We start from the raw sequence: 57,228 nt of genomic DNA on the forward strand, positions 1-57,228 counted from the left end.
ATTCCATGCCGCCGCAATAACTTCTCATAAGTCCCGTCAGCCTTCATCGCTGCAATCGCCCGGTCAAACCCGGCGACGATCTGCTCATGCTGCGGATTCTTCAGGCTGACCAGAATATGCAGGCTGTTCTCACTCAACGGCTTGGGTAAAAACTCCACCGAATTGCGTACCTTGGCCGATTCCCGCGCCAGGTAATACTTGGCCACGTATTCGTCTTCCAGGGTCAGCTTGACCCGGTCCGCCGCGAGCATGCGCACGCCCATGGCGAAGTTGTGCACAGGGACTTTCTGCATCGCCGTGTCGGCATCGAACGGTGCGGAATAGGCGTACCCGCGCACCACTGCAATCGGATAGGTGTGCAGTTGCTCGAGGCTGTTGTATTCAATAGGTGCGTCTTTACGCTTGAGGAAGCGGATGCGGTTGATCAGGTACTCACCGGAAAACTGGCCGATCTGCGTGCGCTCCTCGTTGTACCAGGCGTTGACCAGAACGTCGTAACGCCCCTCGCCAATCCCCAGCAACGCCCGCGCCCAAGGCACCTGTTCGTAACCGCTGGCATAACCGGCGCGAGCCAGTGCGGTGCTGACAATGTCGGTGGCCAGGCCACCGTTGACCAGTGCATCGTCGGTAAATGGCGGCCAGTTATCGAACGCCAGCCGCAGCTTCTGCGCCGCAGCATCCTGGCCGAGCACCAGCAGTCCGATCAAAGCAACGGCTTGAAGCAATCGCAGCATGCTTGAACATCCTCAGCGGGCAACCGCCCGACGTGGTTTCACGTCAAAACCCAAGGCCCCTTACCGGCAAAACCCAAGCATTGAACATTAGCTCATGGGAGCCAGTGGACAGTGCTCTGGAGCAGATTACACAAAGTCGCAGCCAGCGCGAGAAAGGAATAGTGGCATTTTGACCTTTATCACAGACTGTTGCGCCATACAGACATACGGCGCTGCTGCGCTTAGTATCGGGCGACATCGTCAAGGAATCGCAAAATGACAATCGAGTGGATCTGCAAACATCACAGCGATCTGGGCAAAGAGCAGTTGTACGCATTATTGAAGCTGCGCTCGGATGTGTTCGTGGTCGAACAGAAATGCGCCTATCCGGACCTCGACGGCCAGGACCTGGAGGGCGATACCCATCATCTGATGGGTTGGGAAGACGATCAGTTGATGGCATACCTGCGCCTGCTGGACCCGGAATCCCAAGGCGGCGACGTGGTGATTGGCCGGGTGATCACCGCCCCTGCCGGGCGTGGCAAGGGGCTGGGCCACGCGATGATGGAACAGGCACTGAAACAGGCCGAGAAGCACTGGCCGCAGGTTCCGATTTATCTGTCGGCGCAGGCGCATCTGCAGGGGTATTACGGCAAGTACGGGTTTGTCGCAGTCGGCGAGGAATATCTCGAGGATGACATTCCGCACATCGGGATGCGTCGGTCCTGAAGGCCCTTTCGCGAGCAGGCTCGCTCCCACAGGGAATGCATATCCATTGTGGGAGCGAGCCTGCTCGCGAAGGCGTTAGAACCGTCGGCGCAGGAATCAGGGGTATTCCAGCACCGCTTTTATCTGCCGCAAATTGCGTTCGATCCACCCGCGATCAATCGCACCCCAATCGCGAATCCGATAGCGCCCGGCATGATTGCGCGCGCCCTCTTCCTGCTCGAACTCACAGATGATGTCCAGATCGGCCAGCGCGGCAATCGTGTCCTGCGCCGTGCGTCGCGGCATGCCGGTGACTTCGGTCAACGTCGGCACACTCGGCGCCAGGCCGCTATCGATCAGATAAGCCACGTACAAACGGCGATAGAAACTGCTTTTGGTCTTGCTGACGTCCATCCACACCTTCCTGATTGGTCAAGCCTGCATATCCCGCCACGTCAGGTACACACGCAGATCGAACTCGATCTGGTGATACCCCGGCAGCATGTGCTCGCACAGTTTATAGAACGCCTTGTTGTGGTCCGATTCCTTGAAGTGCGCCAGCTCGTGCACCACGATCATCTTCAGAAAATCCGGCGCGGCGTCCTTGAACAGCGCGGCGATGCGGATTTCCTTGTTGGCCTTGAGCTTGCCGCCCTGCACCCGTGACACCGTGGTGTGCAGACCGAGCGCGCGGTGGGTAAGGTCGAGGCGGTTGTCGAACAGCACTTTGTCGATGGCCGGCGCATTGCGCATGTACTGCTGCTTGAGATCCAGCGCGTAACTGTACAAGGCCTTGTCGCTCTGCACGTCATGTCGCCCCGAATAGCGTTGATCGAGGTAATCACCCAGCCGCCCTTCGGCAATCAGTTGACGCACCTGATCCTGCAATTGCGCGGGGTAGGCCTGGAGGTACTTCAACACAGTCATGGACGGGCAGCACGGTTCGAAAAAAGGTGCGCCAGTGTAGCGAATTCAACCGGGCAACGCGCTCCAGTCAAACGGTTCAACGAAGCTGACCGCGTCTTCGGCGATCAACGGCCGCGCGACGAGGAAGCCCTGCACGTATTCGCAGCCATGGGCTTGCAGCCACTGATATTGCTCGAGGGTTTCCACCCCTTCGGCAATCACCAGCAGACTGTATTGCTTGCACAGGTCGAGAACCATGCGCACCAGCGCCGCATCGCGTGGCGAGTCCGGCAGGCGCGCGATCAGGTGGCGGTCAAGCTTCAGCGTGTCCAGTTCCAGATCGCGCAGATGCGTCAGCGAGCAAGGCCCGGAACCGAAATCATCCAGTGCCACACGCACCCCGAGATGACGCAGCAAGCGTAGTTGCTTGCGGGTTTCGTCGGGGTTTTGCATCAACGCTTCTTCGGTGACCTCGACTTCCAGTTGCTGCGGTTGCAGCGCATGGCGTTCCATGACCTGACGCAATTCGGTGACCAGATTCGGCAGGCCGAACTGGGTGTTGCTCAGGCTCACGCCGAGCACCAGATCTTCGGCGAACAAGGTTTCCCAGGCTTTGCGCTGGCCGGCGCCACGGTGGTAGATCCAGCTGCCGAGGCGACTGATCAGGCGCGCCTCTTCCAGCAACGGCAGAAACAACCCCGGCGGCACATCGCCGACGCTCGGGTGCTGCCAGCGCAGCAGCGCTTCGAACCCGCGAATCTGCCCGCTGCCGATCGCAACCTGCGGTTGATAGACCAGATTGAAATCACGATTCTCGATGGCCTCGCGCACGCTGTCTTCAAGCATCAGACGCGAGCGCGCGCGGCCGTTCATTTCATGATCGTAGAAGCGATATTGCTGGCGCCCGGCACGCTTGGCTTCGTACATGGCAATGTCCGAAGCGCGCAGCAAGCCGTCGAGGTTACGGCCACAGTCGGGATAAGTAGCGATGCCGATACTGGCGCCAAGGACGATATCCAGGCCTTCGATCTGCTGACAGACCGATACCCGTTCGATGAGCTTTTCCGCAATCTTCGCCGCTTGCTCGGGGAACTCCAGATCCAGCAGCGCGGTAAATTCATCGCCGCCCATGCGCGCGAGAATATCGAACGGCCGCAGGCACGCCTTCAATTGTTCGGAGACCCAACGCAACACGCGGTCGCCGGCGTCATGGCCGAGGGAATCATTGACCCGTTTGAAGCCATCGAGATCGAGGTAGAGCAGCACCCAGCTGCTGTCGCTGCGTTCGCCGCGCAACAACAGGTTTTCCACGGTCTGGTAGAACCCGCGCCGGTTGAGCAGGCCGGTCAGCGGATCGGTCACCGCCTGAAATTCCAATTGCTGGTGCAAGTGACGCACCACCGACATGTCCAGCACCGTCACCACCATCGCGTGCTGCTCCGAGGGCAGCGGCGCGCAGGACAAGGCCACCGGCACTTGCTGCCCGGGCGCAGTACGCAACAACGCATCATGCAGGCGCAGGGTTTCGCCACGTTGGTAGCCGGCGTAGAACTCGGAATCGGCCCACAACGCAATGTGCGGCTTCTGCAGGAAATCGAGAAACTCCTTGCCTTCCAGATCCTTCACCGGCGCATTGAGCAGTCGCGAAATCGCCGGGTTGGCAAAGCGGATCACGCCGTCCTCGCTCAATACCAGAATGCCTTCGGCGGCGTTGTCCAGCACCGAGGCATTGAAGGCGCGCGCCACTTCCAGGTCATGACTCAGGCGTTGCAAGGCACGGCGATTGCGCTGGTGCTCGAGCAGCGCCTGGACCTTGGGCTTGAGGATTTGCGGATCGAATGGCTTGAACAGGTAATCCACCGCGCCGCTGGCATAACCCTTGATCACGGCGTCCTGGGATTGCTCGTTGGCGGTGAGGAAAATGATCGGCGTCAGCCGCGTGCGCTGGCTGCCGCGCATCAAGCGCGCGACCTCGAAACCGTCCATGCCGGGCATCTGCACATCGAGCAGGACCAGGTCGATGTCGTGTTCGAGCAAAAGGTTCAGCGCCTCGAAACCCGAGGCGGCGGTCATCACGTGCCAATCCTGACGCTGCAGCAACGCGCGCATGCTGATCAGATTTTCGGGGTAATCATCGACGATCAAAAGGACCGAGCTGCCTTCACCTGGCTGGGGTTGCGCGCATTCCATGCTGCTTCTCTTATCGGGACCGGTTGCCGGCAAAACCATAGACGTACTGAGCCTTCACTCTAGACGCGGATCGGTGAAAGCAGAAGCTGTCATCCCGCCATCATTTAGACAATGCTCAACCCAGCCGACTAACGGTCACCGCTACAGCCCCCGAAAACCGGGCGGGATGGCATTTCGACAGGACTTTGACGTCAAGTAATCGCCGGGCGGGCATTAACAAAAATTGCCGCTACGCTTATAAAGACGCCCGAAAACGCGCGGGCTAGAGCTTCTGGCACCGGCGTTCCGGATGAATTGATTGGAAGAACCGTCATGATCGACCTCGCAACCTGGAACCTCAGCGTTCCCGTTGGCAGCCCGCCGTACACCGTCGAAACCTCAAAACTGGTGGATGGCTTCAAGGATCAGTACTTCCATTCCGACACCGGCACCCTGTTCTTCTGGTCCCCGGTGACCGGCTCGAAAACCGAAAACGCCATCTACCCACGTACCGAACTGCGCGAAACCTACAGCAACGGCACCCTGCGCAACTGGTACTACCCGGACGCCGACAACCTGCTACGCGCCACCCTCGCGGTGAACAAGGTGCCGAGCTCGGGCAAGATCGTCATTGGCCAGATCCACGCGTACGAAAGCCAGCGGCCGATGGTCAAGCTCGAATATCAGTACAAGGAGAAAACCCAGACCGGCAATCTGGTGATCAAAGTGCGCATGCGCCCGGACGACGCCGAAAGCCGCGTCATCACCCTCGCCACCGGCGTCAAGCTTGATCGCGAATTCAACTACCTCATCCACTTGAGCCCCGGCGGTGCCCTGGGCGTGAGTGCGGCGGGGTATCAGTGGGACTCCCAAATCAGCGCGACCTGGCGCGACAAGCCGCTGTACTTCAAGGCTGGGGTGTATGTGCAGGACAACACTGGGTATACGAGTGAGGGTGGACAGGTGACGTTTACCAAACTGGATATTGATCACGACAAGTAGCGCAAATCCTACTGTAGGAGCTGCCGGAGGCTGCGATCTTTTGATCTTGTTTTTGATTCTAAAAAGACAGAATCAAAAGATCGCAGCCTTCGGCAGCTCCTACCTTTAAACAGCGCTGTTTAGAGCTGTCAGCGGTTACTTCCGGATGCCTACAACAGCTTGCGTCGTTGCCTACCACTACGCCAGAATTCGCCGGCTTGTGCGCCTGGCGGGCCATCGGTAACTTGATTCGTGTCACTGATTCCCAGTGATCGGGTTTAGTAGCCCGTGGTTTCAAGCGTGATGCACAAGCATCTGTCAGTCGGGGATTTCGATTCCTGCGCTTGATGGCAGCTGTGCGCAGGGCACCTTCGGGTGCGCCGGCTTGCTCGAAACCCCGGTCTACTAACCTGCGTACAGTTGCCTCCACTTTGATTAGTAGCCAGAGCGGAGGCACTCCAATCAGGTTTCGAGCAAATGACTAAATCAACGCAACATCCGCCGGCCACCGACCCGGCCTCGCCATACGAATCCCTCGACTCAAAAAAACTCAACGACGCCGCCGAACGCGCCCTCGACCACTACCTCAACCCCGCCGCCCTTATCATGGCGAGCACCAACGAACCCGAGCCCATGTACTTCGCAAACCCGAAATACAACACCGAATCCCTGCTGGCCAACGCCAGCGAAACCTTGGGCTCAGCCAGCGTCATGCTCAACAACTTCGCCGCGATGCTCGACAACTCGCATCGCAAAACCGCGCTGGGGATCGCGCAGGTCGTCATGCTCGGTGAACTGGCAGTGAATCAGGCACTGGATCACGTTGAACTGAAGGAGTAGTCACTGATAAAGGACTCTTCGTCGACGAGCTCACCGTCAATCCAGCAGTCATGCCCACGCTTGAAGAGATAGCGGAAATATTTGTTTAATTACGCCCACAAAAAACCCGCCTCTCGGCGGGTTTCTTTTAATCAGCTCAACCCTCAGGCTCAGTTGACCTTAGCGTTCAACTCACCCTTCAGATAACGCTGATACATCGCCTCCAGCGAGATCGGTTTGATCTTCGAAGCATTACCCGCAGTACCAAACGCTTCGTAACGCGCGATGCACACGTCACGCATCGCAGTCACGGTGGCGCCGAAGAATTTACGCGGGTCGAATTCGCTCGGGTTGGTGGCCATCAGACGTCGCATGGCGCCGGTGGAGGCCAGGCGCAGGTCGGTGTCGATGTTGACCTTGCGCACGCCGTGCTTGATGCCTTCGACGATTTCTTCAACCGGGACGCCGTAGGTTTCTTTGATGTCGCCGCCGTACTGGTTGATGATCGCCAGCCACTCTTGTGGCACGGAGGACGAACCGTGCATCACTAGGTGAGTGTTCGGGATGCGCTTGTGGATTTCCTTGATACGGTCGATCGCCAGCACGTCGCCGGTGGGTGGCTTGGTGAACTTGTAGGCGCCGTGGCTGGTGCCGATGGCGATGGCCAGGGCGTCGACCTGGGTGCGCTTGACGAAGTCAGCGGCTTCTTCCGGGTCGGTCAGCATCTGGCTGTGATCCAGAACGCCTTCAGCGCCGATACCGTCTTCTTCACCGGCCATGCCGGTTTCCAGCGAACCCAGGCAGCCCAGCTCGCCTTCTACCGAAACGCCGCAGGCGTGGGCCATGGCCACGGTTTGTTGGGTAACGCGGACGTTGTAGTCGTAGTCGGTCGGGGTCTTGCCGTCTTCGCCCAGCGAGCCGTCCATCATCACCGAGCTGAAGCCCAGTTGAATCGAACGCTGGCAGACGTCAGGGCTGGTGCCGTGGTCCTGGTGCATGCACACCGGGATGTGCGGGAACTCTTCGATCGCGGCCAGGATCAGGTGACGCAGGAATGGCGCGCCGGCGTATTTGCGGGCGCCGGCCGAAGCCTGGACGATCACCGGGGAGTCAGTCTTGTCAGCGGCTTCCATGATGGCGCGCATCTGCTCAAGGTTGTTGACGTTGAAGGCTGGAACGCCGTAGCCGAACTCGGCTGCGTGGTCCAGCATCTGGCGCATGCTGATAAGTGCCATTGTGTGTGTCTCTCCCGGTTGAGGGTCGTTGATCGTGCCAGCCTGCCGGAGCGGCGGCGGCTATTCAAGTTAATGCAGATCGGGGGTTGAGGCCCGGTCTGGTGATTCGGTGTTACCAAAACTGTGTGAACAACAGAGAATCCCTGTGGGAGCGAGCCTGCTCGCGAAAGCGGTCTGACAGACACTGCATCATCGACGGCAAGATTGCTTTCGCGAGCAGGCTCGCTCCCACATTTGGATCTCTGTACATCAATTCAATCGTGTTACTCGGCCTTGCAACCACGGCCAATCAGGTCATTGGTGGCGACCCAGTACACCAGGCCTTCGTCACCCTTGACGTGAAACGCCAGCATGCCATCGCTGTACAGCGTGCCCGAGGCGCCCGGCTCTTCTTTCAGGCGATAGACCTGATCACCGCCGCCGAGGCGAACGTCGACTGCCTTCTGGCCGGCATCGGCGTAACGCCACAACACCTTGGCCTGGCTGTCGCAGGTCCAGGTCGTCCAGTTGTCCGCCGGGGCCGACGCCTGAAACAGGTTCAACTGCGCGCAACCGCCTAACAATGCCAACGCCGCAACGGCGATCAAGCCTTTCATCCGTGTTCCTCGACTGACGACGCACGCCGCCAGCCCTGAGTTAAAGAGTCAGACCCGTCAAGGACAACCATGTTCCTTGACCGGGGTTTGCGTCTCGTATTTGTCCAGGCCGTCCGGGCCCGAGCGCTTGTTCAGCACCGGGTTGGTTTCGGCCTGCCAGTCGGCCTGATAACAGCCCTTCTGCGGCTCGCTCGGTGCTGGCGTCGCGTCAGCCTTCGGGGTGCTCCCGCAGGCCGCCAGCGTACCGGTCAGCAACAACAGCGCTAATGACTTGACCATGTGAACACTCCTTTGCCTGGCCAAACGGGCGGCCTCAGGCCTTGGCCCGGCTTTCCAGGACTTCAACGGCAGGCAGCACCTTGCCCTCGACGAATTCGAGGAACGCGCCACCACCGGTGGAAATGTAGGAGATCTGCTCAGCCACGCCATATTTATCGATCGCCGCCAGGGTGTCGCCACCGCCGGCAATGGAGAATGCCGAGCTTTCAGCGATAGCCAGGGCCAGCACTTTGGTGCCGTTACCGAACTGATCGAACTCGAACACGCCGACCGGGCCGTTCCACAGAATGGTTTTCGACGATTTCAGCAGTTCAGCGAAGTTGGCCGCGGTTTGCGGGCCGATATCGAGAATCATGTCGTCTGCCGCGACGTCAGCGATCAGTTTGACGGTCGCTTCGGCGCTTTCGGCAAATTCCTTGGCAACCACGACATCAACCGGCAACGGCACGCTGACTTTCGCCGCGATTTCACGGGCGGTGTCGAGCAGGTCCGGTTCGTACAGCGATTTGCCAACCGGGTGGCCGGCGGCCGCGAGGAAGGTGTTGGCGATGCCGCCGCCGACGATCAGTTGATCGCAGATCTGGCTCAGGCTGTTGAGTACGTCGAGCTTGGTCGAGACCTTGGAGCCGGCAACAATGGCCGCCATTGGCTTGGCCGGTGCGCCCAGGGCTTTGCCCAGTGCGTCCAGTTCAGCGGCCAGCAACGGGCCAGCGGCAGCGACTTTGGCGAACTTGGCTACACCATGGGTCGAACCTTCGGCGCGGTGAGCAGTGCCGAAAGCGTCCATCACGAACACGTCGCACAGGGCCGCGTATTGCTGGGCCAGGTCGTCGGCGTTCTTTTTCTCGCCCTTGTTGAAGCGCACGTTTTCGAACAGCACGATGTCGCCAGCCTTGACCTCGACACCGCCGAGGTAGTCAGCCACCAGCGGCACTTCGCGGCCGAGCGCCTTGCTCAGGTAGTCGGCAACAGGTTTCAGGCTGTTCTCGGCGGAGAATTCGCCTTCGGTAGGACGGCCCAAGTGCGAGCAGACCATCACTGCCGCGCCTTTTTCCAGGGCCAGCTTGATGGTCGGCAGCGAAGCCAGGATGCGCGCGTCGCTGGTGACAACACCGTCCTTGACGGGGACGTTGAGGTCTTCGCGGATCAATACGCGCTTACCTTGCAGATCGAGGTCGGACATCTTCAACACGGTCATGGGTCGCACTTCCTACGGTTTTTTTGAAGTTGCTGTTTGCAGATAGTGGTCTGCTACGTCCAGCATTCGGTTGGCAAAACCCCATTCGTTGTCGAACCAGGCCAGGATGTTCACCAGTTTGGGGCCGGAAACACGGGTCTGACTGGCATCGACGATGGCCGAATGTGGGTCATGGTTGAAATCACAGCTGGCGTGCGGCAACTCGGTGTAGGCCAGAAGGCCTTTGAGCGGGCCGCTGGTGGCGGCTTCGCGCAGGATCCGGTTGACCTCGTTGGCGTCAGTCGCGGTGGCGGTCTGCATCGTGATGTCGAGGCAGGACACGTTGACTGTCGGCACGCGCACGGCTTTGGCCTGAATTCGCCCGGCAAGTTCCGGCAGCAGGCGCTCGATACCACGCGCCAGACCAGTGGACACCGGGATCACCGACTGGAACGCCGAACGCGTGCGGCGCAGGTCTTCGTGGTGATAAGCGTCGATCACTGGCTGATCGTTCATTGCCGAGTGAATCGTGGTGATCGACACGTAATCCAGACCGATCGCCTGATCGAGCAGACGCAGCAGCGGCACGCCGCAGTTGGTGGTGCAGGAGGCGTTGGACACCAGCAGTTCGTCGCCGGTCAGGCAGTCCTGATTGACGCCGTAGACGATGGTGGCGTCGACATCCGCTTCGCTGGCCATCGGCTGCGAGAACAGCACGCGCGGTGCGCCGGCGTCGAGAAACCGCTGGCCATCGGCACGGGTGTGGTAAGCGCCAGAGCACTCAAGCACCAGATCGACGCCCAGCGACGCCCAATCGATGCCTTCAGGGGTGGCACTGCGCAAGACCTTCACGCAGTCGCCATTGATATGCAGACAATCGCCCTCAACCCGCACTTCGCCGGGAAAGCGGCCGTGGGTGGAGTCGAAGCGTGTCAGGTATTCGATGCTGGCCATGTCGGCCAGATCGTTGATCGCGACAATTTCAAACCCGGCCTGCGCGCCGCGCTCGAACAACGCCCGCAAGACGCAACGACCAATGCGGCCGTAGCCGTTGAGTGCAACTTTGTAGGGACGCGGTTGAGGCATGGGGTTCTCGATTACCGTGGTGAATCATGCAGTGCGATATTGCCTGAACCAGCGCTTTCGCGAGCAGGCTCGCTCCCACATTGGAATGCATTTCCCTGTGGGAGCGAGCCTGCTCGCGAAGGCGTCAGCCCGGACAACATAACTGTCAGATTTAGTCTTCCAGCAGCTCTTCAGCCTGACCGAGGATGTTTTCCAGGGTAAAACCGAACTCTTCGAACAATGCCGAAGCCGGCGCCGACTCACCGTAGGTGGTCATGCCGATCACGCGACCTTCCAGACCCACATACTTGAACCAGAAATCGGCGTGGGCGGCTTCGATGGCGATACGTGCGCTGACCTGCAACGGCAGCACCGACTGCTTGTACTCGGCATCCTGAGCATCGAACGCGCTGGTGCACGGCATGGACACCACGCGAACCTTGCGGCCCTGCTCGGTCAGTTTGTCGAAGGCTTGAACCGCCAGACCGACTTCCGAACCGGTGGCGATCAGGATCAGCTCAGGCTCGCCTGCGCAATCCTTGAGCACATAACCGCCACGGCTGATGTTGGCAATCTGGCCAGCGTCGCGTTCCTGATGTTGCAGGTTCTGCCGCGAGAAGATCAGCGCCGACGGGCCGTCCTTGCGCTCCAGAGCGTTTTTCCAGGCCACTGCCGATTCCACGGCATCGGCTGGACGCCAGGTGTCGAGGTTCGGCGTGCTGCGCAGGCTGGTCAATTGCTCGATTGGCTGGTGCGTCGGGCCGTCTTCGCCCAGACCGATGGAGTCGTGGGTGTAGACGTGGATCACGCGCTTCTTCATCAAAGCCGACATGCGTACGGCGTTGCGTGCGTATTCCATGAACATCAGGAACGTCGCGCCGTAAGGCACCAGACCGCCGTGCAGGGCGACGCCGTTCATGATCGCGGTCATGCCGAACTCGCGCACGCCGTAGTACATGTAGTTGCCGCTGGCATCTTCAGCGCTGACGCCTTTGCAGCCTTTCCACAGGGTCAGGTTGGAGCCGGCGAGGTCAGCCGAACCGCCGAGCATTTCCGGCAGCAGCGGGCCGAAGGCGTTGAGGGTGTTCTGGCTGGCTTTGCGGCTGGCGATGGTTTCGCCCTTGGCCGCGACTTCGGCGATGTAGGCCGAGGCTTTTTCCGAGAAGTCGGCCGGCAGCTCGCCGCTCAGACGGCGGATCAGCTCGTTGGCTTCAGTCGGGAATGCAGCGGAGTAAGCGGCGAAACGCTGATCCCACTCGGCTTCGACCGCGCGGCCAGCTTCCTTGGCGTCCCACTCGGCATAGATCTCGGCCGGGATTTCGAACGGGCCGTGGTTCCAGTTCAGCGCCTGACGGGTCAGGGCGATTTCCGCGTCACCCAGTGGGGCGCCGTGGCAGTCTTCCTTGCCCTGCTTGTTCGGCGAACCGAAACCGATGGTGGTCTTGCAGCAGATCAGGGTCGGCTGGGCGCTCTTGCGCGCGGTTTCGATGGCGGTCTTGATCTCTTCCGGATCGTGGCCGTCGACGTTGCGGATCACCTGCCAGTTGTAGGCTTCGAAACGCTTCGGCGTGTCATCGGTGAACCAGCCTTCGACTTCGCCGTCGATGGAAATGCCGTTGTCATCGTAGAAGGCGATCAGCTTGCCCAGGCCCAGCGTGCCGGCCAGAGAGGCGACTTCGTGGGAAATGCCTTCCATCATGCAGCCATCACCGAGGAACACATAGGTGTGGTGGTCAACGATGTTGTGGCCGGGACGGTTGAACTGCGCGCCCATGACTTTTTCCGCCAAGGCGAAACCGACGGCGTTGGCCAGGCCCTGACCCAGCGGACCAGTGGTGGTTTCAACGCCCGGGGTGTACCCGAATTCCGGGTGGCCTGGAGTGCGGCTGTGCAGTTGACGGAACTGCTTGAGGTCGTCGATCGACAGGTCGTAACCGGTCAGGTGCAGCAGCGAGTAGATCAACATCGAGCCGTGGCCGTTGGACAGCACGAAGCGGTCACGGTCGGCGAACGACGGGTTGCTCGGGTTGTGTTTGAGGTAGTCGCGCCACAGCACTTCGGCAATATCTGCCATACCCATAGGGGCACCGGGATGGCCGCTGTTGGCTTTTTGCACGGCATCCATGCTGAGGGCACGAATGGCGTTGGCACGCTCACGACGGCTAGGCATCGCTGATCTCCTGGGTGTGAATAGACTGAAACGGAAAAAAGGAGGGCATTTTCCCTCACCCATGCGCCTCGGGGCAATGACAGATAGTCATCGGCAGGCGTTTTTCCAATCGATAGCACAGGTTTCGCTTGGTGAAACCTTTCCGCTATTCGTTTGTAGAGACTACCGTCCGCTAAGAAGTGCCATTTATCGAGCAATATCAAAACTTTTTGATATTGGCCTTGCGGTGCCTTGCCCCCGTCTCTAGACTGCCAGCCCTATGAACTTACGCGTGCCTTCCATTCGCCATGACGATTGCGACGAGCTGGCGGCCCTGTGCAAGGCCGGCGGCGATCCGCTGCGGCTGAATGTATTGCGCGCGCTGGCCAACGATTCGTTTGGCGTGCTGGAGCTGGCGCAGATTTTCGGCATCGGCCAGTCGGGCATGAGCCATCACCTCAAGGTGCTGGCGCAAGCCGATCTGGTGGCGACACGCCGTGAGGGCAACGCGATTTTCTATCGTCGCGCCCTGCCCCACAGCGAATTGCTCGGCGGCAAGCTGCACGCGGCATTGCTGGAAGAAGTCGACAATCTGCATCTGCCTGATGAAGTGCAAGCACGCATCGAGCAGGTTCATGGTCAGCGTGCCGCCGCCAGCCGGGACTTTTTCGCCCGGGTCGCGGAAAAATTCCGTGCCCAGCAGGATTTGATCGCAGGCCTGCCGCAGTACCGTGACAGCGTGCTGGCCCTGCTCGACAAACTGAACTTCGATGGTGCAGCCACGGCCATTGAAGTCGGCCCCGGCGATGGTGCTTTTCTGCCGGAACTGGCCCGTCGCTTCGGCACCGTAACCGCGCTGGACAACAGCCCGGCGATGCTCGAACTGGCGCGCCAGGTGTGTGAACGTGAACAGCTGGCTAACGTCAGCCTGCAATTGGCCGATGCATTGAACGGCACAAGCCTTCAAGCCGATTGCGTGGTGTTGAATATGGTCCTGCACCATTTCGCCGCCCCGGCCGATGCGCTCAGGCACATGGCCGACTTGCTGCAACCGGGCGGTAGCCTGCTCGTGACAGAGTTATGTAGCCACAACCAGAGTTGGGCCAGGGAGGCCTGCGGTGATCTCTGGTTGGGGTTTGAACAGGACGATCTGGCCCGTTGGGCCACCGCTGCGGGACTCGTTCCCGGGGAAAGCCTCTATGTAGGCTTACGTAATGGTTTCCAGATCCAGGTTCGCCACTTTCAGCGACCGGCTGGCGACACTCACCATCGGTAAATTCAGGAAAACATCGAGATGAGCGAATACTCCCTCTTCACCTCCGAGTCCGTGTCTGAAGGACATCCGGACAAAATCGCCGACCAGATTTCCGATGCGGTGCTGGACGCCATTATTGCCCAGGACAAACACGCTCGCGTGGCCGTGGAAACCCTGGTCAAGACCGGCGTGGCCATCGTTGCCGGTGAAGTGACCACCAGCGCCTGGGTCGACCTGGAGCAGATCGTTCGTGACGTGATCTGCGACATCGGCTACACCAGCTCCGAAGTCGGCTTCGACGGCGCGACCTGCGGCGTGATGAACATCATCGGCAAGCAGTCCCCTGACATCAACCAGGGTGTTGACCGCGCCAAGCCTGAAGATCAGGGCGCCGGCGACCAGGGCCTGATGTTCGGCTACGCCAGCAACGAAACCGACGTTTTGATGCCAGCGCCGATCACCTTCTCGCACCAGCTGGTGCAGCGTCAGGCTGAAGCACGCAAGTCGGGCCTGCTGCCTTGGCTGCGTCCGGATGCCAAGTCGCAAGTGACCTGCCGTTACGAAGGCGGCAAGGTTGTCGGCATCGACGCTGTTGTTCTGTCGACCCAGCACAACCCGGAAGTCTCGTACAAAGACCTGCGCGAAGGCGTGATGGAGCTGATCGTCAAGCACGTACTGCCTGCCGAACTGCTGAGCAAGGACACCCAGTTCCACATCAACCCGACCGGCCAGTTCATCATTGGCGGCCCGGTAGGTGACTGCGGTCTGACCGGTCGCAAGATCATCGTCGACAGCTACGGCGGCATGGCCCGTCACGGCGGCGGCGCGTTCTCCGGCAAGGATCCATCGAAGGTTGACCGTTCGGCTGCCTACGCTGGCCGTTACGTGGCCAAGAACATCGTTGCAGCCGGCCTGGCCGAGCGTTGCGAGATTCAGGTTTCCTACGCGATCGGTGTGGCCCAGCCTACGTCGATCTCGCTGAACACCTTCGGCACCGGCAAGATCAGCGATGACAAGATCATCAAACTGGTGCGTGAAGTGTTCGACCTGCGTCCATACGCAATCACCACCATGCTCGACCTGCTGCACCCGATGTACCAGGAAACCGCAGCCTACGGCCACTTCGGTCGTGCGCCGCAGACCAAGACCGTTGGCGAAGACAGCTTCACCACGTTTACCTGGGAAAAAACCGACCGCGCCGACGCCCTGCGTTCTGCCGCTGGCCTGTAACCCCCTGGCTGCATGAAAGCCCCGTACGGTTTGCGCCGTGCGGGGCTTTTTCATGCCTGACAGATTTTTGAGATCCGTGTGGGAGCGAGCCTGCTCGCGAAGGCGCCCGCCCATGCAACGTCAATTCAGAATCCGGAAACACCTCGAAAAACACCCTCGGTAACGCATTTCGAATCCTCACCTACCCTTCAAGCATCACCCCCGAGCAAGGACGCTCAACGATGCTCTTCACACTGCGCCTGTTGCTGGCCTTCCTGCTGGCACTCATTACCCTCGTCAGCCAAGCAAATTGCCCCGACTGGCCCTTATCCCAAGCCCAACGCGAAATCACGCTGCTGCAAAACCGGATCGACCAATGGGACGAAGCCTATCATCGCGAAGGCCGCTCATTGATCAGCGACGAACTCTATGACCAGTCCCAGCTACGGCTGAAAGAATGGCAAGCCTGTTTCAACCAACCCTCATCCCCGCAGCCGTTGCGCACCGCGTCCGGCCCGGTCACCCACCCCATCGCCCACACCGGCCTGGACAAGCTGCACAAAGCCGAAGACGTCGCCCACTGGTTGCGCGATCGCCAGAACGTCTGGGTGCAGCCCAAGGTCGACGGCGTGGCTGTCACGCTGATCTACCGCCAGGGAATATTGCAGCAGGCGATCAGTCGCGGTGACGGGGTCAACGGCCAGGACTGGACCGCCTCCGCCCGCAGGATTGCAGCCATTCCGCAACGTTTGAGGCAGCCACGGGATCTGCTGGTACAGGGCGAACTCTATTGGCGCCTGAGCGCGCATGTTCAATCACAGTCCGGCAGCGTCAATGCCCGCGCCACCATCGCCGGGCTGATGGGGCGCAAATCCCTGGATGCCGACCAGGCCGCCGGGATCGGTCTGTTTGTATGGGACTGGCCGCAAGGTCCTGTGCGGCTGCCGAAAAGACTGTCCGAACTTCAGACATTGGGGTTCGCCACAACCGAGCCCTTTACACAGCCCGTCAGCCGATTCGAAGACGCGCAAAAATGGCGCGAGCACTGGTATCGCTCGCCCCTGCCCTTTGCCAGCGACGGCGTGGTGCTGCGTCAGAGCCAACGGCCCCCTGCCGAACGCTGGCAGGCTCGCGCGCCGTATTGGGCGATCGCCTGGAAATACCCTTTCGCCCAGGCATTGGCCCAAGTGCGCAAGGTCAACTTCAAAATCGGCCGCACCGGGCGAATCACGCCGGTGCTGGAACTACTGCCAGTCAGACTCGATGACCGCGAAATCAAACGGGTCAGCGTCAGCTCGCTCAAGCGCTGGCAAACCCTCGACATTCGCCCCGGCGATCAGGTGGCAATCAGTCTGGCCGGGCTGACCATTCCGCGCCTGGACAGTGTCGTGCTGCGCACCAGCGAACGGGCAGACATCAGCATTCCCGATGTCGGCGATTACCACGTACTGAGCTGCTGGCAACCGACGCCGGGGTGTGAAAGCCAGTTTCTCGCGCGTCTGACCTGGCTCGGTGGCAAGCAGGGCCTGGCCATGCAACATGTCGGGCGTGGCACCTGGGAGAAACTTTTGGAAACAGGCCGCCTGAAACACCTGCTGGATTGGCTGACCCTCGATGCGTCAGAGCTTGCTAACATTGCCGGCCTCGGCGAGCGCAGTAGCGCACGTCTGATCCATAGTTTTCACGGCGCGCGGCAACAGCCGTTTGCTCGATGGTTGAAAGCCCTGGGCATGCCGCCGACCGGACAGGCACAACTGGACGATTCGTGGCAGGCCCTGGCACAACGCGACACTGAACAATGGCAGGCAGAAGCCGGCATCGGCCCGGGACGCGCCGCGCAACTGAGTGCATTCTTTCGCGACCCGCAGGTAGTGGCTTTGAGTGAAACTCTGAAAGCCGCCGGAATCGACGGCTTCTGAACATGCAATCCCCGCCCGACGGGAACCCAACGGCCGGCCAGACGCTCCAACAGCGCAGTGCCCTCCAACCCCGATTGCCTTTGCACATGGAGCTTTTATGAAATTTCTCGCACCGCTCGCCCTGCTTACTCTTTGCGGCGTCATGGCCGCTCCGGTCATGGCCGAAGAAGACGGCCCGGGCCCGACCGGTTGCGCTGCCAAGAAGCAGGGCATCATCAATCAGATCGAACAGGCCAAGTCGCGCGGCAACATGGAGCAGCAGGCAGGCCTGGAAACCGCTCTGCGTGAAGTCAATGAACACTGCACCGACGCCGGGCTGAAAAAAGAACGTGAGAACAAAGTGCTTGAGGCCAAGCATGAGGTGAGCCAGCGTCAGGCGGACCTCGACAAGGCCATGAAGAAGGGCGATCCGGAGAAGATCAACAAGCGCAAGGAGAAGCTCGCCGAGTCGCGCAAGGAACTGCAGGAAGCGCTGGACGAAATCGATAAGTAAGAGATTAGTCTGGAGGGGAATGGCAGACCGCTTTCGCGAGCAGGCTCGCTCCCACATTGGAATGCATATCCCCTGTGGGAGCGAGCCTGCTCGCGAAGGTTCAGCTCAAGCGACACAAATCAATGATCGCGAAACTCTTTATGGCAAGCACTGCAGGCATCTTCAACTTTCTGCACTGCCGGCCCAAGATTGCTGGCCTTGTACGGCTGAACCTGACTGGCGACCACCAATTCACCGGTGGCTGTCTCGAGGGCGCGGGCCAGTTCCTGAAAACGCGCCTGTTTCTGCCAGACATCATCTTTGGCGCTGGTGTGATCTTCCTCGCGCACCTGCGGAAAATGCTTCCACGGCTCATGGGCCAACGCATCAAGTCTGACCGCGCCCTCGGCAAATTTCGGCCCGTCGAAGGCAATGCGCCCGCGCAACATGCCGCCGAGGTCTTCGCTGGTCTTGAGCATCTGCTTGAAGATGGCCTTGCGTTGACCCAGCGGCGAATTCGGGTCGACACCGCCACAGGCGGACAAAGCCAGGCAGGCCAGCAATACAACAGCAATGGGTTTCAGAGTCATGGTGGCTTCAGGTCGCGGAAATCGGCGGCCAGTATCCTCGGCTCACCGCCAAACACCAATAGCCCTATTAAAAATACGGGTTGGTCGAGCGCATGGAGCACTCGGCCAACCGGCACAGGAATCACTCCATGAACAGCCGCTTCACGGCCTGGCGTCACCCGCTTATCGTCACCCTTCCACTGCTCGCCATCCTCGCCGGTTGCACAGGCGGCGACAGCGCCAAACCGAAAACCCATGCGCTGGCCACTTATTCCAGCGCGACCTGGGAAGCGTTGCCAGCGGTCTCCGACAGCGATCTGGTCGCCGGTTTCGGCTCGTGGCGCAGCGCCTGCACCCGACTCAAAGCCGACACAGTCTGGGGGCCGACCTGCGCTGCAGCGGTGAATGTGCCGCAAAGCGCCGCCGAGATTCGTGCATTCCTCAAGCAGAATCTCGATGTCTACGGCCTGCGCGCCGAGAATGACAACCCCAATGGTCTGATCACCGGCTACTACGAACCGGTGTACCCCGGCAGCCTGACGCCCACCGCAACGGCGAACGTGCCAGTGTACGGCGTGCCGGAAGACATGATCATCGTCTCGCTCGACAGCATCTACCCGGAATTGAAAGGCAAGCGCCTGCGCGGCCGCCTCGAAGGTCGCGTGCTCAAGCCTTACGACGACGCGGCGACCATTGAATCCAAAGGCGTGAAAGCGCCAGTGGTCGCCTATCTGACTGATCCGATGAATCTGCAATTCTTGCAGATTCAGGGCTCGGGCCGGATTCAGACCGAGGACGGCAAACAATTGCGCATCGCCTACGCCGATCAGAACGGCCACCCGTATCGCCCGATCGGTCGCTGGCTGGTCGAGCAAGGCGAGCTGAAGAAAGAAGACGTGACCATGACCGCAATCAGCGACTGGGCCAAGGCCAACCCGACGCGCATCCCGGAACTGCTGGCCAGCAACCCGAGCTACGTGTTCTTCACCCGCAACCCGGACAGCAACGAAGGGCCACGCGGCTCGCTGAACGTACCGCTGACCGCCGGCTACAGCGCGGCGGTGGATCGCAAGGTGATTCCGTTGGGCAGTCTGTTATGGCTGTCGACCACCAAGCCGGATGGCACCCCACTGGTGCGCCCGGTCGCGGCGCAGGATACCGGCGGCGCGATTGCCGGCGAGGTGCGCGCGGATCTGTTCTGGGGCACGGGTGATGCGGCCGGGCAACTGGCCGGGGACATGAAGCAGCAGGGGCAGATCTGGATGCTCTGGCCTAAAGGACAAGAGTTGCCGCAAGTGCCGCAGGTGGCTGACAAACCCTAAAAGCAAAAGATCGCAGCCTTCGGCAGCTCCTACAGGAGTATGCATTCCTCTGTAGGAGCTGCCGCAGGCTGCGATCTTTTGACCTTGCTTTTAAATGGACACAAAGAAAAACGAAGCAATCAGCCCCATCCCGATAAACCACACCACCGAACGCAGTGCTGCCCAGTCAGCCAGGTAGCAGATGATGTACAGCAGGCGACTGGTGATAAACAGCACGGCCAGCACATTGACCGTCACCAGCTGCGCAGTGCCGACCAGGTGGGCAACGATCACCGCAGCGGCAAACGCAGGCGTTACTTCAAAGCTGTTCAGTTGCGCGGCGTGGGCGCGACGGGCGACGCCATTGACGCTGTCGAGAAAGTCCCGTGGATCATAATTGTCCTTGAGGCGGAAACCGCCGGTGGCCTTCGCCACGATCGTGCACACGTACGGCAGGAAAATCGCGATCAACACACACCACAGAGCCACTGTCATAACGTCGTCCTTTTTTCGATTGGAGAAATTGGCGAGCGATCAGAAATTCATCACCAGCATGCCGATCAGCACCTGCCCACAGGCTAAGAGCCGCGCCCGGCAGAAAGGTTCTTTCAGCTGGATATAACACGGCACTTCCAGCGCGCCGTCGATTAGTCAGATTATTGATTCGCCATGTGTCAGCAGCTGTTTATACTGCAACCCACCACGCCGTACTCAGCTGCACACCAAAAAACTCCAATAAAAGCTGCCTGCTCCGCTTTCTTCGAAAACGGTCGCTGGCACGCGTATGCCTGATCAAAGCGTCAAGACTACCGACAGAGACCTTGCGCATGCCCCTCGCTTTGCTTGCACTTGCCGTTGCCGCGTTCGGCATCGGCACCACCGAATTCGTCATCATGGGCCTGCTGCCCGACGTCGCCCGCGATCTGGCGGTGAGCATTCCTCACGCCGGGCTGCTGATCACCGGTTACGCCCTGGGCGTGGTGTTCGGCGCACCGATCCTGGCGATCGGCACCGCCAATATGCCGCGCAAAGCGACACTGCTGGGCATGACGCTGATGTTCATCCTCGGCAACGTGCTCTGCGCGCTCGCGCCGAACTATGCGACGCTGATGGCGGCGCGCGTGGTCACAGCGCTGTGTCACGGGGCGTTTTTCGGCATTGGCTCGGTGGTTGCCGCCGGCCTGGTTGCGCCGAACAAACGCGCGCAAGCCATTGCAATGATGTTCACCGGCCTGACCCTGGCCAACGTCCTCGGCGTGCCATTGGGCACAGCGCTGGGCCAATACGCTGGCTGGCGCTCGACCTTCTGGGCGGTATCGGTAATTGGCGTTGTTGCCGCGCTGGCGCAGTGGTTGTGGTTGCCGAAACACATCGCGATGGACAAGGCCAATCTCGCGAGCGAATTCAAAGTGCTGGGCAAGGCCAACGTGCTGCTGGCGCTGGGTATGAGCGTGCTGGCCTCGACCAGCCTGTTCAGCGTGTTCACCTATATCGCTCCGATCCTGCAAGACATCACTGGCGTCAGCCCCCACGGCGTGACGGTGATGCTGCTGTTGTTCGGCGTCGGCTTGACAGCGGGCAGCATGCTCGGCGGGCGCCTGGCTGATAGCCGCTTGCTGCCGTCGCTGGTCGGCGTTGCGCTGGCAGTCGTGGTGATTCTCGCGGCGTTCAGCCAGACCAGCCGCGCGGTGATTCCGGCGGCGATTACCCTGGTGCTGTGGGGAATTTTCGCCTTTGCGCTGTGCCCGATTCTGCAGCTGTTGATCATCGATCAGGCGCACGAAGCGCCGAATCTGGGTTCGACGCTGAACCAAAGCGCGTTCAATCTGGGCAACGCAGCAGGTGCCTGGATCGGTGGACTGGTGGTTGCCAGCGGCGCGGATCTGGCGGACCTGCCATGGACCGGGGCGCTGGTTGGCGTGCTGACGGTGCTGACGGCGCTGTTGTTCATTTACCTGCAACGTCGGCGGGCGAGTGCGGTCAATGTGTCTGGCTGATCGTGGTGTGTCGGATAGAGCCCTCACCCTAGCCCTCTCCCAAAGGGAGAGGGGACTGATCGGGGGATGCTTGAGAGCTGCGCCGACCTGACCGTGCTTCGCTGAATCCATGATCGGCAACACCGGCAAGAAAACCGGCTTCTGGCTGGAAGAGTTCGCCGCGCTCGACCCGGTCATCCAGGTCGATGCACCTCGCCAGACACCTCGGTCGGCTCCCTCTCCCTCTGGGAGAGGGCTGGGGTGAGGGGCTGCTGGGCGTGACGCGCAATTCGAATGTGCCCTCAGTCAACCCCGCCCCATCAAACCCCTGCGTCCAGACTCCGGTCGCGCTCCATTCACTCTCCATCCAAAGGACCCCGGATGCTTGAACTCGTCGCCGCTTTCATCTGCCTCACCACCCTCCTGACCTTCGTCAATTTCCGCTTTATCGGCCTGCCGCCGACCATCGGCGTGATGGTTACCGCCCTGCTGTTCTCACTGCTCCTGCAAGGCCTCAGCGTCCTCGGCTTCCCCGGTCTGGAAGACCGCGTGCAACAACTGATCGGCCAGATCGACTTCGGCGATCTGCTGATGAACTGGATGCTCTCGTTCCTGCTGTTCGCCGGCGCCCTGCACGTCAACTTGAATGACTTGCGCAGCTACCGTTGGCCGATCGGCCTGTTGGCGACCTTCGGCGTGTTGATCGCCACCGTGGTGATCGGCAGCCTGGCCTTCTACATTTTTGCCCTGTTCGGCTGGCACGTCAGTTTCCTCTACTGCCTGTTGTTCGGCGCGCTGATCTCACCGACCGACCCGATTGCCGTGCTCGGCGTACTGCGTACCGCCAACGCCTCGAAACCACTGAAAACCACCATCGTCGGCGAATCTCTGTTCAACGACGGCACGGCGGTGGTGGTCTTCACCGTGCTGCTGGGCATCGCGCAACTGGGCGAAACCCCGACCGTCAGCGCCACGGCCATGCTCTTCGTCCATGAGGCGATTGGTGGTGTGTTGTTCGGCGGGCTGATCGGTTATCTGGTCTATCGCATGATCAAAAGCGTCGAGCAGCACCAGATCACCGTGATGCTGACCCTGGCCCTGGTGATCGGCGGTTCGGCGATGTCCACCGAACTGCACGTCTCGGCGCCGATTGCGATGGTGGTGGCCGGTCTGATCATCGGTAACCTCGGGCGCAATCTGGCGATGAACGACATGACCCGTCGCTATCTGGACGGTTTCTGGGAGTTGCTCGATGACATGCTCAACGCGCTGCTGTTTGCGCTGATCGGCATGGAGTTGTTGCTGCTGCCGTTCAACTGGCTGCACATGGCCGCTGCAGGTCTGCTGGCGGTGGCGATTCTGCTGTCGCGCCTGCTTACCGTGGCCCCGGCGATCCTCTTGCTGCGTCGCTGGCGCTCAGTGCCGGCTGGCACCATCCGCATCCTCACCTGGGGCGGTTTGCGCGGTGGTGTGTCGGTGGCACTGGCTCTGGCCCTGCCGCTGGGCCCGGAGCGCGACCTGCTGCTGAGCATCACCTACATCGTCGTGCTCTCGTCGATCCTGCTGCAGGGCCTGACCATCGGCAAACTGGTCAAGCACGCGACGCGCAACGAGCCGGCCAGCGTGGCTGAGCCAGCCCACCACTGATCATTTCTTGATCGACTGCGGATCGGGCTCAACAGCCTGATCCGCAGACTCCTTCGGCGCACCGCTTTCACTGCGAATCTGCGCATGGCTGATCAGCGCGAAGATAAAGCTGCCGCCGATGATATTTCCCGCCAGCGTCGGCGCGGCGAACACCGCCCAGAAATCACTCCACGGCAACTCGCCGGCAAACACCAGATAGGACACTTCCGCCGATCCGACGACGATGTGGGTGAAATCGCCCAGTGCCATGAAGTAGGTGATGAGGATGATGATCCACATCTTCGCGCTCTCCATGGACGGGATCATCCAGACCATGGTGGCGATCATCCAGCCGGAAACAATGCCCTTGGCGAACATCTGACTGGCGCTGTGCTCCATGACCTTACGGCCGATTTCGAGGAAGGCGACGTCGGTCTTGCTGTCGAAAATCGGCAGTTCCAGCATCACGTACGCCACCAGAATCGTCCCGCAGAGGTTGCCGACCAATACCACTGTCCACAGACGGATCAGGCGCAGGAAATTCTTCAGCGTCGGCCTGGTCATCACCGGCAGCACGGCGGTCAGGGTGTTTTCGGTGAACAGTTGCTGGCGCGCGAGGATGACCGCGAGGAAACCGGCGCAGTAGCCGAAACTGGCGATCACCTTGAATTCGTCGCCGTCGGGCAGGCGCGAATTGAGCAATCCCATGCCCATCAGCGACAGGCCCATGGTCAACCCTGCCGCCAGCGCCGACCACCACAGCGCGGCAATGCTGCGCTCCAGTTCCTGATCGCCCTGAGTGCGGATGATTTCATGCAGAACGGCCGCGCGCGGCGGCTGGCTCTTTTCGACCTCGTGCTGCTCCTTGGCCGAGAGGTCGGGGGTCTTGTCGCTGGTGGGGGTGGTCATGGCGTGGCAACCGGTGGGGGGGGATGTAGCTACGACCGTTGCGCTTGGGAATACGTTCTGTAGGCGCGGCGCAAATCTCTGCATGCACACCAATCCAGGGTAGGAGCTGCCGAAGGCTGCGATCTTTTGATTTTGATTTTCAGAAACAAGATCAAAAGATCGCAGCCTTCGGCAGCTCCTACAGGCACAGGTGATTCCTGTGGGAGCGAGCCTGCTCGCGAAGAATGCGCCGCCGATCTTATTGAACGGCCTCGTCATCCTTGAACTGGTCTTTCACATATTTGATCTCGGTCCGCCCGTGCGGCGCCGGCAGGCCGTCTTCGCCGAGGTTGACGAACACCATCTTCTCGACGGTCAGGATGCTCTTGCGGGTGATCTTGTTGCGCACTTCGCAGGTCAGGGTGATCGAGGTGCGGCCGAATTCGGTGGCGGTGATGCCCAGTTCGATGATGTCGCCCTGGCGCGAGGCGCTGACGAAGTTGATTTCCGAGATGTACTTGGTCACCACACGCTGGTTGCCCAGTTGCACGATGGCGTAGATCGCCGCTTCTTCGTCGATCCAGCGCAGCAGGCTGCCGCCGAACAGGGTGCCGTTGGGGTTGAGGTCTTCGGGTTTAACCCATTTGCGGGTGTGGAAATTCATGTTCACTCCTGAGCGCTTGCCGAAAGATGCGCCCATCTTGGCAGACTGCTCAGTCAGGCTCCAGGCAGCTGCGACTATGGTCGCCATTGGCGATCTTCATCTGGCCGACAGAAACCCTTTGGAAGATCAGCCCGGGCGGCTATAATCGCCCCCGTTTCAAAAAACGGTAACGTTCACTGGCTACCGTTTTCCCGCCACCTGTCCGAGGGGCGCTGCAGCAGGTTCGACCTGTCAGGCTCGGATGGGGCGTTGACCGGCCTGCGCCGGACACTAAACGCACAACGGCGCCCATTCGCATACATTACGAATGGAGGCTCTTCATGAGCGCTGTCAACACGCCTGCCGATTTTACCGATTACAAAGTTGCCGACATGTCCCTGGCTGCCTGGGGCCGTCGCGAAACCATCATCGCCGAATCGGAAATGCCTGCCCTGATGGGTCTGCGCCGCAAATACGCTGCCGAGCAGCCGCTCAAAGGCGCAAAAATCCTCGGCTGCATCCACATGACCATTCAGACTGCCGTGCTGATCGAAACCCTGGTTGCCCTGGGTGCCGAAGTGCGCTGGTCGTCCTGCAACATTTTCTCCACTCAGGATCAGGCCGCTGCCGCAATCGCTGCTGCCGGTATCCCGGTGTTCGCCTGGAAAGGCGAGACTGAAGAAGAGTACGAGTGGTGCCTGGAGCAGACCATCCTCAAGGATGGCCAGCCATGGGACGCCAACATGATCCTCGACGATGGCGGCGACTTGACCGAGCTGCTGCACAAGAAATACCCGCAAGTGCTGGATCGCGTTCACGGCGTGACCGAAGAAACCACCACTGGCGTACACCGTCTGCTGGACATGCTGGCCAAGGGCGAGCTGAAGATCCCGGCGATCAACGTCAACGACTCGGTAACCAAGTCCAAGAACGACAACAAGTACGGCTGCCGTCACAGCCTGAACGATGCGATCAAGCGCGGCACCGACCACCTGCTGTCCGGCAAGCAAGCGCTGGTCATCGGTTACGGTGACGTGGGCAAGGGCTCGGCCCAGTCCCTGCGTCAGGAAGGCATGATCGTCAAAGTGTCGGAAGTCGACCCGATCTGCGCCATGCAAGCCTGCATGGACGGTTTCGAACTGGTTTCGCCGTTCATCGACGGTATCAACGACGGTTCCGAAGCGAGCATCGACAAAGCACTGCTGGGCAAGATCGACCTGATCGTGACCACCACCGGTAACGTCAATGTTTGCGACGCGAACATGCTCAAAGCCCTGAAGAAGCGCGCCGTGGTCTGCAACATCGGTCACTTCGACAACGAAATCGACACCGCTTTCATGCGCAAGAACTGGGCATGGGAAGAAGTGAAGCCACAGGTGCACAAGGTTCACCGCACCGGCGCCGGCAGCTTCGACCCACAGAACGACGACTACCTGATCCTGCTGGCCGAAGGCCGTCTGGTGAACCTGGGCAACGCCACCGGTCACCCGAGCCGCATCATGGACGGTTCGTTCGCCAACCAGGTCCTGGCGCAGATCTTCCTGTTCGGCCAGAAGTACGCCGACCTGTCGCCAGCACAGAAAGCCGAGCGTCTGACCGTTGAAGTACTGCCGAAGAAACTCGACGAAGAAGTGGCCCTGGAAATGGTTCGCGGCTTCGGCGGCGTGGTCACTCAACTGACCAAGCAACAGGCTGACTACATCGGCGTCACCGTCGAAGGCCCGTTCAAGCCGCACGCCTACCGGTACTAAGAGCAGCTGGGAGCTTCAAGCTACAAGCTGCAAGTAAGGTCAAAAGCCGAGTTTGTCGTACGTAGCTTGAGTCTCTGCCACTATTTCAAAACAGCGTCAGGCCACAAGCTTCAAGCACAAGAGATCAGCGCACCTCCGCTGCTCTTGCAGCTTGAAGCCTGCAGCTTGCAGCTGGAGGTCCCCTCCAATGTCCCAAGACCGTCGCTACAGCTTCGAGTTTTTCCCGACCAAGACCGATGCCGGGCAAGAAAAGCTGCTTGCCACTGCCCGTCAGTTGGCCACCTACAACCCGGATTTCTTTTCCTGCACCTACGGCGCTGGCGGTTCGACCCGTGATCGCACGCTCAACACCGTGCTGCAGCTGGAAAGCGAAGTCAAAGTTCCCGCCGCTCCGCACCTGTCGTGCGTTGGTGACAGCAAGGACGACCTGCGCGGCCTGCTGAACGAATACAAGGCTGCCGGCATCAAGCGCATCGTTGCCCTGCGTGGCGACCTGCCGTCCGGCATGGGCATGACCAGCGGTGAGCTGCGTCACGCCAACGAGCTGGTGGAATTCATTCGTGAAGAAACCGCTGATCATTTCCACATCGAAGTCGCCGCTTACCCGGAGATGCATCCGCAAGCGCGCAACTACGAAGACGATCTCGCCAACTTCGTGCGCAAGGCCAAGGCCGGTGCCGACAGCGCGATCACCCAGTACTTCTTCAACGCCGACAGCTACTTCTACTTCGTCGACCGTTTGCAGGCGCTGGGCGTGGATCTGCCGATCGTGCCGGGGATCATGCCAATCACCAACTACAGCAAACTCGCGCGCTTCTCCGATGCCTGCGGTGCGGAAATTCCGCGCTGGATCCGCAAGCAACTGGAAGCCTACGGTGATGACACGCAAAGCATTCAACGCTTTGGCGAACAAGTCGTCAGCGAGATGTGCGAACGCCTGCTTCAGGGCGGCGCGCCGGGGCTGCACTTCTACTCGATGAACCAGGCCGAACCTAGCCTGGCGATCTGGAACAACCTCAAGCTGCCGCGCTGAAGGTTTTCCATGCGATAAAAAAGGCCCTTACCGGGCCTTTTCAATGAAAAGCACCAAATGGAATGTTGTCGTCAATGATCTGCGCGCAAACAAAAACACGCCCTCAACTGGTTTATCTGGTTTTCGGTGCCGAGACCTACCATCAGGAAGCTGTTTTCAGCATCGCCAGTGCGCTGGCGTGGTTGCGCGAGACGCCGGATGCCGCGATCGATATCCAGGTTTTCAGCGACAATCCGCAACCCTATGCGCATCTTCCTGTGCGCGTTCGCCCTCTGGACGCCGAAACGCGCCAAAAATGGAGCGAGCCCCACGGTTATCACTTCCGCATCAAGCATGTCGCGCTGCGCTCGGTACTTGAAGAGCATGAAACGGCGCTGCTGATCGACACCGATACGTTTTTCCACTGCTCGCCGCTGAAACTGTTCGAGCGGGTTCAGCCCGGCACGCTGCTGTGCAACGACTATTACGCCCGCTATGGCGACAACAAGATGAGCCTGCTCTACCGCACGCTGTCGGCAACCCTGCTGGACAAAGGCCTGACTGACGATCATATGCGCCTGCTCAACTCCGGGGTCATTGGCTTGCACCGGCAGGACGCACACGTGCTCGACCGCTCCATCGCCTTGATCGATGAGCTGTTTCCGTCGGCACAGGGCGCCTACACCCTTGAAGAGTTCTGCCTGTCGGTGGCCGCCTATCGCACGCTGGACGTCAACAAGTGCCCGGATCTGATTCACCATTACTGGAGCCGCAAACATCTGTTCAGGGCCAAGGTTCAGGCCTGGGTCGCCAAACATGGCGACAACCCGACGGGCGAAGCTGCGCTGGACGACACCCGGCGTGTGTCACCACAACTGCCTCGACCGCCGCGACTGCAGCGAATGTTCTACAAGCTCATCACGCTGCTGCTGCCGGCACATCTGCGTCAGTTCATTCGCGAAATCCTTTACGGTTGCTATGACCACCCCAACGAGTTCGATCAGGCGTGTGCACCGGTCTGGTGGGACAAGGCGCTGGAAAACCAGCAGCAACGCATCGGCAAGCCGGTCTGCAAGCACTTGCTCAGGGACTGGTTCAGTCGTGGTCTGGTCAAGCGGATTCTCGGTGCGCGCCACGCCAAGGTTCATAAACACCTGCTGAAAACCTCGAGCAAATAAGACCATGGCGGCCATTGCGCCTGGGGTCTGCGCGAAACATGCATGCCAGAGCTTCTCATCAGGCGTTTCGCGTACTAACCTCAGGCCATGCCCCTTATTGCCCAACTGCTGAGCGTTATTCTTCTGACTTGCCTGAGCGTCGGCGCCCGGGGGGAGAAGTTGCGTATTGTCACCGAGCCGTGGGCGCCGTATGTGTACGAGCAGGGCGGGCAGAATCTCGGCCTGGACTACGAAACCACCGCCATCGTGTTCAAGCGTCTGGGCATTGAAGTCGAGTGGCAGTTCCTGCCATGGAAGCGCTGCCTGTCGATGCTCGAAACCGGTCAGGCCGACGGTGCGCTGGACATCTTTCACAGCGCCGAGCGCGACGCCACCCTGCTTTACCCCAGCGAGCCGCTGTCCGACGTTGAATTCGTAATGTTCTACGCCAATGATCGGCCGCACCCTTTCACCACCCTCGAACAACTCAAAGGCCTGACCATCGGCACCTCGCCGGGCTATCTGTACAGCCCTGACTTCAGCCGGTCGCAGCTGTTTACCCGTGAACCTGCGCCGACCCATGAAGCCAACTTCGGCAAACTGGTACGCGGGCGTATCGATCTGCTGATTACCGATCGCCGCGTCGGCCAGCATTTGCTCGATGAATTGAATATCCGCGATCTGATCACCGAAAACCCGACGGTTATCAGCCGCCAGAGCCAGTTTCTTGCGGTTCGGCGCAATGCCGGCATGGACTTGCTGGTGCAGCGCTTTGGTGCAGAGCTCAAGCGTTTCAAGCGCGAACCGGCCTACGCCGAGCTCAGCGCACGTTACGGTGCTGCGCCGGTTGATAGCGCGTCACTGCGTGACGCCACGGTTGGCGGCAAAACCGTTGAGCAGCAGGAAAGCAGCGCGCAGTGATTGCTCTGTTATACTCCGGCGTTCCCGCCAGGCTCACGCCCGGACGCCCGGAACCGTAACAGGCCTCTCGACCCGCTACAGCGCAGCTTCCAGCCCGCGCGAGCGCTCCTGACGTGCCTTCGGAACCGCCGCTGGACCGGACGGGATTGCGTCCTCTTAAACGTGATTCGCGCCAGGCAAGACTCCCATTGGGCCAAGCCCTAACTAAAACAGGATTACTCATGTCCTTTGCTTCCCTCGGTCTCTCCGAGGCTTTAGTCCGTGCCATCGAAGATGCGGGCTATACCGAGCCTACTCCGGTGCAACAGCGGGCCATTCCCGCCGTGTTGCAAGGTCGCGACCTGATGGTGGCGGCTCAGACAGGTACCGGTAAAACCGGCGGCTTCGCCCTCCCGATTCTGGAGCGGTTGTTCCCCAACGGTCACCCGGACAAATCCCAGCGTCACGGCCCGCGCCAACCGCGCGTGCTGGTCCTGACCCCAACCCGCGAACTCGCGGCCCAGGTGCACGAGAGCTTCAAGATCTACGCCCGTGACCTGAAATTCGTCAGCGCCTGCATCTTCGGCGGCGTCGGCATGAACCCGCAGGTCCAGGCCATGTCCCGTGGCGTCGACGTCCTCGTCGCCTGCCCGGGTCGCTTGCTCGACCTCGCCGGCCAGGGCAGCGTCGATCTGTCCCACGTGGAAATTCTCGTCCTCGACGAAGCCGACCGCATGCTCGACATGGGTTTTGTCCACGACGTGAAGAAAGTCCTCGCACGTCTGCCGGCCAAGCGCCAGAACCTGCTGTTCTCGGCGACTTTCTCCAAAGACATCACCGACCTCGCCGGCAAACTGCTGCACAACCCGGAACGCATCGAAGTGACGCCGCCGAACACCACGGTCGAGCGCATCGAACAACGCGTGTTCCGCCTGCCGGCCAGCCACAAGCGCGCACTGCTGGCGCACCTGATCACCGCCGGCGCGTGGGAACAGGTGCTGGTGTTCACCCGCACCAAGCACGGCGCCAACCGTCTCGCCGAATACTTGGACAAGCACGGCCTGCCGGCTGTGGCGATCCACGGTAACAAGAGCCAGAACGCCCGCACCAAAGCCCTGGCCGACTTCAAGGCCGGTGAAGTGCGCATTCTGGTTGCCACCGACATCGCCGCCCGCGGCCTGGACATCGATCAGTTGCCGCATGTGGTCAACTTCGAACTGCCGAACGTTGATGAAGATTACGTGCACCGTATCGGCCGTACTGGCCGCGCCGGTCGTTCGGGTGAGGCGATCTCGCTGGTTGCCCCGGACGAAGAAAAGCTGCTGAAAAGCATCGAGCGCATGACCAAGCAGAAGATTGCCGACGGCGATCTGATGGGCTTCGACTCCAGCACCATCGAAGCCGAGAAGCCGGAAGCCCGCGAGCGTCCGGACATCCGCAACCCGCGCAATTCCCGTGGCCCACGTGGCGACGGCCCGAATGGCGGCGGCGGTGGCGGCGGTCGCAAGGACAAGGGCAAAGACAAGGGCAAGGAAAAGCCGGCCGGTGAACGTGGCGAGCGCCCTGCCCGTCAGCAAAAACCGCGCGAAGGCACCCCGAGCCGCGACCAGCGCCCAAGCCAGCCACCGCGTGCAGCGGCTGACCGTGCCCCGGACGAATTCCTCGACGACGATGTGGATAACTTCGGTAACCGCGTTGACTACGTGCCGAAGGCTGCTCCGGCCGGCGGCCGTGGCCGTCGTCCTGGCGCTCCGGCGCAAGGCGCCGGCACTGGCGCACCACGCGGCGGTCAGCCACAGGGTCGCCAGAACGGTCCGCGCAACAGCAACGGTTCGAGCACCGGCACTCCACCGGCCAAACGCAGCGGCCCGCGCAATGGCGCACCGCGTGACGGTCAGGGTCGTCGTGACGAATCCGCGCCGCGCAACCGCCGTCCGGCCCGTGACGATCAGCCACGCAGCGAACCGGCCGTGCAGAATCCGCGCAGCAATGGTCCGAAGATCATGCACAAGGAATCGAAAGCCGACCGCTTCCCGACGCCTGAGCAGCTCGATCAACTGCCAAGCCGCCCGCGTGGCGAGAAACCAGCCTTGCTGACCCGCAATCGCTGAGTTTCAAGCCGCAATGAAAAATGCCCCGACTCGAAAGAGCCGGGGCATTTTTTTGAGCGCTGCAAATCGCTTTGTGTAGGAGCTGCCGAAGGCTGCGATCTTTTGATCCTGATCTTGATCTTCAAAAATCAAGATCAAAAGATCGCAGCCTTCGGCAGCTCCTACAGGGGATCTGTGTTGTGGCAATAAAAAACGCCCCCGGCCTTGCGACCGGGGGCGTTTTCATGTGGCGGCGAAATTTATTTCGCTTTCACACCTTCGAACGAAACATACAGCTCGACCGCGTCGGACTTCGGACCGAGGTCTTTCTGCTTGCCGAAATCGGAACGCTTGATGGTGGTGGTGCCTTCGAAGCCGGCACGGTAGCCGCCCCATGGATCCTTGCCTTCGCCCAGGAAAGTTGCCTTGACGACAACTGGCTTGGTCACGCCCAGCAGGGTCAGGTCGCCGGTCACGTCAGCGGTATTGGCACCAGTGGACTTGACGCTGGTGGACACGAAGGTGGCCTTGCCGAATTTGCTGGCGTTGAGGAAGTCAGCGCTGGCGATGTGCTTGTCGCGTTCGGCGTGGTTGGTGAACACGCTGGCAGTGTTGACGTTGAACTCGATCTTGCTGTCTTCAGGCTTGGCAGCATCGAAGCTGAACTTGCCGTCGATGTCCTTGAAGGTACCGGTGATGTAGCTGTAGCCCAAGTGGCTGATCTTGAAGTCGACGAAGGCGTGCTGGCCTTCCTTGTCTACCACATAGTCAGCAGCCATTACGTTGGCGGACAGTACGGCCGAACCGATTGCCAGAGCGGCCAGAGTCTTTTTCAACATGCTTTCTTTTCCTTTGAGTCGAGGTTGAATTTCAGGCTTTGCGACCGAGCATTCGAGTGAGGGTCGCATCACGATCGATAAAGTGGTGCTTCAATGCTGCCAACGCATGGAGACCGGAAAAAATTACCAGTGCCCACGCCAGCCAGAGATGAATCACCCCAGCGGTATCTGCCTGATCCGGTAGTCCGGAGAGCAGAGCAGGAACTTCAAACAGGCCAAACACCGGGATCCCGACACCGTCTGCGGTGGAAATCAGGTAACCGGCAATCATCACAGCGAACAGCGCCAGATACAGAAACCCGTGGCCGAATTTAGCGCCGATACGGGTCATGCGACTGTAGCTTTGCAGCGTTGGCGGCGGCGGGCTGATGAAGCGCCACAGCACTCGCAACACCATCACCGCGAGGAGCACCAGACCGATGCTCTTGTGCAGGTCCGGCGCGTCTTTGCGCCAGGTGCTGTAGTAATCCAGCCCGACCATCCACAGACCCAGCGCAAACAGCCCGAAGACCGCCAACGCCACGACCCAATGCATGAAGATGCTGACCCAACCATAGCGCGAAGAAGAGTTACGTAGCTGCATTGCCCAAATCCTGTGAGAACTGCGAACCAAGACTAGCGAGTTATCTATCGAATTAAAGCGGAAAATTTTGCTTTGAAATATCGAGAAATACGATCAAGAGTCTGCGAGCGGGGTGTTAAGGAAGGATTAAAGGCGAATTCGCTGTGAGGTGCTTGTACAAATGACTGATGCCGCGTTTCAACGACAAAGGCACAGGACTGCGAAGCCGATAACCCTGTACCGCTGATGCGGCTTTTGAACCTGTTCGAATGATGTCTCCATTCTCATTACAGACAGGTGCAAAAACATGGCTCTGCGATATACGCCCTTTCAAGCAAGCGGTTCTTCTGTACTGCCGCCCAATCAAACGATGTCTCCCGGCCAATTCCTGCAATCCGAGAACGGTCGATTTCGTCTGATGCTGCAAAGCGATGGAAATCTGGTCCTCAAAGACGGTGAGGGGGTTATCTGGATCGCCGACGCCAATCAACCTTACAGCGCAACTTTGCACCCGAAGAAGATGCGCGAGCCGCTGCAGTTCGTGATCAGCAACAGCGGCTTTCTGTATGACCCTTCCAGGCGACGATTATGGATCGCGGAAAGCACGCACAGCGCCGACAAGGCGCTTTGGTACAACACATACATGACTGTGCAGGACGATGGAAACCTGGTGATTTACGACCAGCGCACGGGCAGTCTGCGCTGGGCGCGTTTCGGTTTCATTCCCGGGCGCCTGCGCAAACCCAAGCAAAAGTGGCTGAGGAAACTGCCGAACGGGACAGAGTTCTTCAAGTGGGAGTTCTGACCGATTCAGACGGTGTGACTGGCTAGTTGTGAAGTACTGCGGGCGGTTGCAGGCACTCGGCATTGTAAGGATCTATCTGGCATTTATGCGCTAGTTCCGAACCATAACCGCCGGGAAAGAATTGCCCGTTGCTACAACCGGGAAGTGCAATCAGCAACAGTATCAGCGTGAGTGTTTTCATCAGAGAGCTCCAATTTTTCCCAGCATAAAATTGGTCGACGGGCAGCCGCTATCACCTGATTCCGAGCGTCTTGTGGGAAGCCTCCGGTACGCAGGTCAGCCATGGAACCGGTCCGCGAAGGACACAAACGCAGGGCAAAAAAAACGCGACCCGAGGGCCGCGTTTTTCACATGAACCAAGGTTTACTGCGCCTTGGTCTCGGTAGTTGCAGCAGGCTTGGCCGCTGGCTTCTTCGCCGGCTCAGCCTTCTTCGCTGCCGGTTTGGCCGCAGGCTTTTTGGTTTCGGTTTTGGCCGCGGGCTTCTTCGCCGCAGGCTTGGCCGCTGCTTTCTTCGCCGGCTCGGCTTTCACCGGGGCCGCTGGTTTCGGTGCTTCCACCGGCGCTGGCGCAGGTGCCGGGGTCGGTGCAGGCGCTGGAGCAACAGGTGCTGGCGCAGGCTCGGGTGCCTTCACAGGCTCAGGCTTCTTCTCGTCATCCGAGCCGCCGAACAGGTTAGTGAAGAAGTTGCCCTTCTTCGCCGCCGCCGCACCCGCCGCGCCTGCCGCTGCTGCAGCCGGAACCACTTTGACCGGTTCAAACGACTTGCCTGCCGCCAGATCTTCAACCTGGCTGGCCGCGCGCTGGCCGGTGCGCAGTGCGCCTTCCAAGGTGCCCGGGTACAAGGTGTCGGTGTGTTCGCCGGCGAACGCTACGCGTTGCAGCGGACGTTCCCACAGGCGCCAGAACTTGCTGATCTGCCCCGGGCCGTAAGCCAGGTAGGCGCCGCCCATCGACGGGTCAGTGCTGTATCGGCGGATCTCATAACCGGTGAACGAGCCACGGGCCTGTGGATAAAACGCGTGCAGACGGATCAGCACCTGATCGACCATCTGCTTGTCGCCGAACGCCTGCATCACCCGAGCGTTGTCGCCGGACAGGTTGATCACCACGTTGGCGCCACCCTTCAGCGCCGGTTCGATCCAGAGCATGCCCAGACCGGTATTGCTGTAGATCTCGCCGGACATGCGCGATTTGCTTTCCCACACTGGCGTCTTGAACTTCAGCATGATCTGGTCGCGCCAGCCGTAGTTGGTGCCTTTGATCGCTGCCAGATGCTGAGCATCCAGCGCCGGGGTCAGCGAGATCTTGTTCAGCGCGCGCAAAGGCACCGCCAGCACCACATAGTCAGCCTGATAGCCGACGCTGCCGACTTTGACGGTCACGCCGTCCTTGTCCTGGATGATGGCCGAGACCGGCGAGCTGGTCTTGATGGTCTTGATCTGTTTGACGAAGGCCTGGGCCAGCACCTGGCTGCCACCGACCAGACGCGAGGCGCGCAGGTCGCGGTCGGAGACGCCGCGATAGACGCGGTTCTGCTGAGCGAAATACAGCAGCGACAGACGCGAAGGTTCGTCGTAGTGGGTACGGATGTCCTGGTTGATCAACTGACGCGCGGTGGCCGGCAGGTTCTGCTTGTCGAGCCAGCTCGATACGGTGATCTGGTCCAGTGCATGCAGGGTGGCGGTCGCCGCCGGGTTCTGCGGGTCGTCGATCGAGCGCGCCAGATCGTCGAGGGTTTTCTGGTAGCGCTTGAGCGCATCGGCGGTGGCTGGCTGCTTGGTGGCCAGATCAGCGGCGGAAAAATAATCGCCGTCGATCAGATAACCCGGCGTACGCACGAATTCCGGCGCCGGCGTGGTGCCGAGCTTGAAGGTCGACACGTACTTGTTCAGCACCGGCTGGGTCTTGTCGTTGCCGATCCACTCGCTGGTGGCCATGCCCGAGCGGCCGCCCAGACTTGGTTTGGCTTCCAGCAGGGTGACCTGCCAGCCTTTGTTCTGCAGTTCGTAAGCGGCGGTCAGACCCGACAGGCCACCGCCGATCACGATTGCGGTTTTATCCTTGGCCAGCGCCGTAACGCTGAACAGCCCCAACATCACCAGCGCACAGGCGCGCAGCCAACCGACAGACATTCAGCGAACTCCGGAAAAACATGTGGGAAAAAGCAGTTTTGCGAGTCAGACGACTCAAAGAACCGCGAAGAATACGTTAGCCATCAAAACGCCGCCAGCGACGTCTATCGGCTCAGACAAAGTAGCTCAATCGACACAATGGGTTGTTCCCGCGCGATGCATTGCATAGGCTTGCGCGATTGTTCGCCCGCGCCTGACGCGAGCCGCCTCGAGGAGACTGTAAATGGGCCTGAATAACCAGTGGATGCAACGCGATCTCGCGGTGTTGTGGCATCCCTGCACCCAGATGAAAGACCACGAACAGCTGCCGCTGATCCCGATCAAGCGCGGCGAAGGCGTCTGGCTCGAAGACTTCGAAGGCAAGCGCTACCTCGACGCGGTCAGCTCGTGGTGGGTCAACGTGTTCGGCCACGCCAACCCGCGCATCAACCAGCGCATCAAGGATCAGGTCGATCAACTCGAACATGTGATTCTTGCCGGTTTCAGCCATCAACCGGTGATCGAGCTGTCCGAGCGTCTGGTGAAGATGACGCCGCAAGGCCTGAATCGGGTGTTCTACGCCGATAACGGCTCGTCCTGCATCGAAGTCGCGCTGAAGATGAGCTTTCACTACTGGCTCAATCGCGGCCAACCGAACAAGAAGCGCTTCGTCACCCTGACCAACAGCTACCACGGCGAAACCATGGCAGCGATGGCGGTTGGCGATGTGCCGCTGTTCACCGAGACCTACAAAGCGCTGCTGATGGACACCATCAAAGTGCCGAGCCCGGATTGCTATCTGCGTCCCGACGGCATGAGCTGGGAAGAACACTCGCGCAATATGTTCGCCGCCATGGAACAGACCCTGGCGGAGAATCATGACAGCGTCGCGGCAGTGATCGTCGAGCCGCTGATTCAGGGCGCGGGCGGTATGCGCATGTATCACCCGGTGTACCTCAAGCTGCTGCGCGAGGCCTGCGACCGCTACGGCGTGCACCTGATCCACGATGAAATCGCGGTCGGCTTCGGCCGCACCGGGACGATGTTCGCCTGCGAACAGGCCGGCATCCGCCCGGACTTCCTCTGTCTGTCGAAAGCCCTCACCGGCGGCTATCTGCCGCTGGCGGCGTGCCTGACCACCGACGAGGTCTACAGCGCCTTCTACGACGACTACCCGACCCTGCGCGCCTTCCTGCATTCGCACAGCTACACCGGCAACCCGCTGGCCTGCGCTGCGGCACTGGCGACCCTGGATATCTTCGAGCAGGACAACGTCATCGAGAACAACCAGGCGCTGGCTCAGCGCATGGCCTCGGCGACCGCGCATCTGGTCGATCACCCGAACGTCTCCGAAGTGCGCCAGACCGGCATGGTCCTGGCGATCGAGATGGTCAAGGATAAAGCCACGAAAGAGGCCTACCCTTGGCAGGAGCGTCGTGGCTTGAAGGTGTTCCAGCATGCGCTGGAACGTGGTGCGTTGTTGCGGCCGCTGGGCAGCGTGGTGTATTTCCTGCCGCCGTATGTAATCACCCCGGAGCAGATCGACTTCTTGGCCGAAGTGGCCAGTGAAGGTATTGATATTGCTACGCGTGACAGCGTCAGCGTGGCGGTGCCGAAAGACTTCCACCCCGGTTTCCGCGATCCGGGCTGATTCGCCTTGCTTGAGATTTGCGGTGGCTGGACTACCGCTTTCGCGAGCAGGCTCGCTCCCACAGGGGAATGCATTTCAAGTGTGGGAGCGAGCCTGCTCGCGAATGAAGTCGACACCGATCCAACTGATTCATATCTTTCCAGAGACCCGAAATGAGACTGTCCCGCTTCTTTATCGACGCCCCGCTGAGCACTGGCGAACACGAACTGCCAGAAGCCCAGGCGCATTACATCAGCCGCGTACTGCGCATGGCCGAAGGCGATGCGGTGCAGTTGTTCGACGGTTCCGGCCATGAATTTCGCGGGTCCTTGGTGGACGTCGGCAAGAAACGCGTGGTCGTGCAGCTCGACGAGCAATTCGCCGGGCAAGTCGAATCGCCGCTGCGGATCCACCTTGGCCAGGGCCTGTCCCGAGGCGAGCGCATGGACTGGGCGATTCAGAAAGCCACGGAACTGGGCGTGACGCAAATCACGCCGATCTTCAGCGAACGCTGCGAAGTGCGGCTCAAGGACGAACGCGCCGACAAGCGCTTGCTGCATTGGCGCCAAGTGGCGATCAGTGCCTGCGAACAGTGCGGGCGTTCACGGGTGCCGGTGATTCATCCTCCGGTGTTGCTGGCAGACTGGCTCAAGCAGACCGAAGCCGAATTGAAACTGGTGCTGCACCCGGTCGCAGAACCGCTGGTCAGCCATGCCAAACCGGAGACGCTGGCGTTCCTGATCGGGCCGGAAGGTGGCCTGACGGACGGCGAAGTCGAGCAGGCCAAAGGCAATGGCTTCCACGCCGCCCGCCTCGGCCCACGGGTGCTGCGCACCGAGACTGCGCCGGTGGTGGCGCTGGCGGTAGCCCAGCAACTTTGGGGTGATTTCTAAGGCCCCTTCGCGAGCAGGCTCGCTCCCACATTGGATCTAGGGTGTTCACAACACCAGAGTTCACTGAAGATTTATTGTGGGAGCGAGCCTGCTCGCGAAAGCGGTGTTTCATTTAACGAAGGTGTTGGCTGACCTGACGCCTTCGCGAGCAGGCTCGCTCCCACAGGGATTGCATTTACAGGACGTAAAACAGAATCGCGACAAAATGCAGCAAGCTCCCGGCGATCACGAACAGGTGCCAGATGCCATGGGCATGCCGCAGGCGGTGATCGAGGGCAAAAAAGATAATCCCCACCGTATACAACACCCCGCCCGATGCCAGCCAGGCAAACCCCGCTGTGCCCAGTGCGGCAATCAGCGGTTTGACCGCGACCAGCACGATCCAGCCCATCACCGCATAAATCACGATCGACAGAATCCGTGCCTCGGAGCGCGGTTTGATCTCTTGCAGGATGCCGATCAGCGCCAGCCCCCAGACAATCCCGAACAGCGTCCAGCCCCAAGGCCCGCGTAACGTCACCAGGCAGAACGGCGTGTAGCTGCCGGCGATCAACAGGTAGATCGAGAAATGGTCGACCTTCTTCATGATCGCTTTCTTGCGCCCGCGCACGCTGTGGTACACGGTCGAGGCGCTGTAGAGCACCAGCAAAGTGAAGGCGTAGATCGCCACGCTGACGATCTTCCATGGACTGCCGTCGAGGCTGGCAATCACCAGCATCCATACGCCGCCGATAAACGCGGCGATGGCTCCGACCAGATGGGTCCAGGCGTTGAGTTTTTCCCCGTGATACATGTGTCGCATACCTCGTAGTCACTACCGCAAGCGCGCAAGGCTCGGGCCTTGAGCGTAAAAGCGCAATGTTTCTGTTCAACCTCGCCTGCGCGGCACGCGGGAATTGGGCACAATCGGCCGATACCAAAAAGAGTCCGCGCCATGCTGATCGACGAAGAATTGACCCTGAAAAAACTCGAGGTGTTCCTCGCCTTCATGCGCACCGGCAACCTCGCCCGCGCCGCCGCCGAATTGCAGACCAGCAACGTCAGCGTGCACCGCGCCATTCACTCTTTGGAAAACGCCCTGCGCTGCCCGCTGTTCAAACACGAAGGGCGCAATCTGACGCCACTGGAAAGCGCCTATGTGCTGGAAGAACGTGCGCAGAAGCTGATCAACGACGTCGTCGACAGCGTGCGCCTGACCCGCGAAGCCGCCGGGTTCTCCGCCGAGCGTTTCAAGCTCGGCTCGCTGTATTCGCTGACGGTGAAGACCGTGCCGCAGCTGATCATGGGCCTGGAGATCCGCCGCAGTGAACTCAACATTGACCTGATCCTCGGCTCGAACATCGACCTGCTCTACAAGCTGAAAAACATGGAAGTCGACGCGATTCTGGTGTCGCTGGACGACAGCATCAACGATCCGGACTGCGAACAGATTGCGCTGTTTTCCGACGACATCTTCCTCGCCACCCCGGCGGATTCAAAATTCGCTCAGCGCAGTGAAGTCGATCTGGCGGAAGTGCGCGATGAAACCTTCATCACCCTGACCCAGGGCTTCGCCACGCATCAGGACGGTGTGCGAGTGTTCAAGCAAGCGGGATTCGAGCCGAAGGTGGCGATGCAGGTCAATGACATCTTCACTTTGCTGAGCATGGTCAGCTCAGGGGTGGGGTACGCCTTGTTGCCGGGGCGGATTGCGGCGGTGTACGAGAACCGGGTGAAGCTCATCCCGTTGCAGGAGAAGTACCGCTTGCAGCAGCACATTGGCGTGGTGTTTCTCAAGGCCAAGGAGCGTGATCCGAATCTGCTGGCGTTGCTGGCGGAGTGTCGGATGTATGCCAATCGCCAGGCTGGGGTTTAGATCAAGATCAAAAATCAAGAGCTACCCCCTCACCCCAGCCCTCTCCCCCAAGGGGGCGAGGGGGAAGGGAGCAGATCGGGGAATGTTCAAAACTTGAGTTCGACTCGATATCTCAGGTCGGCGTATCTCGAACATCCAACGCGGTCAGTCCCCTCTCCCTCCGGGAGAGGGCTAGGGTGAGGGGCTTTTGGGGGTGACTAGCTAGCCCATCAACCCGCGCATCGCCAGAAACAACAGCGAAGGCCCCAGCAGACACCCAAGCGCGGTGTAGAACGCCGCCGTCAGGCAACCATATGGCACCAGCTTCGGATCGGTGGCCGCCAGCCCTCCGGCAACGCCGCTGGAGGTGCCCATCAAACCACCGAAAATCACCGCGCTGCGCGGGTTGTTCAGGCCGATCATCGGTGCCACGAACGGTGTCATCACCATCACCAGAATCGCCTTGATCAGCCCCGCCGCAATCGACAGCGCCATCACCTCGGAACTGGCACCAATCGCCGCGCCGGTCACCGGGCCGACAATGTAAGTCACGGCACCGGCGCCAATGGTGGTCAGGCTTACCGCATCGGTGTAGCCGAACGCCATCGCCACGCCGACTCCGGCGACGAACGAGGTGCCAACGCCGACAAACAGCGCCAGCACACCGACGAGTCCGGCGCGTTTGAGTTCATCGACGCTGACGCCAAACGCCGTCGCCACAATCGCGAAATCCCGCAGCATCGCACCGCCGAGCAGGCCGATGCCGGACAGCAGGGGAATATCCACCACGCCTTTTTGCCCACCGGTGAGTGCGCCGCCGATATACGACAGCACCAGCCCGAGCAGAATCGCAATCGCCGAACCGTGCAGACGGCCCTTGGTGAAGGTGTTGGACATCCAGTAGGACACCCACATGGTCAGGCCGACAATCAAAAAGCCGCTGATCAGACCGTAGCCGGCGATCACTTTCATCATTGATTCGTACATGGCGATTACCCCGCAGTCTTGGCAGGAGCAATCGGCGTCTCTTGCTTGTTGCCCATGCGCGTCAGCACCGGCACCAGGGCAAAAGCGATCACTACGGCGAGGGTGCCGGCAAGAATCGCCATCGGCCCGCCCTTCAGCGCACCGTAGACATTCTGCTGCGCGGCCATGGCGACCACGATGGGAATGTAGATCGCGCTCCAGAACTCCACGCCCTGCTCGGTCTTGCCCTTGAGCCAGCCGCTCTTGTAGAGATAGCTGCCCAGGCCGATCAACAGCAGCATCGCAATGCCGACACCGCCGACGTTGGCCGGCACGCCGATCAGCTTGCCGAGCAGTTCACCGACCCAGATACCGACCAGCGTGCAAAAGGCGAGAAACGCCACACCGTAAATAATCATTGTTGTAGTCCTCAAAGTGCATCGTCGAATGTTGTTTTTGTTGTTCGAAGCTTGAGTCGCGGCGGTTTTAGAGTTGGCGGCCACCCTCCTCGCGCAACAGCGCTTGCAGGGTATCGAGGCGGGCACTGTCGAAGGCAGTGACGGTGCCCTGCTCGAACACCCGGCGCGCCAGCCCGGTCAGCACCGCACCGGGCGGCAGTTCGATCTGTAGACGCACGCCGCGCTCGTAGGCGCTTTGCACGGTGCCGCGCCAATCCACCACGCGGCACATGTTGAAAGCGAGGTCATCGCGCAGCGCTTCGACTTTGCTCACAGGCCGCGCGCGACTGCCGCTCAGATAAGCGATTTTCGGGTTCTTCAGTTCAACCTTGGCGAAGGCCTCGGCAAGCGCCTGCGCCGGTTTTTCCAGCAATGGGCAATGCGACGGCACGCTCACCGCCAGCCGCTTCGCCACTCCGGCGCCGCGACTGCGCGCCAGTTCGGCCACCGCGTGCATGGCCTTGTCGCTGCCGGCGATGACCACTTGGTTATCCGCGTTGATATTGGCCAGGTACACCGGCGCATCTTCGCTGTGCACTTGCGCCAGCAGGGTTTCGACGGTGGACAACTGCAAGCCGATGATCGCGGTCATGCCGTAGCCCTGTGGATAAGCCTGCTGCATCAGCTCACCGCGCAGGCTGACCAGATGCAGCGCATCGCTGAAACTCAAGGCTCCCGCCACCACTGCTGCCGGGTATGCGCCGATGGACAGGCCGGCGACGTAATCCGCGCTCAGTTCATCCTGCAATAACTGCCGCGAAGCAGCGACACCGGCGATCAGCAGGCACAGCTGAACCGCTCGTGTCGTGCGCAATGCCTCGGCTGAATCCAGCAGCGCAACATCTTCGCCCAGCACATCACTGGCCTCGGCCAGTGTTTCCAGAGGCAAACGCTGGAGCATGCCCGTTTGCTGCGCGCCCTGGCCGGGAAACACCAGCAGACTGCTCACGCTGCCTGCTCCTGCGGGTTCCACGGATTCGTCACCAATGCAGCCTGATGGGCATTTTTCAGCAGCACTCGGGCCGAACCGCTGGCCCATTCCCGCAAGGCCACAGCGCCGAATGGGGTCTGCAATTGCATGTCGACCCGGCACGCAGTTTGATCAAAAAGCGCGCCCAGTTCGCGCGCCTGATTACGGCCGATGATGTGCGGCGCACGCAGAATCAGATCGAGATCACTGGCCGCGTGCATCGCTGCAAAACCACTGGCCAATTCAAAACCGACACTGCCGCTGACACCCCAGACCCAACCGCAGTCATCGAGCATCGGCCGCAGTTGTTTGAGCGCCTGCATCACCGGCAGATCTCGCTCGCACTCAACCTGACAAAGGGCTTCGGGACTGACCCGACGGGCAATCGAATCGAGCGGCATAAATGCCGCCAGCCGTTGTTCACGCAACACACCGCGCACGCCGACCGCGACAAAACCGTCAGCACTCAGCGCCCGCCGCACCACTACCGGGTGCCCGGCCGCCAGCGCCGCGATCGCCCACTGCGGCGCATCCGCCGGCAACTGCGCTGGGGTCATGCCCCAGAGCAGATCATGGGCCAGGGGCAGGTTCACCACTGCGCCCTCAGCAATTCGCGGACTTTGCTGGAAGCGGCACGATTGCTCGCACCAAGGCGCCCTTTCAAATCAGTGCTGGTCACATCGCTGATCGCTTGCTTCAGGCACTCAGTCACCCGCGTCAGATCTTCCTCTGTCGGCTGTTCAATCTGCTGCACCGAGAGGGTTTCCCAGAGCAGGCCGAGGCTGGCGTAGCTGTCGATGTCATAGGCCATCGGCGGCACGCTCGACGCCAGCGCCTCCAGTTCCTCGACACTGCGCAAGGTGACCCGCGCCGCCGAGGCTTTGCCCATTGCGTGGACCATCACGCCGGGATCGCGCAGCGCGATCAGGCGATTGGCCTGATAACCGTGGGCGAGAAATGCACCCGACATGGCCTTGCCCACCAGCAGCGCAATCACCGGATGCCCGGCCAGACGCGCACGGGCATAACTGTCCGCCGCGCCGGCCAGGGCCTGATGAATGCCGAGGGCTTCTTCGCGGCGGCCATACGCCTGGCTCGGCACATCGACGATGGCGATGACCGGGCGCTTCCGGGCGCTGTCGCGATCGGCGCTGATCGCGTCATCCACAGCCTTGGCCAGCCCCCAGCCTTCGAGCAGACCGACCTCGCCATTGCGGGCGCGGGGAAAACGATTGTCCGGGTCGGCGACCACGGCGATAAACCTGCCGAGCTCAGCGTCGGCGACTTTCAACGACGGCGGCAAACCTTCGACGACACTGGCGCCAGCGCTGAGCGCATTGAACCAGTGCAAACCGCGCAATGAATAACCGCTCATGAGCGCTCTCCTTGATACAGATCGCGAACCACCGACGGTTCGATTTGCTTGCCCGTGTCCAGCTTGCCGAGGCGTTGCAGGAACCACTCGGCGCGTTGACTGCGCGGCTGTGCCGGCAAGCCTTGCTGGAGCAATTCACCGACCTGCTGACGAATCTGCGCCACGTCATCGCCGACATAACGGTCCACCAGTCCCGTGTTGAAACGCTGTTCGCCGCCGGTCAGGCTCCAGATGAAAGGCCGGTTGCGGGAGTCGTATTCCTCGATCCCGGCTTCCTGCTCGATGACTTGCGGGCCGTTCAGGCCGAGACGTGCTTCCTGGGTCACCAGCAAATAACTGCACAGCGCTGCGGCGATCGACATGCCGCCGAAGCAACCGACACTGCCGGCGACCACGCCGACCACCGGTTGGTATTGCTGCAAATCGACAATCGCCGCGTGAATATCGGCAATCGCCGCCAGACCGAGATTGGCTTCCTGCAAGCGCACGCCACCGGTTTCCAGCAGCAATACGGCGAGGGTGGGGATGCCGTTGCGGTTGTCTTCAGCGGCCAGTTCCAGCGCACCGGCAATCTTCGCCCCGCCGACTTCACCAAGGCTGCCGCCCTGGAACGCACCTTCAATCGCCGCGATGACCACCGGCAAACCGTCGAGACGGCCCTTGGCGATGATCACGCCGTCGTCGGCTTGCGGCACTACGCCTTGGCGCTCAAGCCATGGCGACATGACCCGTTGAAACGGATCGAGCAGTTCGCGAAAGGTCCCGGCGTCGAGCAAGGCTTGCGCCCGCTGCCGTGCGCCAAGTTCGACGAAACTGTGTTTGTTGAGCAACGCTGCGCTGTCAGTCATGGCCGATCTCCTCGAAACCCTGTTCCAGACGCAAGCGCACCACCCCCGGCGTCGCGCCGAAATCGTGGATATCGATGGCCATCGCCGGTGGCGTGGTGCCGTCGAACATCCGCGCGAACAGGTGCTGCCAGCGCTGCTGCGCGCCGTTGACCGAGGTCTGCACGTTGATCGTCAGTTTGCCGGCCAGACCCGGTTCGATCAGCACTTCCAGATCCCCCGAGCCGACACAACCGACCAGCGCACGCCCGCGTGGCGGCTGCCCGGCGGGGAATTCAAACGATAGGTTTTCCATCAAAACGCTCCCTGAAAGATGCCGTCGCGCTCGATACGATCGAGCAGCAGCGTGGCGGCGAGCAGGTCGGCGGCGCCACCGGGCGAGGCAGTCAATGCGATGAGTTGTTGATCCAGTTCGTGCAGGCGCCGACGACCGCTGAGGCTGGCGCTGCCACCGGCATCGAGCACCGCTTGCGCGCCGGCCTGCATGGCCTGCAGACCGGGCTCGCCGGCGCGGTAAAGCACGCAGGTGTCGGCCAGCTCGGTCATGATCGCCAGCAACGCATCGAGCCGGGCGTTCTGTTCGCCGTGGCCGTTGGCGCGACTTTTGTGCAGTTGCGGCAGGCCGCGTTGCAGCACGGACGGAAAGCCGAGTTGCGCTTCTTCCCGAGCGCCACGTGCGCCGTAACGCTGGGCGACCTGTGCGCCATGGCTGAGCGGCGTCGGTGCGTAGCGGTCGTCGAGCAGTGCCAGGCGTGCGGCGCACAGGGCGATGGATTTCGGTTGCAGCGCGGCGGCCGTCACCAACAGTCCCAACGCCCAGATCGCACCGCGATGGGTGTTGACGCCGTTGGTGGTCACGAGCATCGCTTGCTCGCCTTCACGACCGATGCGGCCTATCGCTTCGCGTAACGGCACACCGACTTCGCCGATCTCCAGCGCCGCCTCGGCCATTTCCTTGAACGCTGGCCACAAGGCCAACGCCGACGCGTGCATCAGGCCCAGGTGCAGATCGGTGTGCGCGCCGTTGCCGCGACGGTCGACCAGCGCCGGTTTCGGCGACAGATCGGCTTCGTCGATCAGCGCGTCCACCGCCAGATCGGCCAAGCGGTCAGCCAGAGAAAGCGGTTTCGCTTGCAGGTTGAATGCGTGCATTACCAGCTCCTGAATTTGGCGGGCGGGTTGTACAGGCCGCCGGACCACTCGACCAGATCGGCGACGCTTTTCGCCGCGAGCAATTCGCGCGTGGCGTCGGTGCGGCGGATGCCGAGGTCTTCGGGCAAGGCGATCAGGCCTTCGCGGCGCATGCGTTCGGTGTCTTTCGGGTTGTGCCGCAGGCCGATGGCGGTAACCCCGGCGACTGCGGCGATCATCGCCTGGCGCTCTTCCAGCGAGCGCGCCTTGTACAGGTAGGCGATGCCTTCTTCGGTGAGCAGGTGGGTAACGTCGTCGCCGTAGATCATGATCGGCGCCAGCGGCATGCCGCTTTTCTTCGCCACCTCCACCGCGTCGAGGGTTTCGACGAAGGTCGGTTTGCCGCCCTCCTGGAAGGTCTCGACCATTTGCACCACGAGTTTCTTGCCGCGTTCGAGCATCGGTTGCGGCCCATCGGCGTGGCGCATGTCCAGCCACGCCGGGGTGCCGTGACGCCGGCCGCGCGGATCGTGACCCATGTTTGGCGCACCACCGAAACCGGCCAGACGGCCTCGGGTGACGGTCGAGGAATGGCCGTCGCCATCAACTTGCAGCGTCGCGCCGATGAACAGGTCCACCGCGTATTGCCCGGCCAGTTGGCAGACCATGCGGTTGGAGCGCAGCGAGCCGTCGCGGCCAGTGAAGAACACATCCGGCCGAGCGGCGATGTAGTTTTCCATGCCCAGTTCGGTACCGAAGCAATGCACGCTCTCGACCCAGCCGCTTTCGATCGCCGGGATCAGCGTCGGGTGCGGATTGAGCGTCCAGTTGCGGCAGATCTTGCCTTTCAGGCCGAGGGATTCGCCGTAGGTCGGCAGGATCAGTTCGATGGCGGCAGTGTTGAAACCAATGCCGTGGTTGAGCGACTGCACGTTGTGTTTTTCGTAGATGCCGCGAATCGCCATCATCGCCATCAGCACGTGCACAGGCTTGATGTGCCGTGGGTCGCGGGTGAACAGCGGTTCGATGTAGAAAGGCTTGTCGGCAACCACGACGAAATCGACCCATGAAGCGGGAATGTCCACGCGGGGCAGTTCGCTGACGTCATCGACCAATTGGTTGACCTGAACGATAACGATGCCGTCGCTGAACGCCGCCGGTTCGATCAGCGCCGGGGTGTCTTCGGTGCTCGGGCCGGTGTAGATGTTGCCGGCGCGGTCGGCCATGAAGCCGGCCGAGAGCACAACGTTGGGGATCAGGTCCACGACGAGGCGGGCGTAGAGTTCGATGTAGGTATGAATGGCGCCGACTTCGAGCAAGCCATCTTCGAGCAACTGGCTGATGCGCAGGCTCTGGGTGCCGGCGAAGGAGAAATCGAGCTTGCGGGCGATGCCGCGTTCGAACAGATCAAGGTGCTCGGAGCGGCCGACGCTGGGCATGATCATGTGCAGATCGTGGAGCTTGCCCGGGTCAGCCTTGGCCAGCGAACGCGAAAGGAAATCCGCCTGCTTCTGGTTGTTGCCCTCCAGCACCACACGGTCGCCGGGATGGATCAGCGCTTCGAGCGCGGCGACGATTTTGTCACTGGGCAACACCACGCCATCGGCCAGCCCGCGCACCTTGTCGAGCCGGCGCTGCTTCTCGTCACGCCGCCGCGTCCAGCGCGAGTCGGGGGAAATTGTTGTTGTCATGCTCACTCCACGGGGTTCGCTGTCGTGGAGCCAAGTTAGGCGTGTGTGGTGAGGGCATCAATCAAGCTGGGTGGTGAATCATTACGCTGAGCGTAACGTTCAAAAGCTACCCTCACCCTAGCCCTCTCCCGGAGGGAGAGGGGACTGATTGGGGGATGCTTGGGAATGACTCTGACCTGAACCCGTTGTAGTGAATCCATAATCGACTCGGTCATTCAGGTCGATGTAGGACGCGAGACACCTCGGTCGGCTCCCTCTCCCTCTGGGAGAGGGCTGGGGTGAGGGGCTTTCAGTCGGTTGGCACCATTTTGTCCAGCACGCGGTTCACCGCCATCTCCGCCACCATGACAATCTGCGCGATGCCCTGCAGGGTCTTGCGCTGCGAGCCTTCCACGGAAGCGGCGTGGTTGTGCAGCATCACCGTTGCCGAACCCAGGGTTTCACAAGCGTCGGCCAGCAAGGATTCGGTGTCGGCTTCGGGATTGGCCATGTACAGCGTGTTGGGGGTGTACGGCGGGGCCATGAAGTCGGCGGTCGGAGGGCCGAGGTAATGGTCGAGGGCGCGCTCGGCGGCGTCGTGGAATTTCTTGGAGTCGGGGGATTGGTAGGGCGATGCCGGGTCTTTGGTCGGCGGGTTTGGCGTTACTTTGAACATGAGCTGTGTTCCCGTTGTTGAGCGCCAACCCCTTGGCTACTAAACGAAAGGGAGGCGACTGTACGCAGGTTAGTAGACCGGGGAACTCAGCTTAAGCCGGCGCGCCGAAGCGCCCTACGTACAGCCACCATCAAGCTCAGATGCGGAACACCTGTGATGAATGCACGACCAGCTGAATTACCACGGGCTACTAAACCCGATCACTGGGAATCAGTGACCCGATCCAAGTTACGCAGCATGCCAAGGGCGCACAAGCCGGCGGATTCTGGTGCATGCGTAGGCAGGGGCGCAAGGATTTGTAGGCTAGGAAGCCGTAACACCGGGTGTCTTTAAACAACGCGACTAGAAGTCATTTATTGCGCACAGAGATTGATGATTTGTCTGTCGGATTAAGGTGTGGCGACTGGCGCTTTCGCGAGCAGGCTCGCTCCCACAGGGGATCTGTGTCGTGTTCAAAATTTGTGTTCACTGAAGATCAACTGTGGGAGCGAGCCTGCTCGCGAAGAGGCCAGCCAGAACACTGAAGACTCTGGATCAATGGACCAGCCCAGCATCCACCAACAACCTCTCCAACCCCAAAAGATCCGGCACCTTCGCCACCTGCTCGCCCACCTGCACCGCCGCCTGCTCCAGCGCGCACAACGGCACATCCACGTAACTCAACTGACTGTCGAGCTTGTACGACCGAGGAATCCCCTGCACCAACAGGGCGATAAATCTCAGCTCGGGCAAGCCGCCCAGCGCATTCAGAATGACGATCCGCGCCCGTTCGCCGATGACGATTTTCTGCCCGCAGGCCGATTCGAAACTGATCAGCGGAATCTGCCGCTCACGCCACGTCACCCGCCCCAGATACCAAGGCGGGGTATCGAGGTCGAAGGCGCTGGCCTGGTAGTCGATCAGCTCGGCGATGGCGACATTGGGCAGGATCAGGTTGCGATCGGCCAGCGGCAGCAGCAGCCCGGTGAGCTGGCTGGTGCGCGGGTTGTGCCGGTGCTCATGCATGTTTCTTGCTCCACTGGGCGATGCTCTCCAGCAACACCGATTCCTGATACGGCTTGCCGAGGTAGTCGTTGACGCCGATGGCCATGGCGCGGTCGCGGTGTTTCTGGCCGGTGCGCGAGGTGATCATGATGATCGGCAAGTGGCGCAGGCGTTCGTCGGCGCGCACCTGGGTGGCGACTTCGAAGCCGTCCATGCGCGGCATTTCGATGTCGAGCAGCATCAGGTCGGGCATGTGCTCTTCGAGCAGCAGCATCGCATCGACACCGTCCTTGGCGGTCAGCACGTTCATGCCGTGACGTTCGAGCAAACGGCTGGTGACCTTGCGCACCGTTACCGAGTCATCGACGACCATGATCAGCAGCGGCTTGTGCGGCTCGCTGTCGATCTCCGTGCGCGCCGGCTCTTGCGCCAGGCGCGCCTGCATCGCGCGGATCGGTGCGAGCAGATCCAGAATCAGCACCACCCTGCCGTCGCCGAGAATCGTCGCCCCCGACACGCCCTGCACCGCCGCGAACTGCGCGCCGAGGCTCTTGACCACGATCTCGCGAGTGCCGGCCATGGCGTCGACCAGCACCGCAACATGGCGGTCGTTGCAATGCACCAGCAGCACCGGCAACGGCAGGTTCTGCCCGAGCAGTTTTGGCCGTGGCGCAGTCTTCAACAGCTCGCCGAGATAGCACAGCTCATAACGCTGGCCGGCGTATTGATAACTCGGTGGATCCTGACGGAAGTGCCCTTCCAGATCATTCGGCAACACGCGCACGATGCCTTCGATGGTGTTCAGCGGAATCGCGTACTGATCCTCGCCGCACTGCACCATCAGCGCGCGGTTGACCGACACGGTGAACGGCAGGCGAATGCGGAAATGCACGCCCTGCCCCGGCACCGAATCGATGCTCATGCTGCCGCCCAGCTGACGCACTTCTTCGTGGACCACGTCCATGCCGACGCCACGCCCGGAAATCTGGGTGATCTTTTCCGCCGTGGAGAAACCCGGCTGGAGAATGAACTGCAACACGTCGCGGTCGCTGATCTCGGCGTCGGGGGCGAGCAGACCGCGCTTGATCGCCTTGCGCCGCACGGCTTCCAGCGGCACCCCGGCGCCGTCGTCGCGGATGTCGAAAACCATGTCGCCGCCCTCGCGGGACAGATCGAGGGTGATTTGCCCTTGCGCCGGTTTACCCGCCGCCAACCGCACCTCGGTGGATTCGAGGCCATGGTCGACGGCATTGCGCAGCATGTGTTCCAGCGGCGCGGCCATGCGTTCGAGGACGTTGCGATCCATCTCGCCATCGGCATTGCCGACCACGAACGCGACATCCTTGCCCAGCTCTTCGGCGACCTGCCGCACGATGCGTTTCAGACGCGGCACCATGCGCTCGAACGGCACCATGCGCGTGCGCATCAGGCCTTCCTGCAACTCGGTGTTGATCCGCCCCTGTTGCTGCAACAGGTTCTCCGCATCGTGATTGCGGCGGTCGAGGGTTTCCTTGAGGTCGAGCAGGTCCGAGGCGGATTCGAACAGCGCCCGCGACAGTTGCTGCAACTGCGAATGACGGTCCATTTCCAGCGGATCGAAATCTTCGTAACCGAGGCGTTCGCCATCGACTTGCTGGCGGCTGAGAATGCGCCCCTGGGTTTCCGTGTCGAGGCGGCGCAACTGATCGCGCATGCGCTCGATGGTGGTTTCCATCTCGTTGAGAGCAATCTGCGCATCGTTGACTTGCTGCTCGATCCGCCCACGAAAGATCGAGGTTTCCCCGGCCAGGTTGACCAGTTCATCAAGCAGCTCGGACGAGACCTTGACCATGTCCGCGCCAGCATCGGCGGCCGGTGGCGTAGCCTCAGGCTTGATCACCGGTGCTGGCGCCGGCGGCGCTTCAACCTGCGCCGGATGGCTGAAATTCTGGATCGCATTGATCAGCCGATCGGCCGGCGGGCACGGTTGCCCGGCGCGCACACCATCGAGCATTTGCGCCAGTCGGTCATGGCCGCGCTGCACCAGCGCGAACAGTTCGGCGGACGGTTGCAGCGCACCGCTGGAGAGGCTTTCGTAGAGAAATTCCAGCTCATGGGCGAGGTCGCCGATCGGGCCGATTTCGACCATCCGCGCGCCGCCCTTGAGGGTGTGCAGATCGCGCAGCAGGGTTTCAATTTCCTGACGGTTGCCCGGCTCGGCCTGCCAGCGCAACAGCGCGGCGCCGGAGCTTTCGATGATGTCGAAACCTTCTTCGAGGAAGATCTCCAGCAACTCCGGATCATGCCCGGCGTTGTCGTGTTCCAGCGCTGCGGGGGCAGATTCGCTGGCGGCCTGGCCCTGACGCAACTGACGGATCGCGTCGATCAGATCTTGCGCCGGGGTCAGCGCTTGATGCGCTTGCAGTTGCTCCAGCATCAGCGCCAACCGCTCATGACTGCGCTGCAACAAACCTTCGAGCGCGGCGCTGTGGCTGTAGCGTCGATCGACCAGCCCTTCGTAAAGATTTTCCAGTTCCTGGGCAAGGTCGCCGACGGCCTCGACCTCGGCCATGCGCGCGCCGCCCTTCAGCGTGTGCAAGTCGCGCTGCAATGACGACAGCGGCGCGGCGTTGTCCGGGTCCTTGAGCCAGCGCTGCAAGGCTTGCCCGGCGCTGTCGAGAATGTCCACCGCCTCTTCGAGGAAGATTTCGACAATTTCGTCGTCCGGCTCAAGGGCGGCAACCGATTGCTGCAATTGCGCGGTGGCGCTGCCCAGCTCGCGAATGTCCAGGGTGCGGCTGCCATCGCTGCGGATCAGGCCCATCGCCGCCGGGTCGAGGCCTTCGTCGAGCAGTTCCTGCAAGGCGCGAATCCGCTCCGGTTGCGCGGTGATTTCCTGGCCGGCAGCGAGTTCGTCGAGCATGTTGATCAGCGCTTCGTGGGCCAGTTGCGCTTCGTGAAAAAACCGCTCACTGACCGCCAGGCTGCTTTCTTCCACCGCGCCATACAGGTCGAGCAAGGCTTCGCAGAGGCCATCGACCGCCTGCAGATCGGCCAGATGCGCGCCTTCGCCCAGAGTGGTCAGCTCATCGAGCAAGGCGCTGAGTTCCTGGCGCTCGCCGGGGTGCTGCTGCCAGCGCTGCAAAAGGTTTTCGGCGTCGAGGAGGATGTCCATGCCCTGGGCGAGGAAGTTGTTGATCAGTTGCGGATCGCGCTTGAGGCGCAGGCCGCTGTCAGCCCCATCGGAGCTGGCTTGCAGGCGCTCGGCGAGCAGCGCCTCGGTGCGTTTGATCAGCGACTGCGCACCTACAATCGGCGCCAGCGGATCGTGTTTGAGCTGGCGCAGGCCGACGCGGAACAGGCCCTCGGCTTCGAGCAGCAGTTCGACCCCGTCCAGATCCAGCGGCAACTGATGCGCCTTGAACTCGCGGGCCAGTTGATCCAGCGAAGCCGCCAGTTCGGCCATCGGCAATACGCCGGCCATCGAGGCACTGCCCTTGAGCGTGTGCAGCGCCCGTTGCAGTTCGTCGCTGGCCGGCAACGGCACCTGTTCGGCGGCCTGATCGAGGAAACGGTTGAGGCTCGCGAGGTGGGTTTCGGCTTCTTTGCGGAAGATTTCCAGCAGCAGCGGATCAAGCGCGGCGACGTCGTCGGTGTCTTCGGCAGCCAGCGGCTCATCGCCTTTGGCCAACGCGTGGGCGCGGGCGGCGAGTTGGTCGACATCGCTGCGCTGGCGTTGGCGCTGGGTGGCAAATTCGTTGATCAGCTCGGGCAGCAGCAACACCGCGTCGTCGAGCAATTGGCGCAGCACTGCGCCGGGCTCGACGCTTTGTTCGAGCACGCGGTTGAGCAGGTTTTCCACCGCCCAGGCCAGTTCGCCGAGAACCAACGCGCGGACCATGCGCCCGCTGCCCTTCAAGGTGTGAAAGGCCCGGCGCAGCTCGGTCAGCGCGGCGCGGTCCTGGGGATTGGCGGTCCAGCGCGGCAGGTATTCGTGGAGAACTGCGAGAACTTCGTCGGTCTCTTCGAGGAACACTTCGCGCAGCTCATCGTCGACCGGTTCTTCATCGGCCGGCGGCGGCATCAGGCTGTCGGGGCTGTTGCGCGCCGGCGGGTTGAGCGCCGACAGCGGGCTGGCGAGCACTTCGGCCAGCGACTGCACGACGTCAGGGTCGTCGAGCGCTCGCAGATCCTGCATAAGCTGCGCTTCGCTGGGGCTGAGCACCTCATCGAGCACCGGCACCTGCGGTTCACCGGGCTGTTCGTTGGCGAAGAAGCCGAGGCTGGCGAGGCTGTTCTGCGCTACATCCAGCAAATGCTCGGCCGGTGCCTGCGGATCATCGCTCAGGCGTTCGAGGTAATACTCCAGGCTGCTGATCACGTCGGCCAGATGATCGAGTTGCTCCCATCCCGGTTCGTGGGCATCGAGCATCAAATGCTCGCGAATGAAACCGTTGCAGGCCTCGACCAGACTCGCTGCGCGGGCCAGCGGAATCATCGCCAGCGCGCCGCGCACCTGTGTCAGCAGCTCGGGCAGCGATTGCAGATGCTGGCGGTCCCAATCGGCGTCGATGTAATCGACGATCATGTCCTTGGCCTGTTGCAGGCAGATGCGCGCTTCCTTGATCACGATCTGATGGATCTGCGTCAGGTCGGTGGTCGGCAGGCGCGTGTCGTCGGCGCTTTGCGTCTCCACCGTGCCGACCATGCCGGCCAGCGTCGCTTCGACGTAGAGCAAGGCCCCGGCGACGTCCATGAGAATGGCGTCGTTCGGTTCGCGCTGGCCCTGAGCGAGGCTGAGCACCACCGCCAGTTGGTCGATGATGACCTTGCGCGGCTGGCCGAAACCCAGCACCGCGAGGGTGTCGGCAATCTGTCGCAGCGGCGCGAGCAGGCTGTCCAGATCCGAGGCGTGCTGGCGGTCGCTGCGCACGAACAGATCGAGGCGCTCCTTGACCCGCACCAGCTCTTCGCACAGCGCTGCCAGCACCGAGCGCATGGCATCGCGGTCGGGGCCGGCGAGGCGCGCGCGTTCTTCATCGACCATCGCGCTGTCGGGCAACGCGTCGTCCAGGGAGTAGCGATCTTTCATGGTCAGCATCTGCCCGGTGGGATGTTCGGCTTTGGCAATATAGAACAACAGACTTTTCAGCAGCTCGGCCGGCGCCGGCTGGTTGAGCCCGACGATGCCCTGCTCGAGCAGGCGCTTGAGCTCTTGGTCGGCGTCCTTGAACAGGCTGCGCAGCGCCGGACTGTTGGCGATGACGCCCTCGCGCATGCCCTCGACCAATGCTGAGGCGATTTGCCACAAAGGGCTCAACGGCGCATCGCCGCTCAGCGCTTCGAGACGGCTGAAGACTTTGGCCAGATAGCCAAGGTGCGTCTGGTCGTCCTGTTCGCGCAGCAGCCCGACCAGAGCCATTTGCAGCATCTGCCGCAGTTTGCGCAGCACGTTCGGCAGATCGGGCGGTTCCAGGGCGGCGAGTGCCGCGTCGCCGAGCGGCGCCAGCTCGGGCAGCGGCGGGCTGAACAGGCTGGTTTCCGCCAACAGGCTTTCACCACGGGCGCTGCGCAGGTCGTTGATCAGCGGCAGCACCACCAACGGCAGGTCACGACGGGCGCTCTGCACACGGTCGAGGTAAAGCGGCAGTTGCCCCAAGGCTTGCAGCATCAGGTGCAGGGCTTCGTCGCGGTGCGGTACACGATCATGTTGCAGGGCTTCGACCAAGTGCTCCATTTCTTCGGCGAGTAACGCTGCGCCGTAGAACTCGACCATTTGCAGACTGCCGTGGACCTGATGAATGTAGGCCAGGCATTCGTCCAGCCCGGGGAAGGCCTGCGGATCGTCGAGCACGGCTTCGATCGCCTGATGCGCCAGCTTCAGCGTTTCGGCAATTTCGCCCTTGACCCATTCCAGGGCCACGTAGTCGTGCCGATCACCCATAACCACTCCACTCACGCTTTATCTGTCGCCGCCGGCAAGGTGAAACCGGACACCGAACGACGCAACTGACTGGCCATTTTCGCCAGATTGCCGATGCTCTCGGCGGTGGCCGTGGACCCCGACGAGGTCTGCGAGGTGATCTGCTGGATCACATTCATCGTCAGCGAGATTTGCCCGGCCGAAGAGGTCTGCTGCTGCGCCGCGTTGGAAATGCTCTGGATCAGCGCCGCAAGGGTCTTGGAAACGCCTTCGATTTCTTCCAGGGCCACACCGGCATCCTGCGCCAGTCGCGCGCCGCGCACCACTTCGGTGGTGGTCTGCTCCATGGAAATCACCGCTTCGTTGGTGTCGGCCTGAATCGCCCGCACCAGGGTTTCGATCTGCCGGGTCGCGGCGGATGAACGTTCGGCCAGCCGCTGCACTTCGTCGGCGACCACGGCAAAACCGCGCCCGGCATCCCCGGCCATCGATGCCTGGATCGCTGCGTTGAGGGCGAGAATGTTGGTCTGGTCGGCGATGTCGTCGATCAGGCTGACGATGTCGCCGATTTCCTGGGACGACTCGCCGAGGCGCTTGATGCGCTTGGCGGTGTCCTGAATCTGTTCGCGGATGTTGTCCATGCCGTGGATGGTGTTGTGCACCACCTCGTTGCCCTTGTTGGCGATTTCCACGGAACGCTCGGCCACCGCCGACGATTCGGCAGCGTTGGCCGAGACCTGATCGATGGACTCGGCCATGTCGCTGATGGCTGTCGAGGCTTCGGAAATCTGCTGGGCCTGTTGCTCCGAGGCCTGGGCCAGATGCATGGCGGTGGCCTGGGTTTCCTGCACCGCAGCGGCAACCTGGCCGGCGGTGAGGTTGATGGTCGCCACAAGATCGCGCAACTGGTCGACGGAATAGTTGATCGAGTCGGCGATGGTGCCGGTGAAGTCTTCGGTCACCGAAGCGGTCACGGTGAGGTCGCCATCGGCGAGGTCTTCGATTTCGTCGAGCAGGCGCATGATCGCGTTCTGGTTGCGCTCGTTCTTCTCGGCGGTTTCACGCAATTGGCGATTGGTTTCACGGACCATGACCAGACCGATGAGGATGATCGAGGCCAGCGCCAGCAAGCCCAGCACATAGCCGCCAATGGTGTCGGTGTTGCGCCCGCCGGCCAGGTGCTCGAACCCGGTGGCCAGATGCGAGGCTTCGTCGAGCAGGGTTTGCGAGAGGGTGAAGATGTTGCTCGCCGATTCGCGCACCTTGAACAGCTCTGGCGAAGTTTCGAGGATTTCATCCACGGAGCCGGAAACGAACTGGAACAGCTCGGAGATTTCGCTCAAACGCGCACGGGCGTCGCGGTCTTCGACCTGGCTGATTTTCAGCGCCGGGTTGCCCTGCAACATGCCGTTGAGCACCAGACCGAAACGCGCGGCATCGCGGCCAAAGGCATCGGCGGCCTGCTGCGAGTTTTCGTCACCGGCGAGCACGGTGTTGACCGCGCCAAGAATGCGTTCAGCCAGTAGCGACTGCCGTTGCGCCATCGCCACCTGCGCCGCCGGAGCGCCGCGCTGGAGCAGGATTTCCACGACTTTCTCGTATTCGATCTGCAACTGCGGCACGGTTTCGGCCAGCGTCGCGGCGACCTGATGCAGCGACAGCACGGTCTGTTCGCTGGTGAGGATCGCGTCGGTGTTTTTCAGCAGGCGTTCCCAGTCCATCTGCACCGCGCGCATTTCCGGGCGCACGGCGACGGGTGCCGGTGGCAGGCCGGTGTTCGGGTCACCTTTCTTCAGGTAACCCCAGCGCTGGGCGAAATCGTTGCGCGCATCACTGAGCAACTTGAACGCCGCCGCTTTGCCCGCCGCCGCTTCGGTGGCGTTCTTGGCGATGCGTTGCGAGAGCACGCGCAGTTCGCCGGCATGGCCGATGTACTGCTTGTCGTAGTTCGCCTGGGTGTTGAGGTACGCGAAGTTGGCGAACAGCAGCATGATGAAGACGATCAGTGCGA

Annotated in this window: 50 protein-coding genes and 1 riboswitch (2 of these 51 only partly in view); of the genes, 19 read left to right on the forward strand and 31 right to left on the reverse strand. The window is 61.2% G+C overall.

Features of this window, described 5'->3' with window-relative positions:
- Positions 1 to 734: the 5' portion of a substrate-binding periplasmic protein gene (locus ND528_RS05515; RefSeq protein WP_263469871.1), read on the reverse strand. 4 nt of this gene lie to the left of the window's left edge; 734 of the gene's 738 nt are visible here — the first part of the coding sequence; it begins with the start codon at positions 732 to 734; its stop codon lies beyond the left edge, outside the window.
- 255 nt (positions 735 to 989) lie between these two features.
- On the opposite strand from ND528_RS05515, the gene ND528_RS05520 reads away from it, so the two are divergent.
- On the forward strand, positions 990 to 1,442 hold the full coding sequence (locus ND528_RS05520) for a GNAT family N-acetyltransferase (protein WP_263469872.1): 453 nt from the start codon (positions 990 to 992) through the stop codon (positions 1,440 to 1,442).
- Between the two features lie 96 nt (positions 1,443 to 1,538).
- Here the strand turns inward: ND528_RS05520 and ND528_RS05525 are convergent, their stop codons facing one another.
- The 3 genes from ND528_RS05525 to ND528_RS05535 are packed head-to-tail and all read right to left on the reverse strand — an operon-like array spanning position 1,539 to position 4,517.
- Positions 1,539 to 1,835, reverse strand: coding sequence for a winged helix-turn-helix domain-containing protein (locus ND528_RS05525; protein ID WP_263469873.1), 297 nt, complete (start codon positions 1,833 to 1,835; stop codon positions 1,539 to 1,541).
- 18 nt (positions 1,836 to 1,853) lie between these two features.
- Entirely contained in the window at positions 1,854 to 2,348 is a 495-nt protein-coding gene (locus tag ND528_RS05530; RefSeq protein WP_263469874.1) for a M48 metallopeptidase family protein, read from the reverse strand.
- Positions 2,349 to 2,393: 45 nt separating this feature from the next.
- Positions 2,394 to 4,517: a putative bifunctional diguanylate cyclase/phosphodiesterase gene (locus ND528_RS05535; protein ID WP_263469875.1), complete on the reverse strand. Its 2,124-nt coding sequence runs from the start codon at positions 4,515 to 4,517 to the stop codon at positions 2,394 to 2,396.
- 312 nt (positions 4,518 to 4,829) lie between these two features.
- On the opposite strand from ND528_RS05535, the gene ND528_RS05540 reads away from it, so the two are divergent.
- Positions 4,830 to 5,498: a polysaccharide lyase family 7 protein gene (locus tag ND528_RS05540; RefSeq protein WP_016772792.1), complete on the forward strand. Its 669-nt coding sequence runs from the start codon at positions 4,830 to 4,832 to the stop codon at positions 5,496 to 5,498.
- 456 nt (positions 5,499 to 5,954) lie between these two features.
- On the forward strand, positions 5,955 to 6,317 hold the full coding sequence (locus ND528_RS05545) for a DUF6124 family protein (RefSeq protein WP_263469876.1): 363 nt from the start codon (positions 5,955 to 5,957) through the stop codon (positions 6,315 to 6,317).
- A 149-nt stretch (positions 6,318 to 6,466) separates the two neighbouring features.
- On the opposite strand, the gene fba is transcribed toward ND528_RS05545, so the two are convergent.
- The 6 genes from fba to tkt form a co-directional block, all read right to left on the reverse strand.
- Positions 6,467 to 7,531, reverse strand: a complete 1,065-nt coding sequence (gene fba / locus ND528_RS05550) for a class II fructose-bisphosphate aldolase (protein WP_008081027.1) — start codon at positions 7,529 to 7,531, stop codon at positions 6,467 to 6,469.
- A 263-nt stretch (positions 7,532 to 7,794) separates the two neighbouring features.
- Entirely contained in the window at positions 7,795 to 8,127 is a 333-nt protein-coding gene (locus tag ND528_RS05555; RefSeq protein ID WP_130911663.1) for an MliC family protein, read from the reverse strand.
- Positions 8,128 to 8,184: 57 nt separating this feature from the next.
- On the reverse strand, positions 8,185 to 8,406 hold the full coding sequence (locus ND528_RS05560) for a hypothetical protein (RefSeq protein ID WP_016772786.1): 222 nt from the start codon (positions 8,404 to 8,406) through the stop codon (positions 8,185 to 8,187).
- A 34-nt stretch (positions 8,407 to 8,440) separates the two neighbouring features.
- Positions 8,441 to 9,604, reverse strand: a complete 1,164-nt coding sequence (locus ND528_RS05565) for a phosphoglycerate kinase (RefSeq protein WP_130911662.1) — start codon at positions 9,602 to 9,604, stop codon at positions 8,441 to 8,443.
- A gap of 12 nt (positions 9,605 to 9,616) precedes the next feature.
- Positions 9,617 to 10,669, reverse strand: coding sequence for an erythrose-4-phosphate dehydrogenase (gene epd, locus ND528_RS05570; RefSeq protein WP_130911661.1), 1,053 nt, complete (start codon positions 10,667 to 10,669; stop codon positions 9,617 to 9,619).
- A gap of 151 nt (positions 10,670 to 10,820) precedes the next feature.
- Complete coding sequence (gene tkt / locus ND528_RS05575; protein WP_024014622.1) at positions 10,821 to 12,818, reverse strand: transketolase; 1,998 nt, start codon at positions 12,816 to 12,818, stop codon at positions 10,821 to 10,823.
- A 259-nt stretch (positions 12,819 to 13,077) separates the two neighbouring features.
- Between tkt and ND528_RS05580 the strand changes: the two genes are divergently transcribed.
- From ND528_RS05580 to ND528_RS05595, 4 genes are all read left to right on the forward strand, one after another.
- Positions 13,078 to 14,073: an ArsR/SmtB family transcription factor gene (locus ND528_RS05580; RefSeq protein ID WP_130911658.1), complete on the forward strand. Its 996-nt coding sequence runs from the start codon at positions 13,078 to 13,080 to the stop codon at positions 14,071 to 14,073.
- An 18-nt stretch (positions 14,074 to 14,091) separates the two neighbouring features.
- Positions 14,092 to 15,282, forward strand: a complete 1,191-nt coding sequence (gene metK, locus ND528_RS05585) for a methionine adenosyltransferase (protein ID WP_024014624.1) — start codon at positions 14,092 to 14,094, stop codon at positions 15,280 to 15,282.
- Positions 15,283 to 15,503: 221 nt separating this feature from the next.
- Complete coding sequence (gene ligB / locus ND528_RS05590; protein WP_263469877.1) at positions 15,504 to 17,180, forward strand: NAD-dependent DNA ligase LigB; 1,677 nt, start codon at positions 15,504 to 15,506, stop codon at positions 17,178 to 17,180.
- Positions 17,181 to 17,277: 97 nt separating this feature from the next.
- Positions 17,278 to 17,673, forward strand: coding sequence for a DUF1090 domain-containing protein (locus ND528_RS05595; protein WP_263469878.1), 396 nt, complete (start codon positions 17,278 to 17,280; stop codon positions 17,671 to 17,673).
- A 119-nt stretch (positions 17,674 to 17,792) separates the two neighbouring features.
- Here the strand turns inward: ND528_RS05595 and ND528_RS05600 are convergent, their stop codons facing one another.
- Positions 17,793 to 18,242 carry a c-type cytochrome gene (locus ND528_RS05600; RefSeq protein WP_137214286.1) on the reverse strand — a complete coding sequence of 150 codons (450 nt, stop codon included), beginning with the start codon at positions 18,240 to 18,242 and terminating at the stop codon, positions 17,793 to 17,795.
- A gap of 128 nt (positions 18,243 to 18,370) precedes the next feature.
- Here ND528_RS05600 and mltA point away from each other — a divergent pair, with 128 nt between their 5' ends.
- On the forward strand, positions 18,371 to 19,543 hold the full coding sequence (mltA, locus tag ND528_RS05605; protein ID WP_212617334.1) for a murein transglycosylase A: 1,173 nt from the start codon (positions 18,371 to 18,373) through the stop codon (positions 19,541 to 19,543).
- Between the two features lie 90 nt (positions 19,544 to 19,633).
- Here the strand turns inward: mltA and ND528_RS05610 are convergent, their stop codons facing one another.
- A complete protein-coding gene (locus ND528_RS05610) occupies positions 19,634 to 20,017 on the reverse strand; it encodes an MAPEG family protein (RefSeq protein ID WP_130911654.1) in 384 nt (127 codons plus the stop codon).
- Between the two features lie 332 nt (positions 20,018 to 20,349).
- On the opposite strand from ND528_RS05610, the gene ND528_RS05615 reads away from it, so the two are divergent.
- Positions 20,350 to 21,519, forward strand: a complete 1,170-nt coding sequence (locus ND528_RS05615) for an MFS transporter (RefSeq protein WP_263469879.1) — start codon at positions 20,350 to 20,352, stop codon at positions 21,517 to 21,519.
- 360 nt (positions 21,520 to 21,879) lie between these two features.
- Positions 21,880 to 23,145, forward strand: a complete 1,266-nt coding sequence (locus ND528_RS05620; RefSeq protein ID WP_024014630.1) for a cation:proton antiporter — start codon at positions 21,880 to 21,882, stop codon at positions 23,143 to 23,145.
- On the opposite strand, the gene ND528_RS05625 is transcribed toward ND528_RS05620, so the two are convergent.
- The gene (locus ND528_RS05625; protein ID WP_212617336.1) at positions 23,146 to 24,033 is read right to left on the reverse strand and encodes a formate/nitrite transporter family protein; all 888 of its coding nucleotides are present in this window, start codon (positions 24,031 to 24,033) and stop codon (positions 23,146 to 23,148) included.
- A 238-nt stretch (positions 24,034 to 24,271) separates the two neighbouring features.
- A complete protein-coding gene (locus tag ND528_RS05630) occupies positions 24,272 to 24,676 on the reverse strand; it encodes an acyl-CoA thioesterase (RefSeq protein WP_016772772.1) in 405 nt (134 codons plus the stop codon).
- A gap of 198 nt (positions 24,677 to 24,874) precedes the next feature.
- Positions 24,875 to 24,973, forward strand: a riboswitch (S-adenosyl-L-homocysteine riboswitch).
- A 23-nt stretch (positions 24,974 to 24,996) separates the two neighbouring features.
- Here ND528_RS05630 and ahcY point away from each other — a divergent pair.
- The 5 genes from ahcY to ND528_RS05655 all read left to right on the forward strand — a co-directional run bounded on the left by ahcY (position 24,997) and on the right by ND528_RS05655 (position 31,586).
- Entirely contained in the window at positions 24,997 to 26,406 is a 1,410-nt protein-coding gene (gene ahcY / locus ND528_RS05635; protein WP_016772771.1) for an adenosylhomocysteinase, read from the forward strand.
- Between the two features lie 187 nt (positions 26,407 to 26,593).
- Entirely contained in the window at positions 26,594 to 27,439 is an 846-nt protein-coding gene (metF, locus tag ND528_RS05640; RefSeq protein ID WP_137214290.1) for a methylenetetrahydrofolate reductase [NAD(P)H], read from the forward strand.
- A 74-nt stretch (positions 27,440 to 27,513) separates the two neighbouring features.
- Entirely contained in the window at positions 27,514 to 28,596 is a 1,083-nt protein-coding gene (locus ND528_RS05645) for a hypothetical protein (protein WP_263469880.1), read from the forward strand.
- 87 nt (positions 28,597 to 28,683) lie between these two features.
- Complete coding sequence (locus tag ND528_RS05650) at positions 28,684 to 29,496, forward strand: substrate-binding periplasmic protein (RefSeq protein ID WP_263469881.1); 813 nt, start codon at positions 28,684 to 28,686, stop codon at positions 29,494 to 29,496.
- A gap of 221 nt (positions 29,497 to 29,717) precedes the next feature.
- The gene (locus tag ND528_RS05655) at positions 29,718 to 31,586 is read left to right on the forward strand and encodes a DEAD/DEAH box helicase (protein WP_263469882.1); all 1,869 of its coding nucleotides are present in this window, start codon (positions 29,718 to 29,720) and stop codon (positions 31,584 to 31,586) included.
- A gap of 239 nt (positions 31,587 to 31,825) precedes the next feature.
- Here the strand turns inward: ND528_RS05655 and ND528_RS05660 are convergent, their stop codons facing one another.
- Together ND528_RS05660 and ND528_RS05665 are read right to left on the reverse strand one after the other, a co-directional pair.
- Complete coding sequence (locus ND528_RS05660) at positions 31,826 to 32,404, reverse strand: YceI family protein (RefSeq protein WP_039757580.1); 579 nt, start codon at positions 32,402 to 32,404, stop codon at positions 31,826 to 31,828.
- 31 nt (positions 32,405 to 32,435) lie between these two features.
- A complete protein-coding gene (locus tag ND528_RS05665; RefSeq protein WP_130910862.1) occupies positions 32,436 to 32,987 on the reverse strand; it encodes a cytochrome b in 552 nt (183 codons plus the stop codon).
- A gap of 286 nt (positions 32,988 to 33,273) precedes the next feature.
- Between ND528_RS05665 and ND528_RS05670 the strand changes: the two genes are divergently transcribed.
- Entirely contained in the window at positions 33,274 to 33,771 is a 498-nt protein-coding gene (locus ND528_RS05670) for a hypothetical protein (protein WP_137214294.1), read from the forward strand.
- A gap of 363 nt (positions 33,772 to 34,134) precedes the next feature.
- Here the strand turns inward: ND528_RS05670 and ND528_RS05675 are convergent, their stop codons facing one another.
- Positions 34,135 to 35,904 (reverse strand): flavin monoamine oxidase family protein, encoded by a 1,770-nt coding sequence (locus ND528_RS05675; protein WP_263469883.1) that lies wholly within the window; start codon positions 35,902 to 35,904, stop codon positions 34,135 to 34,137.
- A 223-nt stretch (positions 35,905 to 36,127) separates the two neighbouring features.
- Here ND528_RS05675 and ND528_RS05680 point away from each other — a divergent pair, with 223 nt between their 5' ends.
- Complete coding sequence (locus ND528_RS05680) at positions 36,128 to 37,534, forward strand: adenosylmethionine--8-amino-7-oxononanoate transaminase (protein ID WP_263469884.1); 1,407 nt, start codon at positions 36,128 to 36,130, stop codon at positions 37,532 to 37,534.
- 152 nt (positions 37,535 to 37,686) lie between these two features.
- Positions 37,687 to 38,406: a 16S rRNA (uracil(1498)-N(3))-methyltransferase gene (locus ND528_RS05685; RefSeq protein WP_263469885.1), complete on the forward strand. Its 720-nt coding sequence runs from the start codon at positions 37,687 to 37,689 to the stop codon at positions 38,404 to 38,406.
- A gap of 175 nt (positions 38,407 to 38,581) precedes the next feature.
- Here the strand turns inward: ND528_RS05685 and trhA are convergent, their stop codons facing one another.
- The gene (trhA, locus tag ND528_RS05695; protein ID WP_039757573.1) at positions 38,582 to 39,199 is read right to left on the reverse strand and encodes a PAQR family membrane homeostasis protein TrhA; all 618 of its coding nucleotides are present in this window, start codon (positions 39,197 to 39,199) and stop codon (positions 38,582 to 38,584) included.
- 141 nt (positions 39,200 to 39,340) lie between these two features.
- Between trhA and ND528_RS05700 the strand changes: the two genes are divergently transcribed.
- Positions 39,341 to 40,261: a LysR family transcriptional regulator gene (locus ND528_RS05700; protein ID WP_263469886.1), complete on the forward strand. Its 921-nt coding sequence runs from the start codon at positions 39,341 to 39,343 to the stop codon at positions 40,259 to 40,261.
- Between the two features lie 201 nt (positions 40,262 to 40,462).
- Here ND528_RS05700 and madM read toward each other — a convergent pair whose 3' ends face one another.
- The 13 genes from madM to ND528_RS05765 all read right to left on the reverse strand — a co-directional run.
- On the reverse strand, positions 40,463 to 41,227 hold the full coding sequence (gene madM, locus ND528_RS05705) for a malonate transporter subunit MadM (RefSeq protein WP_263469887.1): 765 nt from the start codon (positions 41,225 to 41,227) through the stop codon (positions 40,463 to 40,465).
- A gap of 5 nt (positions 41,228 to 41,232) precedes the next feature.
- Positions 41,233 to 41,625 (reverse strand): malonate transporter subunit MadL, encoded by a 393-nt coding sequence (gene madL, locus ND528_RS05710; protein WP_016772756.1) that lies wholly within the window; start codon positions 41,623 to 41,625, stop codon positions 41,233 to 41,235.
- Between the two features lie 67 nt (positions 41,626 to 41,692).
- Positions 41,693 to 42,613 carry a malonate decarboxylase subunit epsilon gene (mdcH, locus tag ND528_RS05715; RefSeq protein ID WP_263469888.1) on the reverse strand — a complete coding sequence of 307 codons (921 nt, stop codon included), beginning with the start codon at positions 42,611 to 42,613 and terminating at the stop codon, positions 41,693 to 41,695.
- On the reverse strand, positions 42,610 to 43,230 hold the full coding sequence (locus ND528_RS05720) for a malonate decarboxylase holo-ACP synthase (RefSeq protein ID WP_263469889.1): 621 nt from the start codon (positions 43,228 to 43,230) through the stop codon (positions 42,610 to 42,612). The genes mdcH and ND528_RS05720 overlap by 4 nt, the downstream gene beginning before the upstream one ends.
- On the reverse strand, positions 43,224 to 44,009 hold the full coding sequence (gene mdcE / locus ND528_RS05725) for a biotin-independent malonate decarboxylase subunit gamma (protein ID WP_263469890.1): 786 nt from the start codon (positions 44,007 to 44,009) through the stop codon (positions 43,224 to 43,226). The genes ND528_RS05720 and mdcE overlap by 7 nt, the downstream gene beginning before the upstream one ends.
- On the reverse strand, positions 44,006 to 44,857 hold the full coding sequence (locus tag ND528_RS05730) for a biotin-independent malonate decarboxylase subunit beta (protein WP_263469891.1): 852 nt from the start codon (positions 44,855 to 44,857) through the stop codon (positions 44,006 to 44,008). The genes mdcE and ND528_RS05730 overlap by 4 nt, the downstream gene beginning before the upstream one ends.
- Complete coding sequence (locus ND528_RS05735; RefSeq protein WP_039757560.1) at positions 44,850 to 45,149, reverse strand: malonate decarboxylase subunit delta; 300 nt, start codon at positions 45,147 to 45,149, stop codon at positions 44,850 to 44,852. Before ND528_RS05735 ends, ND528_RS05730 begins: the two co-directional genes overlap by 8 nt.
- Positions 45,149 to 46,006, reverse strand: coding sequence for a triphosphoribosyl-dephospho-CoA synthase (locus ND528_RS05740; RefSeq protein ID WP_263469892.1), 858 nt, complete (start codon positions 46,004 to 46,006; stop codon positions 45,149 to 45,151). Before ND528_RS05740 ends, ND528_RS05735 begins: the two co-directional genes overlap by 1 nt.
- Complete coding sequence (gene mdcA, locus ND528_RS05745) at positions 46,006 to 47,676, reverse strand: malonate decarboxylase subunit alpha (protein WP_212617347.1); 1,671 nt, start codon at positions 47,674 to 47,676, stop codon at positions 46,006 to 46,008. The genes ND528_RS05740 and mdcA overlap by 1 nt, the downstream gene beginning before the upstream one ends.
- Before the next feature lie 289 nt (positions 47,677 to 47,965).
- The gene (locus tag ND528_RS05750; protein ID WP_263469893.1) at positions 47,966 to 48,331 is read right to left on the reverse strand and encodes a DUF6124 family protein; all 366 of its coding nucleotides are present in this window, start codon (positions 48,329 to 48,331) and stop codon (positions 47,966 to 47,968) included.
- A 534-nt stretch (positions 48,332 to 48,865) separates the two neighbouring features.
- Complete coding sequence (locus ND528_RS05755) at positions 48,866 to 49,336, reverse strand: chemotaxis protein CheW (protein WP_130910566.1); 471 nt, start codon at positions 49,334 to 49,336, stop codon at positions 48,866 to 48,868.
- Positions 49,329 to 55,238 carry an Hpt domain-containing protein gene (locus tag ND528_RS05760; RefSeq protein WP_263469894.1) on the reverse strand — a complete coding sequence of 1,970 codons (5,910 nt, stop codon included), beginning with the start codon at positions 55,236 to 55,238 and terminating at the stop codon, positions 49,329 to 49,331. Before ND528_RS05760 ends, ND528_RS05755 begins: the two co-directional genes overlap by 8 nt.
- Positions 55,239 to 55,249: 11 nt before the next feature.
- Positions 55,250 to 57,228, reverse strand: the 3' portion of a protein-coding gene (locus tag ND528_RS05765) for a methyl-accepting chemotaxis protein (RefSeq protein WP_101161207.1). It continues 70 nt past the right edge of the window; the window shows 1,979 of its 2,049 coding nt (coding positions 71-2,049); its start codon lies beyond the right edge, outside the window; its stop codon occupies positions 55,250 to 55,252.

This window comes from Pseudomonas mercuritolerans, assembly GCF_025706525.1.
Lineage (GTDB): Bacteria > Pseudomonadota > Gammaproteobacteria > Pseudomonadales > Pseudomonadaceae > Aquipseudomonas > Aquipseudomonas mercuritolerans.

Excerpts from the sequence above, each read along its gene's own strand:
- ND528_RS05520 (WP_263469872.1), top strand. The coding sequence starts at position 990 with ATGACAATCGAGTGGATCTGCAAACATCACAGCGATCTGGGCAAAGAG.
- ND528_RS05525 (WP_263469873.1), bottom strand. The coding sequence starts at position 1,835 with ATGGACGTCAGCAAGACCAAAAGCAGTTTCTATCGCCGTTTGTACGTG.
- ND528_RS05530 (WP_263469874.1), bottom strand. The coding sequence starts at position 2,348 with ATGACTGTGTTGAAGTACCTCCAGGCCTACCCCGCGCAATTGCAGGAT.
- ND528_RS05535 (WP_263469875.1), bottom strand. The coding sequence starts at position 4,517 with ATGGAATGCGCGCAACCCCAGCCAGGTGAAGGCAGCTCGGTCCTTTTG.
- ND528_RS05540 (WP_016772792.1), top strand. The coding sequence starts at position 4,830 with ATGATCGACCTCGCAACCTGGAACCTCAGCGTTCCCGTTGGCAGCCCG.
- ND528_RS05545 (WP_263469876.1), top strand. The coding sequence starts at position 5,955 with ATGACTAAATCAACGCAACATCCGCCGGCCACCGACCCGGCCTCGCCA.
- fba (WP_008081027.1), bottom strand. The coding sequence starts at position 7,531 with ATGGCACTTATCAGCATGCGCCAGATGCTGGACCACGCAGCCGAGTTC.
- ND528_RS05555 (WP_130911663.1), bottom strand. The coding sequence starts at position 8,127 with ATGAAAGGCTTGATCGCCGTTGCGGCGTTGGCATTGTTAGGCGGTTGC.
- ND528_RS05560 (WP_016772786.1), bottom strand. The coding sequence starts at position 8,406 with ATGGTCAAGTCATTAGCGCTGTTGTTGCTGACCGGTACGCTGGCGGCC.
- ND528_RS05565 (WP_130911662.1), bottom strand. The coding sequence starts at position 9,604 with ATGACCGTGTTGAAGATGTCCGACCTCGATCTGCAAGGTAAGCGCGTA.
- epd (WP_130911661.1), bottom strand. The coding sequence starts at position 10,669 with ATGCCTCAACCGCGTCCCTACAAAGTTGCACTCAACGGCTACGGCCGC.
- tkt (WP_024014622.1), bottom strand. The coding sequence starts at position 12,818 with ATGCCTAGCCGTCGTGAGCGTGCCAACGCCATTCGTGCCCTCAGCATG.
- ND528_RS05580 (WP_130911658.1), top strand. The coding sequence starts at position 13,078 with ATGAACTTACGCGTGCCTTCCATTCGCCATGACGATTGCGACGAGCTG.
- metK (WP_024014624.1), top strand. The coding sequence starts at position 14,092 with ATGAGCGAATACTCCCTCTTCACCTCCGAGTCCGTGTCTGAAGGACAT.
- ligB (WP_263469877.1), top strand. The coding sequence starts at position 15,504 with ATGCTCTTCACACTGCGCCTGTTGCTGGCCTTCCTGCTGGCACTCATT.
- ND528_RS05595 (WP_263469878.1), top strand. The coding sequence starts at position 17,278 with ATGAAATTTCTCGCACCGCTCGCCCTGCTTACTCTTTGCGGCGTCATG.
- ND528_RS05600 (WP_137214286.1), bottom strand. The coding sequence starts at position 18,242 with ATGACTCTGAAACCCATTGCTGTTGTATTGCTGGCCTGCCTGGCTTTG.
- mltA (WP_212617334.1), top strand. The coding sequence starts at position 18,371 with ATGAACAGCCGCTTCACGGCCTGGCGTCACCCGCTTATCGTCACCCTT.
- ND528_RS05610 (WP_130911654.1), bottom strand. The coding sequence starts at position 20,017 with ATGACAGTGGCTCTGTGGTGTGTGTTGATCGCGATTTTCCTGCCGTAC.
- ND528_RS05615 (WP_263469879.1), top strand. The coding sequence starts at position 20,350 with ATGCCCCTCGCTTTGCTTGCACTTGCCGTTGCCGCGTTCGGCATCGGC.
- ND528_RS05620 (WP_024014630.1), top strand. The coding sequence starts at position 21,880 with ATGCTTGAACTCGTCGCCGCTTTCATCTGCCTCACCACCCTCCTGACC.
- ND528_RS05625 (WP_212617336.1), bottom strand. The coding sequence starts at position 24,033 with ATGACCACCCCCACCAGCGACAAGACCCCCGACCTCTCGGCCAAGGAG.
- ND528_RS05630 (WP_016772772.1), bottom strand. The coding sequence starts at position 24,676 with ATGAATTTCCACACCCGCAAATGGGTTAAACCCGAAGACCTCAACCCC.
- ahcY (WP_016772771.1), top strand. The coding sequence starts at position 24,997 with ATGAGCGCTGTCAACACGCCTGCCGATTTTACCGATTACAAAGTTGCC.
- metF (WP_137214290.1), top strand. The coding sequence starts at position 26,594 with ATGTCCCAAGACCGTCGCTACAGCTTCGAGTTTTTCCCGACCAAGACC.
- ND528_RS05645 (WP_263469880.1), top strand. The coding sequence starts at position 27,514 with ATGATCTGCGCGCAAACAAAAACACGCCCTCAACTGGTTTATCTGGTT.
- ND528_RS05650 (WP_263469881.1), top strand. The coding sequence starts at position 28,684 with ATGCCCCTTATTGCCCAACTGCTGAGCGTTATTCTTCTGACTTGCCTG.
- ND528_RS05655 (WP_263469882.1), top strand. The coding sequence starts at position 29,718 with ATGTCCTTTGCTTCCCTCGGTCTCTCCGAGGCTTTAGTCCGTGCCATC.
- ND528_RS05660 (WP_039757580.1), bottom strand. The coding sequence starts at position 32,404 with ATGTTGAAAAAGACTCTGGCCGCTCTGGCAATCGGTTCGGCCGTACTG.
- ND528_RS05665 (WP_130910862.1), bottom strand. The coding sequence starts at position 32,987 with ATGCAGCTACGTAACTCTTCTTCGCGCTATGGTTGGGTCAGCATCTTC.
- ND528_RS05670 (WP_137214294.1), top strand. The coding sequence starts at position 33,274 with ATGGCTCTGCGATATACGCCCTTTCAAGCAAGCGGTTCTTCTGTACTG.
- ND528_RS05675 (WP_263469883.1), bottom strand. The coding sequence starts at position 35,904 with ATGTCTGTCGGTTGGCTGCGCGCCTGTGCGCTGGTGATGTTGGGGCTG.
- ND528_RS05680 (WP_263469884.1), top strand. The coding sequence starts at position 36,128 with ATGGGCCTGAATAACCAGTGGATGCAACGCGATCTCGCGGTGTTGTGG.
- ND528_RS05685 (WP_263469885.1), top strand. The coding sequence starts at position 37,687 with ATGAGACTGTCCCGCTTCTTTATCGACGCCCCGCTGAGCACTGGCGAA.
- trhA (WP_039757573.1), bottom strand. The coding sequence starts at position 39,199 with ATGTATCACGGGGAAAAACTCAACGCCTGGACCCATCTGGTCGGAGCC.
- ND528_RS05700 (WP_263469886.1), top strand. The coding sequence starts at position 39,341 with ATGCTGATCGACGAAGAATTGACCCTGAAAAAACTCGAGGTGTTCCTC.
- madM (WP_263469887.1), bottom strand. The coding sequence starts at position 41,227 with ATGTACGAATCAATGATGAAAGTGATCGCCGGCTACGGTCTGATCAGC.
- madL (WP_016772756.1), bottom strand. The coding sequence starts at position 41,625 with ATGATTATTTACGGTGTGGCGTTTCTCGCCTTTTGCACGCTGGTCGGT.
- mdcE (WP_263469890.1), bottom strand. The coding sequence starts at position 44,009 with ATGAGCGGTTATTCATTGCGCGGTTTGCACTGGTTCAATGCGCTCAGC.
- ND528_RS05730 (WP_263469891.1), bottom strand. The coding sequence starts at position 44,857 with ATGACTGACAGCGCAGCGTTGCTCAACAAACACAGTTTCGTCGAACTT.
- ND528_RS05735 (WP_039757560.1), bottom strand. The coding sequence starts at position 45,149 with ATGGAAAACCTATCGTTTGAATTCCCCGCCGGGCAGCCGCCACGCGGG.
- ND528_RS05740 (WP_263469892.1), bottom strand. The coding sequence starts at position 46,006 with ATGCACGCATTCAACCTGCAAGCGAAACCGCTTTCTCTGGCTGACCGC.
- mdcA (WP_212617347.1), bottom strand. The coding sequence starts at position 47,676 with ATGACAACAACAATTTCCCCCGACTCGCGCTGGACGCGGCGGCGTGAC.
- ND528_RS05750 (WP_263469893.1), bottom strand. The coding sequence starts at position 48,331 with ATGTTCAAAGTAACGCCAAACCCGCCGACCAAAGACCCGGCATCGCCC.
- ND528_RS05755 (WP_130910566.1), bottom strand. The coding sequence starts at position 49,336 with ATGCATGAGCACCGGCACAACCCGCGCACCAGCCAGCTCACCGGGCTG.
- ND528_RS05760 (WP_263469894.1), bottom strand. The coding sequence starts at position 55,238 with ATGGGTGATCGGCACGACTACGTGGCCCTGGAATGGGTCAAGGGCGAA.